The organism is Streptomyces sp. NPDC107575 (genome assembly GCF_055657265.1).
This window is the reverse complement of record NZ_JBVKBG010000011.1, coordinates 167610-224534: the sequence shown is the minus strand read 5'-3', so window position 1 is coordinate 224534 and position 56925 is coordinate 167610. Positions and strand designations below refer to the sequence as shown.

Annotated in this window: 45 protein-coding genes and 1 pseudogene; 26 read left to right on the top strand and 20 right to left on the bottom strand. The window is 72.6% G+C overall.

Features of this window, described 5'->3' with window-relative positions:
• Window positions 1-23: 23 nt before the first annotated feature.
• Together ACZ7L4_RS39955 and ACZ7L4_RS39950 are read left to right on the top strand one after the other, a co-directional pair.
• Complete coding sequence (locus tag ACZ7L4_RS39955) at window positions 24-767, top strand: acyltransferase (protein ID WP_472109969.1); 744 nt, start codon at window positions 24-26, stop codon at window positions 765-767.
• Between the two features lie 24 nt (window positions 768-791).
• Window positions 792-2090 carry an MFS transporter gene (locus ACZ7L4_RS39950; RefSeq protein WP_472109968.1) on the top strand — a complete coding sequence of 433 codons (1299 nt, stop codon included), beginning with the start codon at window positions 792-794 and terminating at the stop codon, window positions 2088-2090.
• A gap of 521 nt (window positions 2091-2611) precedes the next feature.
• Here ACZ7L4_RS39950 and ACZ7L4_RS39945 read toward each other — a convergent pair.
• Window positions 2612-3478: an EamA family transporter gene (locus tag ACZ7L4_RS39945; RefSeq protein ID WP_472109967.1), complete on the bottom strand. Its 867-nt coding sequence runs from the start codon at window positions 3476-3478 to the stop codon at window positions 2612-2614.
• Window positions 3479-3625: 147 nt separating this feature from the next.
• Between ACZ7L4_RS39945 and ACZ7L4_RS39940 the strand changes: the two genes are divergently transcribed.
• Together ACZ7L4_RS39940 and ACZ7L4_RS39935 are read left to right on the top strand one after the other, a co-directional pair.
• The gene (locus ACZ7L4_RS39940; RefSeq protein WP_450815120.1) at window positions 3626-4198 is read left to right on the top strand and encodes a helix-turn-helix domain-containing protein; all 573 of its coding nucleotides are present in this window, start codon (window positions 3626-3628) and stop codon (window positions 4196-4198) included.
• Between the two features lie 43 nt (window positions 4199-4241).
• Entirely contained in the window at window positions 4242-4802 is a 561-nt protein-coding gene (locus ACZ7L4_RS39935) for a YbaK/EbsC family protein (RefSeq protein WP_472109966.1), read from the top strand.
• 15 nt (window positions 4803-4817) lie between these two features.
• On the opposite strand, the gene ACZ7L4_RS39930 is transcribed toward ACZ7L4_RS39935, so the two are convergent.
• Window positions 4818-5807: a LacI family DNA-binding transcriptional regulator gene (locus ACZ7L4_RS39930; protein WP_472110028.1), complete on the bottom strand. Its 990-nt coding sequence runs from the start codon at window positions 5805-5807 to the stop codon at window positions 4818-4820.
• Between the two features lie 224 nt (window positions 5808-6031).
• Here ACZ7L4_RS39930 and ACZ7L4_RS39925 point away from each other — a divergent pair, with 224 nt between their 5' ends.
• From ACZ7L4_RS39925 to ACZ7L4_RS39905, 5 genes are read left to right on the top strand one after another with little or no spacing between them, the layout of a single operon-like run.
• Window positions 6032-6928 carry a carbohydrate ABC transporter permease gene (locus ACZ7L4_RS39925; protein WP_472109965.1) on the top strand — a complete coding sequence of 299 codons (897 nt, stop codon included), beginning with the start codon at window positions 6032-6034 and terminating at the stop codon, window positions 6926-6928.
• Window positions 6929-6933: 5 nt separating this feature from the next.
• Window positions 6934-7866, top strand: coding sequence for a carbohydrate ABC transporter permease (locus ACZ7L4_RS39920; protein WP_472109964.1), 933 nt, complete (start codon window positions 6934-6936; stop codon window positions 7864-7866).
• A 51-nt stretch (window positions 7867-7917) separates the two neighbouring features.
• Window positions 7918-9255 (top strand): ABC transporter substrate-binding protein, encoded by a 1338-nt coding sequence (locus ACZ7L4_RS39915; protein ID WP_472110027.1) that lies wholly within the window; start codon window positions 7918-7920, stop codon window positions 9253-9255.
• A 42-nt stretch (window positions 9256-9297) separates the two neighbouring features.
• On the top strand, window positions 9298-11343 hold the full coding sequence (locus tag ACZ7L4_RS39910) for a beta-galactosidase (RefSeq protein ID WP_472109963.1): 2046 nt from the start codon (window positions 9298-9300) through the stop codon (window positions 11341-11343).
• Window positions 11344-11395: 52 nt separating this feature from the next.
• Window positions 11396-13423, top strand: a complete 2028-nt coding sequence (locus ACZ7L4_RS39905) for an RICIN domain-containing protein (protein WP_472109962.1) — start codon at window positions 11396-11398, stop codon at window positions 13421-13423.
• Window positions 13424-13465: 42 nt separating this feature from the next.
• On the opposite strand, the gene ACZ7L4_RS39900 is transcribed toward ACZ7L4_RS39905, so the two are convergent.
• Entirely contained in the window at window positions 13466-14530 is a 1065-nt protein-coding gene (locus tag ACZ7L4_RS39900; protein ID WP_472110026.1) for a FecCD family ABC transporter permease, read from the bottom strand.
• A gap of 5 nt (window positions 14531-14535) precedes the next feature.
• Entirely contained in the window at window positions 14536-15588 is a 1053-nt protein-coding gene (locus ACZ7L4_RS39895; protein WP_472109961.1) for a FecCD family ABC transporter permease, read from the bottom strand.
• A gap of 120 nt (window positions 15589-15708) precedes the next feature.
• Between ACZ7L4_RS39895 and fes the strand changes: the two genes are divergently transcribed.
• The 9 genes from fes (at window position 15709) to ACZ7L4_RS39850 (ending at window position 27444) form a co-directional block, all read left to right on the top strand.
• On the top strand, window positions 15709-17034 hold the full coding sequence (gene fes / locus ACZ7L4_RS39890) for an enterochelin esterase (protein WP_472109960.1): 1326 nt from the start codon (window positions 15709-15711) through the stop codon (window positions 17032-17034).
• A gap of 69 nt (window positions 17035-17103) precedes the next feature.
• Window positions 17104-18087, top strand: a complete 984-nt coding sequence (locus ACZ7L4_RS39885; protein WP_472109959.1) for an ABC transporter substrate-binding protein — start codon at window positions 17104-17106, stop codon at window positions 18085-18087.
• Window positions 18087-18893 carry a 2,3-dihydro-2,3-dihydroxybenzoate dehydrogenase gene (locus ACZ7L4_RS39880; RefSeq protein ID WP_472109958.1) on the top strand — a complete coding sequence of 269 codons (807 nt, stop codon included), beginning with the start codon at window positions 18087-18089 and terminating at the stop codon, window positions 18891-18893. Before ACZ7L4_RS39885 ends, ACZ7L4_RS39880 begins: the two co-directional genes overlap by 1 nt.
• Before the next feature lie 113 nt (window positions 18894-19006).
• Window positions 19007-20197: an isochorismate synthase DhbC gene (gene dhbC, locus ACZ7L4_RS39875; RefSeq protein WP_472109957.1), complete on the top strand. Its 1191-nt coding sequence runs from the start codon at window positions 19007-19009 to the stop codon at window positions 20195-20197.
• A complete protein-coding gene (locus tag ACZ7L4_RS39870; protein ID WP_472109956.1) occupies window positions 20194-21831 on the top strand; it encodes a (2,3-dihydroxybenzoyl)adenylate synthase in 1638 nt (545 codons plus the stop codon). Before dhbC ends, ACZ7L4_RS39870 begins: the two co-directional genes overlap by 4 nt.
• Window positions 21832-21845: 14 nt before the next feature.
• A complete protein-coding gene (locus tag ACZ7L4_RS39865; protein ID WP_472109955.1) occupies window positions 21846-22487 on the top strand; it encodes an isochorismatase family protein in 642 nt (213 codons plus the stop codon).
• On the top strand, window positions 22484-22723 hold the full coding sequence (locus ACZ7L4_RS39860) for a phosphopantetheine-binding protein (protein WP_472109954.1): 240 nt from the start codon (window positions 22484-22486) through the stop codon (window positions 22721-22723). The genes ACZ7L4_RS39865 and ACZ7L4_RS39860 overlap by 4 nt, the downstream gene beginning before the upstream one ends.
• On the top strand, window positions 22720-26610 hold the full coding sequence (locus tag ACZ7L4_RS39855; protein WP_472109953.1) for an amino acid adenylation domain-containing protein: 3891 nt from the start codon (window positions 22720-22722) through the stop codon (window positions 26608-26610). The genes ACZ7L4_RS39860 and ACZ7L4_RS39855 overlap by 4 nt, the downstream gene beginning before the upstream one ends.
• Before the next feature lie 21 nt (window positions 26611-26631).
• Complete coding sequence (locus ACZ7L4_RS39850) at window positions 26632-27444, top strand: class I SAM-dependent methyltransferase (RefSeq protein ID WP_472109952.1); 813 nt, start codon at window positions 26632-26634, stop codon at window positions 27442-27444.
• Window positions 27445-27453: 9 nt separating this feature from the next.
• Here the strand turns inward: ACZ7L4_RS39850 and ACZ7L4_RS39845 are convergent, their stop codons facing one another.
• The 6 genes from ACZ7L4_RS39845 to ACZ7L4_RS39820 all read right to left on the bottom strand — a co-directional run bounded on the left by ACZ7L4_RS39845 (window position 27454) and on the right by ACZ7L4_RS39820 (window position 35245).
• Window positions 27454-29763, bottom strand: a complete 2310-nt coding sequence (locus tag ACZ7L4_RS39845; RefSeq protein WP_472109951.1) for an arylsulfatase — start codon at window positions 29761-29763, stop codon at window positions 27454-27456.
• A 31-nt stretch (window positions 29764-29794) separates the two neighbouring features.
• On the bottom strand, window positions 29795-31669 hold the full coding sequence (locus ACZ7L4_RS39840; RefSeq protein ID WP_472109950.1) for a dipeptide ABC transporter ATP-binding protein: 1875 nt from the start codon (window positions 31667-31669) through the stop codon (window positions 29795-29797).
• Window positions 31666-32520, bottom strand: a complete 855-nt coding sequence (locus ACZ7L4_RS39835) for an ABC transporter permease (protein WP_472109949.1) — start codon at window positions 32518-32520, stop codon at window positions 31666-31668. The genes ACZ7L4_RS39840 and ACZ7L4_RS39835 overlap by 4 nt, the downstream gene beginning before the upstream one ends.
• 8 nt (window positions 32521-32528) lie before the next feature.
• Complete coding sequence (locus ACZ7L4_RS39830; RefSeq protein WP_472109948.1) at window positions 32529-33473, bottom strand: ABC transporter permease; 945 nt, start codon at window positions 33471-33473, stop codon at window positions 32529-32531.
• Window position 33474: 1 nt separating this feature from the next.
• Window positions 33475-35067 carry an ABC transporter substrate-binding protein gene (locus ACZ7L4_RS39825; protein ID WP_472109947.1) on the bottom strand — a complete coding sequence of 531 codons (1593 nt, stop codon included), beginning with the start codon at window positions 35065-35067 and terminating at the stop codon, window positions 33475-33477.
• A 94-nt stretch (window positions 35068-35161) separates the two neighbouring features.
• Window positions 35162-35245, bottom strand: coding sequence for a putative leader peptide (locus ACZ7L4_RS39820; protein ID WP_450813306.1), 84 nt, complete (start codon window positions 35243-35245; stop codon window positions 35162-35164).
• A gap of 333 nt (window positions 35246-35578) precedes the next feature.
• On the opposite strand from ACZ7L4_RS39820, the gene ACZ7L4_RS39815 reads away from it, so the two are divergent.
• Window positions 35579-36553, top strand: coding sequence for a TauD/TfdA dioxygenase family protein (locus ACZ7L4_RS39815; RefSeq protein ID WP_472109946.1), 975 nt, complete (start codon window positions 35579-35581; stop codon window positions 36551-36553).
• A 16-nt stretch (window positions 36554-36569) separates the two neighbouring features.
• Here the strand turns inward: ACZ7L4_RS39815 and ACZ7L4_RS39810 are convergent, their stop codons facing one another.
• Together ACZ7L4_RS39810 and ACZ7L4_RS39805 are read right to left on the bottom strand one after the other, a co-directional pair.
• Window positions 36570-36977 (bottom strand): CoA-binding protein, encoded by a 408-nt coding sequence (locus ACZ7L4_RS39810; RefSeq protein ID WP_472109945.1) that lies wholly within the window; start codon window positions 36975-36977, stop codon window positions 36570-36572.
• A gap of 85 nt (window positions 36978-37062) precedes the next feature.
• On the bottom strand, window positions 37063-39033 hold the full coding sequence (locus tag ACZ7L4_RS39805) for an APC family permease (protein ID WP_472109944.1): 1971 nt from the start codon (window positions 39031-39033) through the stop codon (window positions 37063-37065).
• Between the two features lie 124 nt (window positions 39034-39157).
• Between ACZ7L4_RS39805 and ACZ7L4_RS39800 the strand changes: the two genes are divergently transcribed.
• The 3 genes from ACZ7L4_RS39800 (at window position 39158) to ACZ7L4_RS39790 (ending at window position 44164) form a co-directional block, all read left to right on the top strand.
• Complete coding sequence (locus tag ACZ7L4_RS39800; RefSeq protein ID WP_472109943.1) at window positions 39158-39778, top strand: YigZ family protein; 621 nt, start codon at window positions 39158-39160, stop codon at window positions 39776-39778.
• 133 nt (window positions 39779-39911) lie between these two features.
• The gene (locus tag ACZ7L4_RS39795) at window positions 39912-41078 is read left to right on the top strand and encodes an exonuclease SbcCD subunit D (protein ID WP_472109942.1); all 1167 of its coding nucleotides are present in this window, start codon (window positions 39912-39914) and stop codon (window positions 41076-41078) included.
• Window positions 41075-44164 (top strand): AAA family ATPase, encoded by a 3090-nt coding sequence (locus ACZ7L4_RS39790; protein WP_472109941.1) that lies wholly within the window; start codon window positions 41075-41077, stop codon window positions 44162-44164. Before ACZ7L4_RS39795 ends, ACZ7L4_RS39790 begins: the two co-directional genes overlap by 4 nt.
• A gap of 67 nt (window positions 44165-44231) precedes the next feature.
• On the opposite strand, the gene ACZ7L4_RS39785 is transcribed toward ACZ7L4_RS39790, so the two are convergent.
• Together ACZ7L4_RS39785 and ACZ7L4_RS39780 are read right to left on the bottom strand one after the other, a co-directional pair.
• Window positions 44232-44471, bottom strand: coding sequence for a chaplin (locus ACZ7L4_RS39785; protein WP_450813283.1), 240 nt, complete (start codon window positions 44469-44471; stop codon window positions 44232-44234).
• A 116-nt stretch (window positions 44472-44587) separates the two neighbouring features.
• The gene (locus tag ACZ7L4_RS39780; RefSeq protein WP_472109940.1) at window positions 44588-45064 is read right to left on the bottom strand and encodes a hypothetical protein; all 477 of its coding nucleotides are present in this window, start codon (window positions 45062-45064) and stop codon (window positions 44588-44590) included.
• Window positions 45065-45130: 66 nt separating this feature from the next.
• Here ACZ7L4_RS39780 and ACZ7L4_RS39775 point away from each other — a divergent pair, with 66 nt between their 5' ends.
• On the top strand, window positions 45131-45973 hold the full coding sequence (locus tag ACZ7L4_RS39775) for an SDR family oxidoreductase (protein ID WP_472109939.1): 843 nt from the start codon (window positions 45131-45133) through the stop codon (window positions 45971-45973).
• Window positions 45974-45976: 3 nt separating this feature from the next.
• Here ACZ7L4_RS39775 and ACZ7L4_RS39770 read toward each other — a convergent pair whose 3' ends face one another.
• Entirely contained in the window at window positions 45977-47665 is a 1689-nt protein-coding gene (locus tag ACZ7L4_RS39770; protein ID WP_472109938.1) for a DUF885 domain-containing protein, read from the bottom strand.
• Window positions 47666-47685: 20 nt separating this feature from the next.
• Window positions 47686-48183, bottom strand: a complete 498-nt coding sequence (locus ACZ7L4_RS39765) for an Lrp/AsnC family transcriptional regulator (RefSeq protein WP_472109937.1) — start codon at window positions 48181-48183, stop codon at window positions 47686-47688.
• 51 nt (window positions 48184-48234) lie between these two features.
• Here ACZ7L4_RS39765 and ACZ7L4_RS39760 point away from each other — a divergent pair, with 51 nt between their 5' ends.
• Window positions 48235-49500 carry a trans-sulfuration enzyme family protein gene (locus tag ACZ7L4_RS39760; protein WP_472109936.1) on the top strand — a complete coding sequence of 422 codons (1266 nt, stop codon included), beginning with the start codon at window positions 48235-48237 and terminating at the stop codon, window positions 49498-49500.
• On the opposite strand, the gene ACZ7L4_RS39755 is transcribed toward ACZ7L4_RS39760, so the two are convergent.
• From ACZ7L4_RS39755 to pdxR, 3 genes are all read right to left on the bottom strand, one after another.
• Window positions 49412-50698 (bottom strand): GNAT family N-acetyltransferase, encoded by a 1287-nt coding sequence (locus ACZ7L4_RS39755; protein ID WP_472109935.1) that lies wholly within the window; start codon window positions 50696-50698, stop codon window positions 49412-49414. The genes ACZ7L4_RS39760 and ACZ7L4_RS39755 overlap by 89 nt on opposite strands.
• A gap of 101 nt (window positions 50699-50799) precedes the next feature.
• Window positions 50800-52380 (bottom strand): alkaline phosphatase D family protein, encoded by a 1581-nt coding sequence (locus ACZ7L4_RS39750; RefSeq protein WP_472109934.1) that lies wholly within the window; start codon window positions 52378-52380, stop codon window positions 50800-50802.
• Between the two features lie 125 nt (window positions 52381-52505).
• Window positions 52506-53948 (bottom strand): MocR-like pyridoxine biosynthesis transcription factor PdxR, encoded by a 1443-nt coding sequence (gene pdxR / locus ACZ7L4_RS39745; protein ID WP_472109933.1) that lies wholly within the window; start codon window positions 53946-53948, stop codon window positions 52506-52508.
• Window positions 53949-54050: 102 nt separating this feature from the next.
• On the opposite strand from pdxR, the pseudogene ACZ7L4_RS39740 reads away from it, so the two are divergent.
• Window positions 54051-54887 (top strand): annotated as a pseudogene (locus ACZ7L4_RS39740) (DMT family transporter); the annotation flags it as partial.
• Between the two features lie 51 nt (window positions 54888-54938).
• On the opposite strand, the gene ACZ7L4_RS39735 reads toward ACZ7L4_RS39740, so the two are convergent.
• Entirely contained in the window at window positions 54939-55769 is an 831-nt protein-coding gene (locus tag ACZ7L4_RS39735) for an alpha/beta fold hydrolase (RefSeq protein WP_472109932.1), read from the bottom strand.
• A gap of 153 nt (window positions 55770-55922) precedes the next feature.
• On the opposite strand from ACZ7L4_RS39735, the gene sigJ reads away from it, so the two are divergent.
• The gene (gene sigJ / locus ACZ7L4_RS39730; RefSeq protein ID WP_472109931.1) at window positions 55923-56804 is read left to right on the top strand and encodes an RNA polymerase sigma factor SigJ; all 882 of its coding nucleotides are present in this window, start codon (window positions 55923-55925) and stop codon (window positions 56802-56804) included.
• Window positions 56805-56925: the final 121 nt, after the last annotated feature.

The following is a 56925-nucleotide window of genomic DNA, read 5'->3' as shown; positions in this document are numbered from 1 at the left end:
CTACGCCTGGGTAACGTGACGCCGTGCCGAACAAGCGGAGTGACAAGGGTGGCCTCGGCCACCGGCTCGTACAGGCCGGTTGGCGCTGGGTGCAGCGCAAGGGCGCCGTCACCGCGCGGCAGCCCGGCGGGCACCGGTTCGGCGCGATCGGGCACGGCACGAAGCTCGCGTTCCCGCAGGGCACGGTGTTCGGCGAACCGTGGATCCGGCTCGGCGCGCACTGCATCATCGGCGAGCAAGTCACCCTGACCGCGGGCCTGATGCCGGACCTGGACCTCGGCCAGGACCCGATCCTGACCCTCGGCGACGGCGTGGTGATCGGCCGCGGCAGCCATGTCATCGCCGATACGACGGTGCGGATCGGCAGCGACGTCTACATGGGTCCGTACGTCTACATCACGTCCACGAACCATTCGTACGACGACCCGCACGAGCCCATCGGCAAGCAGTGGCCGCGGATGGAACCGGTCGAGATCGGCCCCGGCTGCTGGATCGGCACTGGCGCGGTGATCCTGCCGGGCGCCCGCATCGGCCGGAACGTGGTGGTCGCGGCCGGGGCCGTGGTCCGCGGCGACGTACCCGACCACGCCGTGGTCGCGGGCGCGCCCGCACGCGTCGTACGCAGCTGGGACGCGGAGTCCGGCTGGCAGCCGCCGCTCAGGACGCCGGCGCCGCGGGCGATCCCCGAGGGGGTCACACCGGACCAACTGCTCGCTCTGTCCGAACTCGACGACGACGCCTGGGACACTGAACCCCGGACCAGATAGATGTAGCGAGCAATCAGGGAAGCCGTGGACACGAGCGAGACGAGCGACGACAGAAGGGCCGGCGGCGGCGCGGAGGCCGAGGCCGGGCCGCGCGGCTGGCGCCGCTGGGCCATGGACACCCGGCCCCTGCGCATCCCCGCCTACCGCCGCCTGTGGTCCTCGACCATCGTCACGGCCGTCGGCAGCCAGCTCACCGCGGTCGCCGTGCCCAAGCAGATCTTCGACATCACGGGGTCCTCGGCCTGGGTCGGCGCCGCGAGCATGGCCGGGCTCGTCCCGCTCGTCGTGTTCGCGCTGTGGGGCGGCGCGATCGCCGACCACATGGACCGGCGCAAGCTGCTCCTGATCACGAACTCCGGCATCGCCGTGACCTCGGTGCTGTTCTGGCTGCAGGCGATATCCGGGCTGGACTCGGTGGCCGTGCTGATGGTGCTGCTCGCGATGCAACAGGCGTTCTGGGGCCTCAACGCGCCGGCCCGCAACGCGTCCATCGCGCGGCTCGTGCCCGAGGGGCAACTGGCCGCGGCGAACGCGCTCGGCTCGACGGTCATGCAGACCGGCCAGGTCGTGGGCCCGCTGCTCGCGGGCGTCCTCATCCCGGTCATCGGGCTGCCCGAGCTGTACCTGATCGACGCCGTCGCGCTGTGCGTGACCGTGTGGGCGGTGTACCGGCTGCCGTCCTTGCCGCCGTTGGTCGCGGCGGCGAAGAAGCGGGCGGGTGTGCGGGAGATCGTCGACGGTTTCCGCTACATGTCCACGCACAAGGTGCTGCTGCTGTCCTTCCTCGCGGACATCATCGCGATGGTGTTCGGCATGCCGCGCGCGCTGTTCCCGCAGCTCGCGGCGGAGACGTACGCGCCGTACGGGGAGGGGCTGGCGCTCGGGCTGCTGTTCGCGGCGATTCCGATCGGGGCGGTGGTCGGGGGGCTGTTCTCGGGGACGTTCTCGCGGGCGAAGCGGCACGGGTGGATGGTGATCGGGGCGATCGTGGCGTGGGGGCTCGCGATCACCGGGTTCGGGCTGAGCGGGAGTCTGTGGCTCGCGGTCGTCTTCCTCGCGCTGGCCGGGATCGCGGACATGGTGTCCATGGTCTTCCGCGGTGCGATTCTGCTCTCCGCGGCGACGGACGAGATGCGGGGCCGTATGCAGGGCGTGTTCACGGTGGTCGTCGCGGGCGGCCCGCGCCTGGCGGATGTGTTCCACGGCTCCGCGGGCTCGGCCTTCGGCGCGGGTCCGGCGGTCGCCGGGGGTGGCCTGTTGGTGGTCCTGGCGATGCTGACCCTGGCGGCCGCGGCCCCGGCCCTCCGCCGCTACCGCATCTGACCGGTCCGGTTCCTGCGGCGCCGTGGCCCTCTCGCCTCGCCGGGGCGGGGCCCCGCGTCCCTGTGCACGCGGCAGCGTGGCTTTCCGCTTCACCGGGGCCGGGACCCGTCGTCCCGATTCCGCCGCACCGGGGCGCCGCCTTGCCCACCCTGCCGCCCTAGGCGGCAGATTGCCCAAGCCGGGTGCGGCTGACCGCAAGGGTGGGGAGCCGTGGGCGGCGGCGGATTGCCCAAGCCGGGTGGGGTCGACCGCGACGGGTGGGGAGCCGTCCGGTGGGGGATTGCTCAGGGCGGGACAACTCTCGTCGTCCCGGGTGGGGAGTCGTGGTGGGCGGCGGATTGCCCAAGTCGGTGGTCGGCACCCCGTGAGGCCGACGCCCCCGGAGGGGGCGGGTGGGTGGGAGATGGGCGGCGGAGACAGGGCCGTCGCCTGCGGGTGGGCGGGCAAAATCAAGCCCCTGCGGCGATTGAGCAGCGGGGCCCGGGGCGGAGCCCCGAGGCCGCAACTACGGGTGGCCGAAATCAACCCGTGGCCAAGAGAACCGTTCCCACCAGCGCCAACCCCGCCCCCGCCGCCTGAACCCCCCGCAACCGCTCACTCAGCACACCCCGCGCCGCCAGCGCCGTCACAATCGGATACAAGGACGCAAGCACCGCCGCCACGGTCACCGGCCCCTCCTGAGCGGCCAGCGAATACGTTCCATTGGCCGCCACATCCGCAAGCCCCACGAACGCCAACGCCGGCAACGACGCCCGGATCAGCCCCCACCCGCCCTCCTCCGGCAGCACCCGCCCACCCCGCTTCGCGGACACGTACAACGCGCCCCCACCCGCCACGACGTTCGTCACCCGCTGCACGAACAGCGCGAGGAAGAGCCCGGTGAGCGTCGTCGACGCCTCCGCGATCAACGCCATCACCGCGCCGAACCCGAACGCCGCGAGCAACGTGAGCAGCACCGCCTGCCGCTGCACCGGCGCGCCCCTGAACTGCGGCCCACCCGCGAGCACCACACCCACCACGGCCACCAGGATCCCCGCGAACTGCAGCACCCCCGGCCGCTCCCCGAGCACCAGCCCGACCCCCACCGGCACCGCGACCCCGAGCGAGCCGAGCGGCGAGACGACCCCCATCGGCCCGAGCGCGAGCGCCTTGTAGAAGGCGAGCATCGCGACGGGCCCGACGAGCCCCGCCGCGACGGCGAACCACAACTGCGGCCCCGCCTCCGAGAAGCCACCCGTGGCGACGACGAGCGCACCGAGCACGACCACGGCGATCGTCTGCGAGACGACCACTACGGTGAGCGCCGGGATCCGTCGCGTCAGCAGCCCGCCGCCGAAGTCGGCCAAGCCCCACAGGAGGCTCGTGGCCAGGGCGAAGAGTGCTGTCATGACGAACCTCGCAGTACAGTTTGCTGGACGTTGTGGTGCACCACAACGTAGTTCAACAAACTGAATCCTGTCATCCAAAATATTGCACCAAGGGCCTCCGGGTCCTCCCAGCCCTCCCCGGCCCCTGGCCCCGACCCTGGACGGAACGTGGCGGATCTCGACCTCCTGAACCAGGCCCTCGCGCGCAACGTCAAGCACTGGCGGTCCGAGCGCGGCTTCACCCTCGACGCGCTCGCCGCCCGCGCGGCCGTCAGCCGCGGCATGCTCATCCAGATCGAGCAGGCCCGCACGAACCCCAGCATCGGCACCGTCGTCAAGATCGGCGACGCCCTCGGCGTCAGCATCACCACGCTGCTCGACTACGAACAGGGCCCCAACGTCCGCATCGTGACCGAGGACCAGGCCGTCCGCCTGTGGCACACGGAGGCCGGCAGCTACAACCGGCTGCTCGCCGGAACCGAGGCCGAGGGCCCGCTGGAGATGTGGGACTGGCGGCTCGTGCCCGGCGAGGGCAGCGACTCCGACCCGCACCCGCAGGGCACAGTCGAACTGGTCCACGTCACGGCGGGCGAGCTGACCCTCGTCGTCGACGGCACCCCGCACGCGGTGCCCGCGGGGGCGAGCGTCTCGTTCGAGGCGAGCACCGCGCACTCCTACCGCAACGACGGGACCGAGGACGTCGAGATGATCATGGCCGTATCGGTGCCTTTCGTACGCTGAGACACCCGGTCGCCGCCCGCGCGGCGGCTGTTAGCGTGCCGCCATGCGCGCACCCATCGGCACCTTCGACCACGTACTCGCCGCCCCCGACGCCCTGGACCTGCTGACCCGGCCCGTCGCCGACGCCGTCCGCGACTGGCGCGGCACCGTGCCCGCGCAGGACCTGATCCACGTCGACACCGACCCGGAGTGGGCCGACACGGCGACGTTCGTCGAGCACTACGGCCCCGACCTGCTCGCCACCTCCGCGAACTGCGTCGTCGTCGCGGGAAAGCGTGGCGGCGAAACCACTCTCGCGGCCTGCGTGGTGCTGTCCGCGACGAAGCTCGACGTCAACGGCGCGGTGCGGCGCCAACTCGGCGCCCGCAAGGCCTCGTTCGCCCCGATGGACACCGCGACCGGCGAGTCCGGCATGGAGTACGGCGGCATCACGCCGATCGGCCTGCCCGCCGACTGGCCGGTCCTCGTGGACGCGGCCGTCGTCGACCTCCCGCACGTCCTCATCGGCAGCGGCACCCGTCGCGGAAAGCTGATCGTGCCGGGCAAGGCGCTCTCCGAACTCCCGGGCGCCGTCGTGGTGGAGGGCCTCGGCGTCGCGGGCTGACGCTCCGCCCGCACGTCACCCCCGCCGTGCCGCCGCCGTGCTCTCCCGCAGCACGAGCCGCGTCGGCACCAGCGTCGTCCCGTGCTCCGCCTCGCTCTCCCGCACCTGGCGCAGCGCGCTCTCGACGCAGCGGCGGCCGACCTCCGCGAAGTCCTGGTGGACCGTGGTGAGCGGGGGCTGGAAGGAGCCCGAGTCGGGGATGTCGTCGAAGCCGATGACCGAGACGTCGTCCGGGACCTTGCGGCCCCGCTCGTCCAGGGCGCGCAGCAGACCCAGCGCCATCTGGTCGTTCGCCGCGAACACCGCGGTGCAGTCGGCCTGTTCGGCCAGGCGGAGGCCCGCGCGGTAGCCCGACTCGGCGGACCAGTCGCCGCGCACGAGCGGCGGGACCGCGCGGCCCGCGTCCTCAAGTGCCGTACGCCACGCGTCCGTTCGGCGCTGCGCCGCGAACGACTCGGAGGGGCCCGCCAGGTGCCACACCGTGCGGTGGCCCAGGTCGAGGAGGTGGCGCACCGCGTCGCGGGTGCCGCCCGCCTGGTCCGTGTCCACCACCGCGTACCGGTCGCCCGCGTCGGAGTCGGCGACCACCACCTTCACGTGCGGCGGCAGTGACAGGCGCGCCGAGTCGAGCAGGTGGACCTCCATGATGACGATGACCGCGTCGACGGCCAGCTCGCCGAGGCGGGAGAACGCGCCGCGCACCTCGTCCTGCGTCGGCACCGCCACCGGGAGCAGCGTGACCGCGTAGCCCTCCTGCGCGGCCGAGGTGGCGATCGCCTCAAGCGTGCGCATGTTGCCCGTCGTGGACAGCGTGAACGTGATGACGCCGATCGTGCGGAAGTCGCCCCGCTTCAGCGCGCGCGCCGCGCTGTTGGGCCGGTAGCCGAGCTCCTTCATCGCGGCGCGGACCCGCTCGCGGGTCTCCTCGTTGACGCCGGGGAAGCCGTTCGAGACGCGGGAGACCGTCTGGGACGAGACGCCCGCGACCCGGGCGACATCGGCCATCGACGCGTTCTGTGTACGACGCCTGCCGCGCCGCGGCGCGCTCTCGGCGCTCTCCTGGGTTGTCACCGTGTCCCTCACCGACTCTTGACCGTCCTCCTCGGGGCAGTGTAGACATGCCGCCACCGAATGTTTACGCAAACATAACAGCTGTCGGGCCCTTCACGCCCAACGATGTTTACGCAAACATCGCGACCTGTGACGCACGGACGAGTGAGGGACGCGAGATGACCACGCTGCAACCGCCGGTCGCCGTGAGGCGGCGCCGCTCGTGGACGGGATGGGGGTTCATCGGCCCCTTCGTGCTCGTCTTCGCCCTGGTCTTCCTCGCGCCGCTCGCGTACTCGGTCTATCTGAGCCTGTTCCGTACACAACTCATCGGCGGCACCACCTTCGTGGGCCTGGAGAACTACCAACAGGCGTTCCAGGACGCCCAGTTCTGGGCCGGGGTCGGCCGCGTCGGCCTGTTCCTGCTGATCCAGGTGCCGGTCATGCTCGGCATCGCCCTGCTCGTCGCCCTCGCCATCGACAGCGGCCGCCTCTACGGCAAGGACTTCTTCCGGATCACCGTCTTCCTGCCCTACGCGGTCCCCGCCGTCGTCGCGACCCTGATGTGGGGCTTCATGTACGGCACCCGCTACGGACTGGTCGGCGACCTCGGCGACGCGTTCGGCACGAAGCTGCCCGACCCGCTCTCCGCCGACCTCGTCCTCGCCTCCCTCGGCAACATCGTGACCTGGGAGTTCGTCGGCTACAACATGCTGATCTTCTTCGCCGCGCTGCGCGTCGTACCGCACTCCCTGTACGAGGCGGCCGAGATCGACGGCGCCGGACAGTGGCGCGTCATCACCGCCATCAAGCTCCCGGCGATCCGCGGCGCGCTCGTCATCGCCACGATCTTCTCCATCATCGGCAGCTTCCAGCTCTTCAACGAGCCCGCCATCCTCCAGAAGCTCACGCCGAACGCGATCACCACCGACTACACCCCGAACTACTACACGTACTCGCTGTCCTTCGCGGGCCAGCAGCAGAACTACTCCGCGACGGTCGCCATCGTCATGGGCGTGCTCACGATGATCGTGGCCTACGTGGTCCAGCTGCGCGGCATGCGCAAGGGAGCGTGAGCGCGATGACCACCACCACCTCCGTTCGGTCCACAGCACCGCTCAAGTCTGCGGCCCCGCGCCTGCGTTCACCCCGCCGCCCCTCGGCGTCACGCCGCCCGCGGCGCAGCGTCCTGCTGACCGTGCTGACCGGCGTCGTCCTCGTCTACAGCCTGCTGCCGCTGGTGTGGCTCCTGATCAGCGCCACCAAGTCGCCGCAGGGCCTTGCCCGTTCGTTCGGCCTCTGGTTCGACTCGGACTTCGACCTCTGGCACAACATCGCCGAGACCTTCACGTACCAGGACGGCGTCTTCGGCCGCTGGCTGCTCAACACCCTGCTGTACGTGGTGGTGGGCGCGGGTGGCGCGACGTTCCTCGCGGTCCTCGGCGGGTACGCGCTCGCCAAGTTCGCCTTCCCGGGCAAGCGGGCCGTGTTCGCCGTCGTCATCGGCGCGGTCGCGGTGCCGGGCACGGCGCTCGCCGTCCCCACGTTCCTGATGTTCAGCAAGATGGGGCTCACCGACACCCCCTGGGCCGTCGTCATCCCGTCGCTGATCTCGCCGTTCGGGCTCTATCTGATGTGGGTGTTCGCCACCGAGGCGATCCCCACCGAACTGATGGAGGCCGCCCGGATCGACGGCGCGAGCGAGCTGCGGACCTTCTTCCAGGTCGCGCTGCCGCTGCTCGCCCCCGGCACCGTCACCGTGCTGCTCTTCACCACGGTCGCGACGTGGAACAACTACTTCCTGCCGCTGATCATGCTGAAGGACCCCGACTGGTATCCGCTCACGCTCGGCCTCGACTCCTGGAACAAGCAGGCGCAGACCGCCGGCGGCGAGGCCATTCCCCATCTCGTGCTCACCGGTTCGCTGCTCACCATCGTGCCGCTGATCGCCGCGTTCCTTCTGCTCCAGAAGTACTGGCAGTCCGGTCTCTCCGCCGGAAGCGTCAAGGAGTAGACCCCGCTCGGCCCACCCTCCGTAGGACCACGAAGAAGTGGAAGCATGCCCATGCCCAAGAACTCCCGCCGTGCGCTGCGCGGCCTCGGTCTCCTCTGCGCCCTCGCACTCGGCGCCACCGCCTGCGGCGGCTCCGGCGACGACTCCGCCGACAAGAAGGTCGGCTCGTCCGACATCTCGTCGGCCCTGAAGAAGGGCGGCACCGTCACGGTGTGGGCGTGGGAGCCCACCTTGAAGCAGGTCGCCGCCGACTTCGAGAAGAAGTACCCGAAGGTCGACGTCAAGCTGGTCAACGCGGGCACCAATAACGACCAGTACAAGGCCCTGTCGAACGCGATCTCCGCGAAGAAGGGCGTCCCCGACGTCGCGCAGATCGAGTACTACGCCCTCGGCCAGTACGCCCTGACCAAGCAGATCACCGACCTCAAGGCGTACGGCGCCGAGAAGCTCGCGGACTCGTACTCGCCCGGCCCCTGGAACTCGGTGAAGTCCGGCGACGGCGTCTACGGCCTGCCGATGGACTCGGGCCCCATGGCGCTCTTCTACAACAAGAAGGTCTTCGACAAGTACAAGATCGCCGTCCCGACGACCTGGGACGAGTACGTCGAGGCCGCCCGCAAGCTGCACAAGGCGAACCCGAAGGCGTACATCACCAGCGACGTCGGCGACGCGGGCCTGACCACCAGCCTGCTGTGGCAGGCCGGTTCGCACCCGTACAAGGTCGACGGCACCAAGGTCGGCATCGACTTCACCGACGCGGGCGCCAAGAAGTACACCGACACCTGGCAGAAGCTGATCGACGACAAGCTCGTCTCGCCCGTCACCGGCTGGACCGACGACTGGTACAAGGGCCTCGGCGACGGCACCATCGCCACCCTGCCGACCGGCGCCTGGATGCCCGCCAACTTCGCCTCCGGCGTGAAGGGCGCCTCCGGCGACTGGCGCGTGGCCCCCATGCCGCAGTGGGAGAAGGGCGCGAACACCAGCTCCGAGAACGGCGGCAGCTCCCTCGCGCTGCCCGAGCTCGGCAAGAACAAGGAACTCGCCTACGCCTTCGTGAAGTACGCCAACTCCGGCGCGGGCGTGCAGACCCGCGTCAAGAACGGCGCGTTCCCCGCGACGACCAAGGACCTGAACTCCTCGTCGTTCCAGAACACCGAGTTCCCGTACTTCGGCGGCCAGAAGGCCAACAAGATCTTCGCCGAGTCCGCGAAGACCGTACCCACCGACTGGAAGTACCTGCCGTTCCAGGTGTACGCCAACTCGGTCTTCAACGACACCGTCGGCAAGGCCTACGTCTCCTCGACGAAGCTGACCGCCGGCCTCAAGTCGTGGCAGGACGCGTCCGTCAAGTACGGCAACGACCAGGGCTTCACCGTCGAGAAGTAGCCCGCGCCCCCGCTCTGTGACCGCATCCCTGGAAGGACGTGCATGACCGCCCCCCTCACCTCCCGTTTCCCGTACGCGAAGGGCTCGGACGGTACCCGGCGCCTCGGCTACGGAGCCGACTACAACCCCGAGCAGTGGTCGCGGGAGGTGTGGGCGGACGACATCCGGCTGATGCGCGAGGCCGGAGTGAACGTCGTCTCCCTCGCCATCTTCTCCTGGGCGCGGCTCCAACCCACCGCCGACACCTGGGACTTCGGCTGGCTCGACGAGATCATGGACCTGCTGCACGCGGGCGGCATCGGCGTCGACCTGGCCACCGCCACCGCCTCGCCGCCGCCGTGGCTGACCGCCGCGCACCCGGAGATCCTGCCGGTGACCGCGAGCGGCGAGAAGCTGTGGCCGGGCGCCCGCCAGCACTGGCGGCCCACTTCGCCCGTCTTCCGCGAGCACGCCCTCACGCTGGTCCGCCGGCTCGCGTCCCGCTACGCCGACCATCCGGCCCTGGTTGCCTGGCACGTCAACAACGAGCTGGGCTGCCACAACGTCTACGACCACTCGGACGACGCGGCCCGCGCCTTCCGCCTCTGGCTGCGCCGCCGCTACACGACGCTCGACGCCCTCAACGACGCGTGGGGGACGGCGTTCTGGTCGCAGCGCTACAGCGACTGGGAGCAGTTGCTGCCGCCGCGGCTCGCGGCCTCGCACCCCAATCCGACGCAGCAGCTCGACTTCAAGCGGTTCTCTTCGGACGCGCTCAAGGACCATCTGCTGGCCGAGCGGGAGATCCTGCGGGAGCTGACCCCGGACACGCCCGTCACCACCAACTTCATGGTGATGCCCGGCACCAAGGGCATGGACTACGCGGACTGGGCCGGCGAGGTGGACTTCGTCGCCAACGACCACTACGTCATCCCGGGCCCGCAGGACCGCGACGAGCTGTCCTTCTCCGCCAACCTCACCAGCGGCATCGCGGGCCACCGCCCCTGGTTCCTGATGGAGCACTCCACCAGCGCCGTGAACTGGCAGCCCGTCAACCTGCCGAAGAAGCCGGGGGAGTTGGCGCGCGACTCGCTGCTGCACGTCGCGCACGGCGCCGACGCCGTCTGCTTCTTCCAGTGGCGGCAGTCGGCCGCGGGCGCCGAGAAGTACCACTCCGCGATGCTCCCGCACGCCGGAGCCGACAGTGAACTCTTCCGCTCCGTCGTCGAGTTGGGCGCCACCCTCGACGCGCTCGCCCCGATCGCGGGCAGCGGACGCGAGCCCGCCCGCGTCGCGATCCTCTTCGACTGGGACTCGTGGTGGACCAGCGAGCAGGACTCCCACCCGACCTCACGCCTCGACTACCACCGCGAGGCCCTCGACTGGTACTCGGCGCTCCTCCGCCTCGGCGTTCGCGCCGACGTGGTGCCCGCGCACGGCACCGACCTCTCGGCGTACGACGTCGTCATCGCGTCCGTCCTGCACGTGGTGCCGCAGCCGCTCGCCAAGGAGCTGACCCGGTACGTCGAGGGCGGCGGCCACCTCGTCACCACGTACTTCTCCGCGATCGTCGACGAGAACGACCACGTGTGGCTCGGCGGCTACCCGGGCGCGCTGCGCGACGTCCTCGGCATCCGCATCGAGGAGTTCGGGCCGCTCCTCGACGGCGATACCGTCGACCTCGACAACGGCACCACCGGCAGCCTGTGGACCGACCGGATCTCGGTCACCAACACGGACGTCGAGGTCCTCGCGGGCTACCGCACGGGCACGTACGCCTCCCGCCCGGCCGTCACCCGGCGCGGCGCGGGCCGGGGCTCGGCCGCGTACGTCTCCACCCGGCTCGGCGTCGACGGCCTGACCGTGCTGCTGCCCGAGCTGCTCGCGCCCGTCGGGGTGAGCGGTGAACTCCCCGAGCAGGCACGGGGGTTGGTCGAACAGGTCGTCCGGCGCGACGACGAGCACCGCTATGTCTTCCTGATCAACCGGAGCGACGAGCAGGTGGCGCTGCCGGGGGTCACCGGGGAGGTCCTCGTCGGCCCGTCCGGTGGCGACCTCGTCCTGGCGCCCCGTCAGGTCGCCGTCCTGAAGCAGCCGCTCGACTCCTAGAACTCCCTCCGTCCCAGCACCACCGACACCCCACTCACACCGGGAGCACACGATGGCGCGCTTGACCCGCAGACGGTTCATCGGCATCGCCGCGGCCACGGCCGCGGCGGCCGGAACCCAGATCTCCGCCGCACAGCTCGTCGCCGCGGCAGGCACCGCCGCGACGGTCACGGTCACCCCCGACCCCTCGTACCGGCACGACCGCTTCGAGGGGTGGGGAACCAGCCTCGTCTGGTTCGCGAACGCCACGGGGCACTACCCGGACGAGATCCGGGAGCGGATCGCCGACCTCGTCTTCGGACGGGACGGCCTCGCCCTGAACATCGCCCGCTACAACATCGGCGGCGGCAACGCCCCCGACGTGCCCGACTACCTGCGGGCCGGCGGAGCCGTCGAGGGCTGGTGGAAGGCGCCCGAGGGCACCACCCGCACCGACACCGACTGGTGGGACCCGAAGAACGCGGACCACTGGAACGAGGACGCCGACGCGACCCAGCGCTGGTGGGTGGACCGGATCAAGAAGGACATCACCCACTGGGAGACGTTCTCCAACTCCCCGCCGTACTTCATGACGGTCAGCGGCTATGTCTCCGGCGGCTTCGACGCGTCGAAGGAGCAGCTCAAGGAGGCGTCCGTCGAAGACTTCGCCACGTATCTGGCCGGTGCGACCCGGCGCCTGGAGAAGGCACACGGCATCAGGGTGAAGACCGTCGACCCCTGCAACGAGCCCAACACCAACTACTGGGGTACGAAGCTGGGCGCCGACGGCAATCCGACCGGGGGCCGCCAGGAGGGCTGTCACATCGGGCCCGCCCTCCAGCAGAAGATCGTGACCGCGCTCGACGCCGCGCTGAGGAAGGCGCGGACCACGGCCGTCGTCTCGGCGATGGACGAGACGAACCCGACGACCTTCGTCACGAACTGGACCAGCTACCCGGCCGACGTGAAGCGCCGCGTCGCCCAGATGAACGTCCACACGTACGGCACCGGCGGCCGCACCTCCGTCCGCGACCTCGCCAAGGCCGAGGGCAAGCCGCTGTGGATGAGCGAGGTCGAGGGCGACTGGGGCGACGGGCAGTCCTTCACCGACATGCGGCCCGGCCTCGGGCTCGCCCAGCACATCGTCGACGACCTGCGCGAACTGGAGCCCAGCGCCTGGGTGTTCTGGCAGCCCGTCGAGGACTGGGACAACATGAGGCCCGGCGGCGAGTCGGCCAAGGGCGGCAACTGGGGCGAGGTCCAGGTCTCCTTCAGCGCGGGTCCCGACGACACCCTGGAGACCTGCCCGGTGTACACGAACACCAAGTTCGACACCGCCCGGAACTTCACGCACTACATCCGGCCCGGCGACCACCTCGTCAGGACGGACGACACCAACAGCACCGCCGCCGTCACCCGGGGCGGCAACGGCGCCACCGTCGTGCACGTCAACAGCACCACGAGCGCGCGCACGGTGACGCTCGACCTGTCGAAATTCGCGACCGTACGCCGCGGCGCGACCGTCACCCCGGTCGTGACCAGCACGGACGGCAAGCTGGACGAGCGGGCGCCGGTCGCGGTGACCGGCCGGAAAGCCACCTTCACGGTGCCCGCGCAGTCGGTGACCACGTTCGTGGTCAAGGGAGTGTCCGGCGTGGCGAAGGACGCCGCCGAGCTGCGCCAGGGACGCACCTACGAGCTGACGGGTGTGCAGAGCGGCAAGGACCTCACGGTCGCCGACGGTGCTCTCGTGATCAGCACCGGGACGGGTGCCGACGGTCAACGGTGGCGGCTCGCGGAGATCAGCGGGAGCGGCCCCGCGAACCGCAGGCGGCACGTGTTCACCGGCGCAGCCGACGGGAAGCGGCTCGCCGTCCGCGACGGTGTGCCGGTCGTCGAGGCCGACACGGGCGAGCGGGACGCGGCCGCCCAGTGGCTCCTGTCGACGACGGGCGACGGCACGTACACCCTCGTCAACGCCGGTACGGGCCGTCTCCTGGAGGTCGGCGGGCAGGCCACGGACGAAGGCGCCGCCGTCGGCACCTGGCAGCCCAACTCCGGCGCGAACCAACGCTGGAGGGTCACCGACGCGACCTCCTGACCGGCGCCCCGCGCGCCCCACGGACGCGTAACGGCCGGACGGTCAGATGTGCTGCGCCCTGCGCTCCCGCAGCAGGAGCCAGGCGAGGAACAGGCCGCCGGCCACGCCCGTCACCACGCCCACCGGCATCAGCGCAGAACCGGTCACCCGCTGGGTCACCAGGTCGGCCGCCGTCACCAGGAGGGCGCCCATCCAGGCGGCGGGCAGCACGTTCGGGCCCGGCGCACGGGTGACGCGGCGGGCCAGCTGGGGAGCGGCCATGGCGAGGAACGGGATCGGCCCGGCGGCGGCCACCGCCATCGCGGTCAGTCCCGTGCCCGCGCACAGCAGGATCAGCCGGCTGCGCTCCGGCGGCACACCGAGAGCGCCCGCCGTGTCGTCGCCCATCTCCAGCATCGTCAGCCGGCGGCCGAACACCATGACGACCGGGACGCAGACGATGAGGCCGAGCGCGGCCGTCCTGGCCTCGGTCCAGCCGCGGTCGTTGAGCGAGCCGATCGTCCAGCTCGCGGCCTGGGCCGCCTTCCCGATGTCGGCGCGGACGTAGAGGAAGCTGGTCGCCGCCCCGAGGACGGCGGAGACGCCGATGCCGACGAGCACCAGCCGGTAGCCGTGCACGCCACGGCGCCAGGCCAGCAGATAGACGGCGGTGGCCGTGGCGAAGCCGCCGACGAGTGCGCCGAGCGCGGTCTGCGCGGCGCCCGCGTCGAGGAAGATGATGGCGACGAGCGCGCCCGCCGACGCGCCGTTGCCGAACCCGATGATGTCCGGGCTGCCCAGCGGATTGCGGGTGAGCGACTGGAAGACGGCGCCCGCCATCCCCGTCCCGAAGCCGACGAGAACGGCCACGACGGCGCGCGGAAGCCGCAGGTCGAGCACGATGAACCCGGCGCCGGGCGGCCCGTCCCCCGCGAACGTCCGCAGCACCTCCAGGGGCGACAGCTCGTACGTGCCCGTGCCGACGGAGAGCACCACCAGGCACGCCGTGACCACGAGCAGCGCCAGGCAGACGAGCACCGTGCGCGGGTCGAAGCGGACCGAGAGCCGGCCCGCCCGCACTCGTCCGTGCCGCAACTCCGCCTCGTAGGCGCGGGGCCGGTCCTTCACCGGGGTCACAGTTGAGCCACCTTCCGCTGCCGTACGAGGTGGACGAAGATCAGCCCGCCGATGAACGACGTGACGATGTCCGCCTGGATCTCCGAAGGCGCCACCACGATCCGGCCGATGACGTCGGCCACCAGGAGCAGGCTGGGCGCGAACAGCGCGCAGTAGGGCAGCAGCCAGCGCGGGTCGGGTCCGGTGAACGCGCGGACCGCGTGCGGGATCATCAGGCCGACGAAGCCGATCGGCCCGCACACGGCGGTGGCGCTGCCGCACAGCAGCGTGATGGCCACGATCGACAGGACCCGGGTGCGCCGCACCGAGGTGCCGAGCGCGCGGGCGTGGTCCTCGCCCAGGGAGAGCGCGCCGAGCGGCCGGGCGAGCGCGAACGCGAGGAGCGCTCCCGCGATCAGCAACGGCAGGGCGGCGAGCAGCAGTTCGGGGTCGCGCTTCTCCAGCGTGCCTACGGACCAGAAGCGCATCGAGTCGAGCGTGCTCAGGTCCCACTGCTGCAGCCCGTTGACGTAGCCGAACAGGGCCGCGTTGACGGCCGTCCCGGCGAGCGCGAGCCGGACCGGCGTCGCCGCCCGGGTGCCGCCCAGGGCGTTGACCACGACGGCGGCGACGGCGGCGCCGAGCAGCGCGAACCACAGATATCCGGTGAACGACGTGATGCCGAACACGCTGATCGCGGTGACGACGGCGGCCGACGAACCGGCGTTCACGCCGAGCAGTCCCGGGTCGGCGAGGGGGTTGCGGGTCAGCACCTGCATCACGCCGCCCGCGAGCCCGAGCGCCGCGCCCACCGCGATGCCGATGAGCGTCCGCGGCAGCCGCAGTTCCCGCACGATGCCGTCGCTCGCGGAGCCGGACGGCGCGAAGAGCCCGCTCCAGACCTGGTCCGGCGCGAGGTGTTCCGTGCCCACCGCGAGCGAGAGGGCGGCCGCGGCGACGAGCAGCGCGAGGCCGATCAGGAGTCCCGCGGTGCGGGGTGGGCGGCTGCGCGGCCCGGTGGCCGGGAGTTGCTGTGTTCCGCCGGGGCGGAGTCGTAGTCCTGCGGGCATGTGATTAGCTTAGGCTAACCTAAGTGCGTCTGCTAACAATTACGTCGACAGAAACGCCCGGGTCGTTCTCGGAGTCGGGTCGTTTCCGGGGCCCTGGTCGTTTTCGGAGGAAGAGGAGACATGAGCGTCCAGTCCGTTGCCGCCCTGCCGGACCACCGGCCGGACCGCGTCACCGGTGTCCGCATCGCGCACCTCAAGGAGCGCATCGCCGCGGCCGACGACGCTCAACGCACGCACATCGCCGAGGAGTTCTGGCGGGAGGCCGCCGCCCGCGGCACGCCGCTCGTCGAGGAACTCGACGGCGAACCCGACCACCGGGCGGTCACCTTCCTGTGGCGCGGCCACCGCGCCACCCGGCAGGTGCTGCTCATGGTCAGCCACCTCGGCGACCGCGCCCACCTCGCGGGCTCCCTCATGGAGCGGATCGAGGGCACCGACATCTGGCACTTCGGCCTGCGGCTGCGCGCCGACCACCGCGCCTCGTACCGGATCGCCGCCGACATCTCGGCCAAGGAGCCGCCCGAGGACCCCGAGGTGCTGCAGGCCCGGCTGCGCTCGCTCGCGGTGCACGGGGCGCACGACCCGCTCAATCCCCGCCGCCTGCCCACCCGTTGGGGCGCGGGCCACAGCTCCGTCTTCGCGCTGCCCGAGGCGCCCGCCCAGGCGTGGACCGAGCGGCCGGGCACCGTGCCCGCCGGGCGCGTCGAACGGCACAGGGTCCGCGCCGCGGCGCTGAGCGCGGAGCGCGACGCGAACCACGAACGCGAGGTGTGGGTGTACGCACCGCCCGGCCCTCGCAATGACACGGAACGGCTGCCCGTCCTCGTGCTCTGCGACGGTGACATGTGGTTCGGCCGCCTCGGCCTGCAGCACGCCCTCGACGCGCTGATCGCCGACGGTCTCCTTCCGCCGCTCGTCGTGCTCGCCCCGGACGCCGTCGACCGGGACACCCGCCACCGCGAACTCGGCGCGCGGGACGCCTTCGTGGAGTTCCTCGCGGACGAGCTGCTGCCGTGGGCGGCCGGCCGCTGGCCGCTCGCCACGGACCCGGCGCGCACCGTCGTCGCGGGACAGAGCCTCGGCGGCCTGGCCGCCCTGCACGCCGGACGGCTGCGACCGGACCGTTTCGGCCATGTCGTCGCCCAGTCGCCCTCACTGTGGTGGCGGCCGAGCCTGCCGCCCGGCGTCGTGCAGAAACACGTCTTCGGCGTGCCGTGGATCGTCGCCCGGTACGCGGAGACCGACCCCGCGCCGATCACCGTCCACCTCGACGCGGGACTGCACGAGGGCGCGATGGCCGAGCACTGCCGCACGCTCTACGACACGCTGCACTCGGCCCGCTACCAGGTGACCCGCAACGAGTTCAACGGCGGTCACGACTACGCCTGTTGGCGCATCGCGCTCGCCGACTCCCTGATCCGTCTCCTGGGTGCCGCCCCCGCCTGAGCGCGGCCCCTCGGACTCCCCCCCCCACACCACCTCTCTCATCTCATCTCCCTAAGGAGCCCCACGCACATGTCCTCCCCGAGAATCCGCCGCGCCGCCCTCATACCGGCCGCCGCCGTCACGGGCGCCCTGCTCCTGAGCGCCTGCGGCAGCGACAGCGGAGACGACGCCGGCGGCGCCGAGAAGGCCGGATCCGCGTCGAAGACACGGCAGCTCACCGACGCCCAGGGCCGCAAGGTGAAGGTGCCGGGCGACCCCAAGAAGGTCGTCGCGCTCAGCGAGCCGACCCTCGACGCGGCGCTCGCCCTGGGCGTCGAGCCGGTCGGCACCACCGCGGGCCGAGGCCAGAAGGGGGTCTCCGCGTACCTCGCCGACAAGGCCGCGAAGTCGCAGGTCGTCGCCAGCGTCGCCGAGGCCGACATGGAGAAGCTGGCCGCGCTCCAGCCCGACCTGATCCTCCTCGACGAGACCACCGGCGCGAAGAAGACCGTCGACAAGCTCCAGGAGATCGCGCCGACCGTCGTCACCGCGAAGCTCAACGAGGACTGGAAGACGGCCTTCACCGACACCGCGGACGCCCTCAACAAGAAGTCCGACGCCGAGAAGTGGCTCGCCGACTTCGACGCGCAGGTCGCCGACACGAAGAAGAAGCTCGGCGACAACGCCGGAAAGTCCGTCTCCGTCATCCGATGGCAGGACGGCGCGCCCTCCGTCGTCGGCAAGGGCGCGGGCCACGTCGGCTCGACGCTCAAGGCGCTCGGCATGGACCGGCCCGAGGACCAGCAGGGCGCGAGCACCGGACACAGCGAGCCGGTCTCCCTGGAGAAGCTCGCCACCATCGACGGGGACTGGCTGTTCCTCGGCGCCCTCGGCAGCGAGGACGACAGCCGGAAGGCCTACGAAGAGGCCCGGAAGGTCACCAACTTCGAGAAGCTGAAGGCCGAGAAGGAGGACCACGTCGTCGTCATCGACGGCTCGGCGTGGAACAGCGCGGGCGGCCCGCTCGCCGCCCGGACCGTCCTCGACGACATCAAGGGGGCGCTCGCCAAGTGATGTCTCCCAGCACTGGCCTCGACCTGGCCGGCCGGCTCGCCCTCGTCACGGGGGCGGGCCGGGGGATCGGCGAGGCGGTCGTCGCCGCGCTCGCCGCGCGCGGCGCCCGCGTGATCGCCACCGACCGGGACGCCGAAGCCGTCGCGAAGGCCGCGGCCCCCTACGCCGAGGACCAGGTCGTCGCCCGCCCCCTCGACGTCACCGACGCGGCGGCCGTCGAGGCGCTCGTCGCCGACGCCGAGGACACCCACGGCCCGCTCGACATCGCCGTCAACGTCGCCGGGATCCTGCGCGGTTCCCCCGTCGTGGACCTCGCCGACGAGGACTGGGCCGCCTGCTTCGCCGTCAACACCAACGGCGCCATGCACGTCTCGCGGGCCGCCGCCCGCCGGATGGTGCGGCGGGGGAGCGGCAGCATCGTCACCGTCGCCTCCAACGCGGCCGGCATCCCCCGCCAGGGCATGGCCGCGTACGCCGCGTCGAAGGCGGCCACCGCGATGTTCACCAAATGCCTCGGCCTCGAGGTCGCCGCGCAGGGGGTGCGCTGCAACACCGTCTGCCCCGGCTCGACCCTCACCGACATGCAGCGCGGCATGTGGGAAGCGGCTCCCGGAGGCGACGCGGATGCCGGGGCCCGGTCCGTCATCGAGGGGGACCTCGCGGCCCACCGCACCGGCATTCCCCTCGGCCGTATCGCCGATCCCGGGGACATCGCGGAGGCGGTCGCCTTTCTCGCGGGTGACCGGGCCCGGCACATCACGATGCAGGACCTGTACGTGGACGGCGGCGCGACCCTCCGGGGGTGACCGGGAGCCGTTCCCACGTCGCGGGGCGCTGCCCCGGACCCCGCTGCTCAATCGCCGCAGGGGCTTGATTTGCCCAGCCCCGCTTGAAGGCCCCCCACCCTTTGGAGACACGTATGACCACGGTCGCCAGCACCCGTGTGCCCGAGCTCGTCCTGCCCGGGTCCGCCACCGCGCTCCTGGAGGAGTACGCGCCCGTCACCGATCGCTTTCTCGCCACCCCGCACCGGACCCTCCTCGGGAGCGGCGTGGTGGCCGAACTCCCGCATAGAGACGGGCCGTTGAGTCCCCGCGTACGGGCCCTGCTCGACTCCCGGCGGCGCGCCGGTGATCCGAACCCCGTCGTGATGGGTGCCCTGCCCTTCGCCCCCGACGGTGCGCCCGCACTCGCCGTCCCGGAGTCCGTGCGATGGGCGCCGCCGTTGCGTGAGGACCCGCTCATCGCGCTGCCCGTGCCGGTCGCCGACACCCGGTGGTCCGTGCGCGAGGTCCCGGAGCCCGAGGTGTACGGCGCCGCCGTCGCCGCGGCCGTCGAGCGGATGAAGGCCGGGGAGTTCGACAAGGTCGTCCTCGCCCGCACCCTCGAACTCACCGCCCGCGAGGCCCCGGACCTCGCGGCGATGCTGCGCCGCCTGGCCCGCCGCGACCCGGCCGGCTATACGTTCGCGGTGCCCAGCGCGCCCGGCCGTACGCTCATCGGCGCGAGCCCCGAACTCCTCGTGTCCCGCGCCGGATCCACGCTCACCGCCAACCCCCTCGCGGGCTCCGCGCCGCGCTCCGCCGACCTCGCCGAGGACGTGCGCCGCGCCGCCGCCCTCCTCGAATCGGCGAAGGACCTGCACGAGCACGCCGTCGTGGTGGACGCGGTGCGCGAGGCCCTCGCCCCGTTCTGCCGGACCATCGACGTCCCGGCCCGCCCCACCCTCGTACGGACGGCCGCCATGTGGCACCTGTCCACCACCGTGACCGGCGAACTCGCGGACCCGGGGCGCACCACCGCCCTCGACCTCGCCGCCGCCCTGCACCCGACCCCCGCGGTGTGCGGCACCCCGACCGAACTCGCGCGGCAGGTCATCGCGGAGTCCGAGCCGTTCGACCGCGGCGCCTACACCGGCATGGTCGGCTGGCAGAACGCGGACGGCGACGGCGAGTGGGTCGTCACCATCCGCTGCGCCGAGGCCGAGGGCAACCTGCTGCGCCTGTTCGCGGGCGCGGGCGTCGTCGCCGAGTCCTCGCCCGAGGCCGAGACCGCCGAGACCGGCGCGAAGTTCCGTACCTTCCTGAACGCCGTGGGAGCCGCCCTGTGAGCACCAGCCCCCTCACCCCCGGTGTCGACGCGCCCACCTGGCCCGCCGAGTACGCCGAGCGCTACCGCGCCGCCGGGTACTGGCGCGGCGAGACCTTCGGCGGTGTGCTGCGCGAGCGCGCCGCCTCCCACCCCGACCGGATCGCCCTCGTGGACCCGGCCCCGTCCAGACGCACCTGGACCTATCGCCAACTCGACGAGCGCGTCGACCGGTTGGCCGCCGGGTTCGTGGCGCGCGGCATACGCAAGGGCGACCGCGTCGTCGTCCAGCTGCCGAACGTCGGCGAGTTCGTCGAGGTCGTCTTCGCCCTGTTCCGCATCGGCGCGCTGCCCGTGTACGCGCTGCCCGCGCACCGCGAGAGCGAGATCGCGTACTTCTGCTCCTTCACCGAGGCCGTCGCCTGTGTGATCCCCGAGCGGCACGCCGGCTTCGACCACCGGGCGCTCGCGAGCAAGGTCCGGGCCGGGACGCCGAGTCTCCAGCACGTGTTCGTGGTCGGTGAGGACCCCGGCGAGCACACCTCGCTGACCGAAGTCCCTGCCGAACCCGTCGAGTTGGACGGTCCGGAGCCGCACGAGCTCGCCTTCCTTCAGCTGTCCGGCGGCACCACCGGCCGGCCCAAGCTCATCCCGCGCACCCACGACGACTACCTGTACTCGCTGTGGGGCTCGAACGAGATCTGTGGCGTCGACGCCGACACCCGCTTCCTCGTCGTGCTGCCCGCGGCGCACAACTACCCGATGAGCAGCCCGGGTTGGCTGGGTGTGCTGTACGCGGGCGGCACCGTCGTGCTCGCGCCCGCGCCCGACCCGGAGACCGCGTTCCCGCTCGTCGCGAGCGAGCGGATCACCATGACCGGGCTCGTCCCGCCGCTCGCCCTGGTGTGGACGGACTCCGCGGCCGGCACCGCCCACGACCTGTCGAGCCTGGAACTCGTCCTCGTCGGCGGCGCCAAATACAGCGAACAGGCCGCACGCCGCCTCGAACCGGCCCTCGGGTGCAGGCTCATGCAGGTCTTCGGCATGGCCGAAGGACTCGTCAACTACACGCGCCTGGACGACGATCCGGAGACGGTCGTCACCACGCAGGGGCTGCCGATCTCCCCGGACGACGAGGTGCGCGTCGTCGACGACGCCGACCAGGACGTCCCCGACGGCGGCTTCGGGCATCTGCTCACCCGCGGCCCCTACACCATCCGCGGCTACTGGCGGGCCCCCGAGCACAACGCCCGCTCCTTCACCGCCGACGGCTTCTACCGCACCGGCGACATCGTGCGCCGCACCCCGACCGGGCACCTCGTCGTCGAGGGCCGGGCCAAGGACCAGATCAACCGGGGCGGCGAGAAGATCGCCCCGGAGGAGATCGAGAACATCCTCCTCGCGCACCCCGCCGTGCACGACGTCTCCGTCGTCGGCGTCCCCGACGAGTACCTCGGCGAACGCTCCCTCGCCTACGTCATCCTGCGCGCCGACGCGGGACCCCTGCGGTCCGTCGCCGTCAAACGCTTCGTACGGGAGCGGGGCGTGGCCGCGTACAAGGTGCCCGACCTCGTCGAATTCGTCGACGCCTTCCCGCAGACCGGCATCGGCAAGATCAGCAAGAAGCATCAGCGGTCCGCCGCCGAGCAGCACTGAGAGGTACCCCCACCATGGCCCTGCCCGCCATCGCCGCCTATCCGCTCCCGACCCCCGGGGAACTCCCCGCGAACCGCGTCGCCTGGACCGTCGACACGGCCCGCGCCGTGCTGCTCGTCCACGACCTCCAGCACCACTTCCTCGCCAAGTACCCGCAAGCCGAGCAGCCGTTGACCGGCATGCTCGACAACACCGCCCGGCTGCTCAAGGAGAGCCGCGGACTCGGCATCCCCGTCTACTACTCCGCGCAGCGCGGCGGCCAGAGCCCCGAGGAGCGCGGGCTGCAGCTCGACTTCTGGGGGCCCGGCGTCGCCGACGACCCCGCCGTCCTCGCCATGCCCGAAACCGTGGCGCCCGAGGACGGTGACACGGTCCTCACCAAGTGGAAGTACAGCGCGTTCGTCCGCACCGAACTCGAGGAGCTGATGCGGGAGTCGGGCCGCGACCAGCTGGTGATCGTCGGTGTGTACGCGCACATCGGCGTCATGATCAGCGCCGCCGACGCGTGGATGCGGGACATCCAGGCGTTCGTCGTCGCCGACGCCGTCGCCGACTTCACCCGCGAGGACCACGACATGGCGCTGCGCTGGGCCGCGGGCCGTTGCGCCGTCGTCACCACCACCGACGCGCTCATCGAGGAGGTACGGGCCGCATGACCACGCTCACCGTTCAGAGGATCCGCGAGGACGTCGCCGACTGCCTGGGCGAGGACGACCCGGCCGAGATACCCCTCGACGAGAACCTCGTCGACTACGGGCTCGACTCCGTGCGCGTCATGACCCTGCTGGAGCGCTGGCGCAGGGACCACGGCGCCGAGGCCTCCTTCGTCGACCTCGCGGAGCAGCCGGCCATCGAGGCCTGGGCGAAGATCCTGGGGGCGGCCGCCTCATGACCGCAGTGATCAGCGAGCCCACCGGGGCCCGCGACCTGGTTCTGCCGCTCACCTCCGCCCAGTCCGGCATGTGGTTCGCGCAGGCCCTCGACCCGCTCAGCCCCGCGCAGAACACCGCCGAATACCTGGAGATCGACGGCGACATCGACCCGGGCCTCTTCGCCGAGGCGCTGCGCCGCGTCGTCGCCGAGGCCGACGCGCTGCGCGTCCGCGTCGAGGACACCCCCGACGGGCCCCGCCAACGCGTGTGCGGCAGCGTCGAGTTGCCGCTCACCGTGCACGAGGACCTGACCGAGGACGAGGCCCTCGCCTGGATGCGCGCCGACCTCGCCGAGCCCTGCGACCTCGCCGAGGGCCCGCTGTTCGGACACGCCCTGTTCCGCGTGGGGGAGCGGCGCTGGCTCTGGTACCAGCGCATCCACCACCTCGTCATCGACGGCTTCGGCTACTCCCTCCTCGTCGGGCGGACCGCCGCGATCTACACGGCGCTCGTGCGCGGCGAGGGCCCGGGCCCCCGCGCCTTCGAGACGCTCGCCGACCTGCTGGCCGTCGACGCCGAGTACCGGGCGTCCGACGCCTTCGCCGCCGACCGCGCGCACTGGGGCGAGGCCTTCGCGGACCGCCCGGAAGCACCCCGGCTCGCGGGCCGCGGCGCGCTCCCGTCCCGCACCTTCCACCGCCGTACGGCACGGATCGCACCGGAGACGACCGAGCGCCTGAAGGAACTCGCCGCCCGCACCCGCGCCACCTGGCCCGACGTCCTCATCGCCGCACAGGCCCTCTACACCTCCCGCGCGGCGGGCCGCGAGGACGTCGTCCTCGGCCTGCCGATGATGGGCCGCATGGGCTCGGTCGCGCTGCGCGTCCCCGGCATGGTGATGAACGTGTTGCCGCTGCGCCTGACCGTCACCCCGGACGCCACCTTCGCGGACCTCGTACGCCAAGTGGTGCTTGGCGTGCGGGAAGTGCGCCGCCACCAGCGCTACCGCTACGAGGACATCCGCCGCGACCTCGGCCTGCTCGGCGAGAGCCGCGGACTCGTCGGCCCGCTCGTCAACGTCATGCCGTTCGACTACGGCGCCGAGTTCGCGGGCGCCCCGGCCCGCGCGCACAACCTGTCGGCGGGCCCCGTCGACGACCTCACCGTCAACATCTACGACCGCGCCGACGGCCGCGGACTGCGCATCGACCACGACGGCAACCCGGCCCTGTACGCGGACGAGGACCTCGCCGCGCACCAGACCCGGTTCCTCGACCTCCTCGGCCGTCTCGCCGGGGCCGACCCGCACGCCCCGCTCGCCACGCACACCATCGCCACCCAGGCCGAACTCGCCTGCGTCCTCGACGAGTTCAACCGCACCGAACGAGCCCTGCCGCCCACCACCCTCATCGGCCCCATCGAGGCGCAGGCCACCCGCACCCCCGACGCGACCGCGCTCGTGTACGACGGCACCGTACTCACCTACGCGCAACTCAACGCGCGGGCCAACCAGTTGGCGCGCCATCTGCAAGCGCTGGGCGCCGCCCCGGGCCGCCTCGTCGCGGTCTCCGTCCCGCGCTCGGCCGAGCTGATCGTGACGCTCCTCGCCGTCCTCAAGTCCGGCGCCGCCTATCTGCCGCTCGACCCCGACTACCCCGAGCAGCGCCTCACGTACATGCTCCGGGACGCCGAACCCGTCTGCGCCGTCACCGACGTCGCGGACCGCCTCCCGGCCGACGCGGGCACACCGCTCGTCGTCCTCGAAGGGCTCGACCTCTCCGCGTACGGCACCTTCGACCCGGCGCGTGCGCTCACCCCCGCCCACCCCGCGTACGTCATCTACACCTCCGGCTCGACCGGCCGGCCCAAGGGCGTCGTCGTCCCGCACTCCGCGATCGACAACCGGCTGCGCTGGATGCAGCACGAGTACGGCATCGGGGCGGCGGACGTCGTCCTGCAGAAGACACCGTCCTCGTTCGACGTGTCGGTGTGGGAGTTCTTCTGGCCGCTGCGCGAGGGCGCGACGCTCGTCGTCGCCGAGCCGGGCGGCCACAAGGACCCGGCGTACCTGGCCCGGATCATCCGCCAACAGGCCGTCACCACTTGCCACTTCGTGCCGTCGATGCTCCAGGTGTTCCTCGCGCAGCCGGACGCCGCCTCCTGCGCGGGCGCCCTGCGCCGCGTCTTCTGCAGCGGCGAGGCCCTGCCCCGCGAGACGGCGAACGCCTTCGCGCGGGCGCTCCCCGGCGTGGCCCTGCACAACCTGTACGGCCCGACGGAGGCCGCCGTCGACGTCACGTACCACGCGTGCGAGCCCTCCGGCGCCGGGCCCGTGCCCATCGGCCGCCCGGTCTGGAACACCCGCCTGTACGTCCTCGACCCGGCCGGACAGCCGTGCCCGCCCGGCGTGACCGGCGAACTGTACCTGGCGGGACGCCAGTTGGCGGACGGCTACCTGAACCGTCCCGAGCTGACGGACGAGCGCTTCGTGCCGGACCCGTTCTTCCGGGGCGGCCGCATGTACCGCACCGGCGACCTCGCGCGCTGGACCGTCCGCGGCGAGGTCGAATACCTCGGCCGCACCGACCACCAGGTGAAGCTGCGCGGCCAGCGCATCGAACTCGGCGAGATCGAGGCGGAGTTGACGGCTCAGAAGGGCGTCGACGGCGCGTGCGCCCTGGTCGTCGACGACCGTCTCGTCGGATACGTGACCGGGGACTCGCCCGACCCCGCGGAGATCCGCGCCGCGCTCTCCCGCACCCTGCCCGAGCACATGGTGCCCTCCGCGATCGTGCCGCTCGACACGTTCCCGCTCAGCCCCAACGGCAAGCTGGACCGCCGCGAACTGCCGAAGCCCGTGTTCACCGGAGGCGGCGGCGCCAGGCGACCGGGGAGCCCGCGCGAGGAGACGCTCACCCGCCTCTTCGCCGAGGTCCTCGGCGCCGAGGACGCGGGCCCCGACGACGCCTTCTTCGACCTGGGCGGCACCTCGCTGCTCGCCGTGCGCCTCGTCAACCGGGTCCGCGAGGAACTGGGCGCGGAGCTGACCATCGGCTCGCTCTTCGCATCGCCCACACCGGCGGCGCTCGCGGCCCGCATCGACGACGCGTCACCGGTGTCCACGGACGCCCTCGGCGTCGTCCTGCCGCTGCGCCGCGAGGGCACCCGCCCGCCGCTCTTCGCGATCCACCCGGCGGGCGGCATCTCCTGGTGCTACGCGGGACTGACCGCACGCCTCGACCGCGAGCAGCCGGTGCACGGGCTGCAGGCACGCGGACTGACCTCGGACGACGCGCTGCCGGGCACCCTGTGGGAACAGGCCGCGGACTACGTCGACGAGATCCGCCGGATCCGCCCGCACGGCCCCTACCGGCTCATCGGCTGGTCCGTCGGCGGCATCCTCGCGCACACCGTCGCCGTGCTGCTCCAGGAGGCGGGCGAACAGGTCGAACTCCTCGCGCTGCTCGACGCGTTCCCCGCCGAGCAGTGGCGCGAGCGCCCGGCTCCGGAGGAGGGCGACGCACTCACGGCCGTCCTGCGCATGGCCGGCTTCGAGCGCACCGACGAGGCCACCCGCGAGGACGTCCTGGCCACCCTGCGCAAGGCGGGCAGCCCGCTCGCGGGCCTCAAGGACAGCACGCTCTCCCGGATCGTCGACATCGTCCCCAACCACGCCCGCATGATGCGCGCCCACGAACACCGGAGCTTCGACGGCGACGTCCTGTTCTTCACGGCCGCCGCCCCGCGCCCCGAGGACTGGCTGACCCGCGAGGCCTGGCGCCCGCACATCACCGGCCGGATCACCAATCACGACCTGCCGTGCACCCACCCGGAGCTGCTCAAGGAGGAGTACGTGGAACGGATCGCCGAGGCCATGGCCGGCCGACTGAAGGAGCTGGACGCCTGACGGAGGCGTACCGTGCGGCAGGTGACCGACACCGACCGCGAACGCCTGCGCGGCACCTTCACCCAGGACGCCGAACGCTACGACCGCGCCCGCCCCGGCTACCCGCCCCGGATGTACGACGACCTTCCCGGGGCGGGACCGGGGTGCCGCGTGCTGGAGATCGGGTGCGGCACGGGGAAGGCGACCGTGCCGCTCGCCGAGCGCGGCTGCCGGATCGTCGGCGTGGAACTGGGTGCCGAACTGGCGGCCGTCGCCCGCCGCAAGCTGCCAGACACGACCATCGACGTAGCGGCCTTCGAGGACTGGCCGCTGCCGCCCGAGCCCTTCGACCTCGTCCTCGCCGCGACCTCCTTCCACTGGATCGACCCCGCCGTCCGCATCGCCAAGAGCGCGGACGCGCTGCGCCCCGGCGGCGCCCTCGCCACCGTCTCGACCCACCACGTCGCGGGCGGCACCGAGGACTTCTTCGCCGAGGTCCAGGGCTGTTACGAGCGCTTCGACCCGACGACCCCGCCGGGCCTGCGCCTCACCCCGGCCGCCGACATCCCGTTCGACAGCCAGGAAGCGCCGAACCGGAACGTCGAACAGGGCAACGCGGCGCTCCCCGGCGCGGACCGGTTCGAGCCGCCGGTCTTCCACCGCTACGAGCGCGAACTCACGTACAGCACGGCGGACTACCTCGACCTGCTCGGCACGTACTCGGGCACCCTCGCCCTCGACCCGGCCGCCCGCGCCGGCCTGCTCGACTGCATCGGCGGACTCATCGATACGCGCTACGGCGGCCGGGTCACCAAGCGCTACCTGACGGAACTGCGCCTCGCCACCCGGCGTTAGCAGGGCTTGTCACTCGAACGCCGCTGCCGCCTCCCGCAGTGCTTCCGCCACGGCCCCCGGCGAGTCCGGTCCCGGGGCGCCCGGCTCGTAGGTGACCGAGCGGAGGGAGCCGGTGTAGCGGAAGACGCCGTGCCGTTCGTGCAGCGGCCAGGACACGGGCGACTTGCGGTCCAGGCCGACGCTGATGCCCTGGAACGGTGCCATGCCGATCAGCTGGTGGACCGAGGGCGTGACGGCGCGCTCCGCACCGTCAACGGCGAGGGAGAAGCGCCAGCGCAGGCCCGGCTCGGCGGTGGCGGTGAGCCGGACGGTGCGGGTGCCCGGCGGCAGCGGACCCGCGTCCGTCTCGCGCAGCGCCCCGTACTCGTTGTACGCGAAGCGCAGCCGGCCGTCCTCGACGTAGAGGCTGTAGCCGCCGCCCTGGTCGCCGTGCGAGACCAGGACGCCGTGGTCGCCCTCCTCGTACGCGGACAGCTCCGCCGTGACCGTGAAGGAGCGGAAGGCGATCAGGCGTGAGGAGCGGTAGCGCTCCAGCTCGGGGGTGCCGGGCAGTAGCGTGACCGGGCGGGAGAGGCGCTCCTCCGCGGGACCGCGCACGGCGAGCGCGCCGGAGGCGTCGGGCAGCGGGAAGACACCGTTGGCCCACGCGGCCGCCTCCCACGCGGCCGACAACTCCTTCACCAGCTCGGGGTGTTGGGCGGCCAGGTCGTGGATCTCGGTGGGATCGGTGCGGATGTCGTACAGCGCCCATTCGGAGTCGTCGTACGGGGTGCCCGGCCGGTGCAGGGTGACCAGCTTGTGGCCGTCCCGGTAGTAGCTGCGGTTGCCGGTCATCTCGCAGTACTGCTCGGGGTGCGTGCTGTCGGTGCCCGGATCGGTGAGGACGGGCGCGAAACTGGTGCCGTCCAGCTCCTGCACGCCGTCCAACGGGCGCTGGATGCCCGCGAGTTCGAGCAGGGTCGGCGCGACGTCGGTGACGTACTGGTACTCGTGACGGATGCCGTCGTCCCCGGCGGAGCGGCGCAGCCCGTCCGGCCAGGACAGCAGGAACGGGACCCGCACCCCACCCGCGTACGTGTGCCGCTTGTAGAGCCGGAACGGGGTGTTGGACGCCATGGCCCAGCCGCGCGGATAGTGCACCAGGCTGCGCGGGCCGCCGATCAGGTCCGGGTCGCGGTCCACGTCCACGGGCCAGTCGGTGGGGAGGCGGGGGTGGTGGGCGAAGCGGCTGAAGTAGCTGCGGCTGCCCTCGGCGCCGCCCTCGCCGCTGCCGCCGTTGTCGGAGGTGAAGACGATGATGGTGTTGTCGAGTTCGCCGAGCGCCTGCAGGGTGTCGACGAGGCGGCCGAGGTTCTGGTCGACGTTGTCGACCATCGCCGCGTACACCTCCATATAGCGGGCGTAGAGCCGCTGTTCCTCGGCGCTGAGCGCGTCCCAGGCGCCCACGTCGGCGCCGTCCTCGGTGTTGCGGGCGGGCAGTTCTGTGGCGTCCGGGAAGAGCCCGTCCGCCTTCTGCCGCGCGAAGCGTGTCTCGCGCAGGGCGTCCCAGCCCTCGTCGTAGCGGCCCCGGTGGCGCTCGATGTCGGCCTGCTTGGCCTGGAGCGGCGCGTGCACGGCGTTGTGGGCGAGATGGAGGAAGAAGGGCTTGTCCGGGTCGTGGGCGCGCAGCGACGTCACCATGGAGATCGCCTGGTCGGTGATGTCGTCGGTGTAGTAGTAGTCATCGGGGAACGCGTCGATGTCCAACGGCGAGTTGTCCCGCACCAGTTGGTGCGGATGGAACAGATTGGTGAGCCCTTCCAGCACGCCGTAGTACTGGTCGAAGCCCTTCTGCAGCGGCCAGTTGGCGCGGTCGGCCGCCGCGTTGGACGAGGAGTCGCGGGACAGGTGCCACTTGCCGACCGCGTACGTCGCGTAGCCGGAGTCGCGCAGGGTCTGCGCGAGAGTGGGGAAGTCGTCGGCGATCTCCATGCCGTAGCCGGGGAAGCCGGGGTCGGCGTTGGCGACCATGGCGTAGCCGACCCGGTGCGGATTGCAGCCGGTCAGGAGCGCGGCGCGGGCGGGCGAACAGAGCGGCTGCGTATGGTAGTTGGTGAGCCGTACGCCGCGGTCGGCGAGCGCGTCGAGGGTCGGGGTGGGGACCTCCGCGCCGAACGGCCCGATGTCGCTGAAGCCCATGTCGTCCAGGTAGACGAGCACGATGTTCGGGGCGCCGGCCGGGGGAGTGCGCCGCTCGGGCCAGGCGGGCCGGGAGTCGGCGAAGGTGCGGCCGACATGCCCGGGGAAGTTCTCGTACGGATCGCGACGGGGAGCGGTCATGTGGGTCCTTCGAGTGGGGGAGGGGGCGGGGTCAGGCGGCGGGCACGCGCGGCGCCTGCGCCGGGACGGGCTCGGGCGCCGCGGCCAACAGGGCCTGCGTGTACGGGTCCTGGGGCCGCTCGCACACCTCGTCCGCAGGACCCGTCTCGACGATCCGGCCCCGGTGCATGACCGCGATCCGATGACTGACCTGCCGGACGACCGCCAGGTCGTGGGCGATGAACAGCAGGGCGAGGCCGAGGTCGCGCTGAAGGTCGGACAGCAGGTTGACGATCTGCGCCTGGACCGACACGTCGAGCGCGGAGACGGGCTCGTCGCAGATCAGGACGGACGGCTCGGGGGCCAGGGCACGCGCGATGCCGATGCGCTGGCGCTGGCCGCCGGAGAATGCGCGCGGCAGCCGGTCGGCCGCCGCCGCGTCGAGCCCGACCAGCTCCAGGAGCTCGGCGACGCGGGCCCGGCGGGCCGCCCGCTCCGGCTGGAGACCGTGCACGAGCAACGGCTCTCCGATGATGTCGCCGACCGTCATCCGCGGGTTGAGGGAGGCGTACGGATCCTGGAAGACCAGCTGCACCTCGCGGGAGGGCCCGGTGACGTCCTCGCCGCGCAGGACGATCGTCCCGGCGTCGGCCGGGTGCGCGTGCGCGAGCAACCGGGCAAGGGTGGACTTCCCGGACCCGGACTCCCCGACGACACCGAGGGTCTCGCCCGCGTGCAGCTTCAGCGAGATGTTGTCGACGGCGACGAGCGGTTGCCGCCGTCCGGCGCGTCGGCGTCCGCGGAACTCCTTGCGCAAGTCGGTGGCGGCGAGGACCGGAGTCTCGTCGGCGGGTGGGTCATTCCAGCCCCTGCGGCGATTGAGCAGCGGGGTCCGGGGCGGAGCCCCGAGACGTGGGGACCCATCCGCCCCCTGGTCCGGATGCCGGCACGCCACGAGGTGCCTGCCCTCCGGACCCCCCGCCAGCACCGGCCGCCCGGTCCCACACCCCGTATCCGCGAACGCGCAACGCTCCGCGAAGGCGCAGCCGACGACCGGCAACGAAAGGTCCGGCGGAGCCCCCGGTATCCCGGTCAGCCGCGTCCCCGACGCCGCGGACAGCCGCGGCACCGCGGCGAGCAACCCGCCGGTGTACGGATGCCGCGCCCGGGTCAGCACCCGTTCCGTGGGCCCGTCCTCGACGACCGAGCCCCCGTACATCACCAGGACCCGCTCACAGGTCCGGGCGACGACGCCCATGTTGTGGGTGATGAGGACGAGCGCCGTACCGGTCTCCTCGTTGAGCCGGCCCACCAGGGACAGGATCTGCTCCTGCACGGTCGCGTCGAGCGCGGTGGTCGGCTCGTCGGCGAGCAGCACGTCCGGCTCGTTGGCCAGCGCCATCGCGATGAGGACGCGCTGGCGCTGGCCGCCGGAGAACTGGTGCGGATGGTCGTCGAGGCGGCGCCGCGGATCCGGGATGCCGACGAGGCCGAGGAGTTCCTCCGCGCGGGCCCGGCGGGCGGCGCGGTCCCCGCCGCCGTGCGCCCGCAGCACGTCGTCGAGCTGGGCCCGGACGGAGAGCACCGGATTGAGCGAGGTCATCGGGTCCTGGAACACCATCCCGATCCGCGCGCCGCGCACCGCCCGCAGCTCCTCCTCGCCCGCGGTGGTCAGTTCGGTGCCGTCGAGGCGTACGGAACCGGCGGTGATCCGCCCCGCGCCGGGCAGCATCCGGGTCAGCGCGAGCGCGGTCGTCGACTTGCCCGAGCCGGACTCGCCGACCACGGCGAGGGTCTCGCCGCGCCCGAGGGTGAAGGACACGTCCCGTACGGCGTGCACGGTCCGCCCGCCCGGGGCGGGGAAGTCGACGCTGAGGCCGCGCACGTCGAGCAGCGGCGGGGTCGGCTGGTGCGGCGCGGATGTCATCGGCGGATCTCCCGGTTCAGGGCCTCGGCCAGCAGGGAGAGGCCGAGGACGAGGAAGGTGACGGCGAGCAGCGGCCCGGCGGCGAAGGAGGGGGACTGGGCGAGATAGGGCAGCGCCTGGTTGAGGATGCCGCCGAGGGTGGGCTCGGGCGGGCGGACGCCGACCCCGAGGAAGCTCATCGCGCCCTCCAGGAAGACGGCGACGGTGAGCGACACGGCGATCTGCACGACCAGCGGATCGGCGCAGTTGGGCAGGATGTGCCGCAGCACGAGCCGCGTCCTTCCGGTGCCGCCCACGCGCGCGGCGACGGCGTACTCGCGACTGCGCTGGACGAGGATCCCGGCCCGCAGCTGCCGCCCGAACACCGGGACTTCCGCCAGCGCGATCACGATGATCACGGGCAGCCGGCCGGGGCCGAGCACCGCCGTGACGGTGAGAGCGAGGATGAGGCCCGGGAAGGCGAGCACCAGGTCGAAGGTGCGCTGCACCACCGTGTCGAGCACCGGGTGCGCCGCCGCGAGCAGGGCGACGGCGCAGCCGAGGAGCGCGCCCAGCGGCACCGCGAGCGCGATCACCCCGAGGTCGGTACGGATGCCGTAAAGGACCCGGCTCAGCAGGTCGCGGCCCAGGTCGTCCGTGCCGAGCGGATGCCCGGGGGAGCCGGGCCCCGCGAGCGCCTGGCCGCTCTGCGCGGTCGGGCTGTGCGCGGCGAGCAGCGGCGCGAGCAGCCCGGCGAGGACGACGAGGCCGATCAGGGCGAGGCCGATCCGGGCGCGGGTGGAGGCGAGAGCGGCGACGTACGGATGCGAGGAGGCCCGCTTCCGTACCCCCGCGAGGGACAGTGTGGTCATGGCAGCGGTCACTCCCACCGGATGCGCGGGTCGAGGAGGGCGTACAGCAGGTCGGTGACGAGTTGCACGAGGACGAAGACCGCCACGAGGAGCAGCAGCAGGTCCTGGACGACCGGGTAGTCGCGGCGCGTCAGTGCCTGTTCGGCGAGCTGGCCGAGCCCCGGCCAGGCGAAGATCGCCTCCACCAGGACGGCGCCGCCGAGGAGATGGCCGATCTGCATGCCGAGCAGGGTGACGACCGGTGGCAGGGCGTTCGGCAGGGCGTGCCGCCACAGCAGCCTGCGCGGTGACACACCTGCTGCCGTGGCGGTGCGGACGTAGTCCTCTGCGAGCGCCCGCTCCAGGCCGTCGCCGAGGTAGCGGCCGAGCACGGCGGCACTGGGCAGGGCGAGGCAGAGGGCGGGCAGCAGCAGATACTGCAGCTCCAGGTCGGGCGCCTCGAAGAGGCCGATCCGGCCGCCGGCGGGCAGCACGCGCAGCCCCACCGCGAAGACGAGCACCAGCAGCACGCCCGTCACGAAGGGCGGCACGGCGAGGGCCGCGGTGGTCAGCGCCCGGACGGCCGCCCGCACCGGCCCGCGTCGCGAGGTCGCGCCGAGCACGCCGAACAGCAGGGCGAGCAGAACGGTGAAGAAGAGGGCGCCCAGGGTGAGTTCGACGGTGGCGCCGAGCCCGTCCCCGATCAGGTCGGAGACCTCGCCGCCGATGGCGTACGAGGGTCCCGGGTCGCCGCGGAGCAGATCGCCGATCCAGGCGGCGTACTGAGTGAACAGCGGTTGGTCCAGGCCGAGTTGGCTCCGGATGGCGGCGACGGACGCCGGGCTCGCGTCGGGTCCCGCGAGCACCTCGGCGGGGTCGCCGGGGACGAGCCGCAGGATCGCGAAGATGAGGAAGGAGGTGAGGAGCAGCACCAGGAGTGCCGAGGGCAGCTTCTTGAGGAGTTGGCGAGTCATGTCACACCAGGTACGCGTCGTCGAGGTCGAGATACGAGAACTTCGTGAGCCGCGGCCCGTGCAGCTCCTTGGCGGCCACCTGCACCGCGCCCTGCACGGCGAGGTCGATGATGAACGCCTCGTCGAGCAGCAGGTCCGAGATCCTCTGGTACCGGGCGAGCGCCTTCGCCCCGGTCGGATCCTTGTGCCGCCAGGCGTCCTGCACGGCCTGGGTGTACGCGTCGGAGCGGTAACCCGAGGTGTTCTTGGCCTCGTTGAAGGGGTACGCGCTGACGGCCAGGGTCGCGGGCTGCACCTGCGCGAAGCCGTGGCCGTTGATCCAGAGCGTCGGCATGGTGCCGGAGATCAGCTTCTTCTGGAACGAGGCAGGGTCGGAGGGCTGCAACTCCGTGCGGATGCCGATCTGTTGGAGGTCGTACTGGACGATCTCGGCGATCGAGGTGTGCAGCGGAGTAGTCGGGTGGCCGAGCGGCAGGGTGTGTTTCGTGGACACGCCGGAGGCCTTGAGCAGCTGTCTGGCCCTGCCGGGGTCGTGCCGGTAATGCGTGCGGTTGGCCTCGCTGTAGGCGGGCGACGAGCGGGGCCAGGGGGCGGCGGACGCCAGACCGTAGCCACCGAGGGCCTGCTGCACGACGCGGTCGCGGTCGACGGCCCAGGCGACGGCCTGCCGGAACTCGCGGGAGTCGGCCGGCGCCTTGTGCACGGAGGCGCCGACGTACACGGCGCCGTTCCCGGTGTTGTACTTCTTGATCGTGAAGTTCGCGTTGCTCCGCAGGGTCGCGAGGTGCTTGCCCGACACGTGGTACGAGAGGTGCACCTGGCCCGAGCGCAGCGCGGACAGCAGCGCGTCGGGCTGCGTGTAGAGGCGGAGTTCGACGGCGTCCAGATAGGGGCGGCCCGGTATCCAGTACTTCTCGTTGCGGACGAGGCTGAGGGCGGTCCCGGGGCGCCACTCCTTGAAGCGGAACGGGCCCGTGCCGTTGAACTTCGTGCCCTTCACCGCCTCGTCGACGGTGTGCCGATCCGTGATGATCATGAATTCGAAGAGGTCGAAGAGATTGCTCACGGGGTGCGCCAGCTTCAGCACCAGCTCGTAATCGCCGCGCTTCTCGAACCCGGTCACCGTCTTCGCGGTCGCCGCCAACTGGGCGGAGCGTTCCGGCTTCTTGAGGTTCTCGACGGCGAAGACGACATCGTCGGCGGTGAACTTCCGGCCGTCGTGGTACGTCACGTCGTCGCGCAGCTTCAGCGTGATGCTCCTGCCGTCGGCCGCGTACTTCCATGAAGTGGCCAGCTCCGGCTGGGGCTTGAGCTCGTCGTCGTAGCGGATCAGCGTGTTGTAGATCAGCCGGTGCTGGATCGACTCGCCGCTCTGCGTGAAGAGCAGCGCCGGGGTGAAGTCCTGGTTGATGCCGATGGTCAGCCTTCCGCCGCGCCTCGGGCCTGCCGCCGTGGCGTTCTCCTGCGCGGACACGGCCGAGCGGCAGCCGGCGAGACCGCCGCCCGCGCCGAGGAGAAGGGCGCCGGCGCCCGCGGCGCGCAGGGCGGTGCGGCGGGACAACGGATCCGGGGGAGGGGAGGGGCGTGTGCGCATGGCGGACTACCTGTTCGTGTCGCGATGGCGGGAAGGGATGGCCCGCGGGGGCGAGGGCGCGGACGGGCCGCGGGCGAGAGGAGGTGAGGGTGACTCAGCGGCGGACGGCACAGATCGCGCCGGCCTGTCGACAGAGGTCGACGTGCCGACGGCAGACGAGGCGCAGGTCCGGGGTCACGCGCCGCAGAATGTCAGGGGCTGCGCGCGGGGGTCAACAGCGGTACATGAACGTCGAGTTGACGGCATGAAGGCAGTGTTGCGGCACCATTGACATCACCTTGCGGCACCGCCCTGAGCAGCGGTTTCGATGACACCTCCGGGTCCGTGCGGAGAAGTCCCGCCGGTCCAGCATGTGGGCACACGTGTCGCACGCATTGCAGGGTCGTGAAGCGATCCGGCGGGCCCTTGACCGGCTTTCGAACGGCCGCACATTCTCCTGTTCATGGCCGGGAGCGCCCGCCCCGCTCCGCCGGAAACCGCCTGCCCGCCCACCCAGTGAAGGGGTTCCTCCATGACGTCCACCGCACCCGCAGCGGCCACCGCGCCCACCGCCTCCGAGATCACCGTCCAGAAGGTCGGCGGCCGGCTCGGCGCCGTGATCTCCGGGGTCCGCCTCGGCGGAGACCTGGACGAGGCCACCGTGGCCGCGGTCCGGGCCGCCATCGTGGAACACAAGGTCGTCTTCTTCCGCGACCAGGACCACCTCGACGCCGGGAGCCACGAGGCGTTCGCCCGCCTCCTCGGCACCCCGGTCGCCCACCCCACCGTCCCGTCCGTCGACGGCCGCTATGCCCTCGGCATCGACAACGAGCACGGCGGGCGCGCCAACCAGTGGCACACCGACGTCACGTTCGTGCCCGCCTACCCGGCCTTCTCCATCCTGCGCGCCGAGGTCGTCCCGCCGTACGGCGGCAACACCCTGTGGTCCAACACGGCGGCCGCCTACGCCGAACTCCCGGAACCCCTGCGGGTGTTGGCCGACAGCCTGCGCGGCGTGCACACCAACGACTACGACTACGCGGCGGCCCGCCCGGAGGCCCCCTCCAAGGCGTTGGAACAGCACCGCAAGGTGTTCACGTCGACCACGTTCCAGACCGAGCACCCGGTCGTGCGCGTGCACCCGGAGAGCGGCGAACGCACGCTGATCCTCGGCAACTTCCTGCAGAAGCTCACCGGCTTCAACGCCCGTGACTCGCGCGCGCTGATCGGCGTCCTCCAGTCGCACGTCGAGCGGCCGGAGAACACGGTGCGCTGGCAGTGGCGCGCCGGCGACGTCGCCATCTGGGACAACCGGGCCACCCAGCACTACGGCGTCGACGACTCCGACGCCCACACGCGCACCCTGCGCCGCGTCACCATCGACGGCGACGTACCGGTCGGCGTGGACGGCCGCCGCTCGACGCTGCTGGCCCCCACGTCGGTGCCGGAGCCCGAGTACGGCATCGCCTCCGGCGCCTCCACGGACGGGGCGTACGCGGAGGCGTAACGGCGCCCGCGGCGGGTCAGCCGAGCCGCGGGATCTCGATGGCGGGGCACTTGTCCATGACCATGGAGATCCCCGCGGCCCGCGTCCGCTCGTACGCCGCCTCGTCGACGACACCGAGCTGGAACCAGACCGCCTTCGCGCCGATCGCGGCGGCCTCGTCGGCGACCGGGCCCGCGAGGTCGCTGTTGACGAAGACATCGACCACGTCGACCGGGAATGGGATGTCCGCGAGCGAGGCGTACCCCTGCTCGCCGTGCACGGTCTCCGCCTTCGGATGCACCGGCACGATCCGCTTGCCGAAGCGCTGCAGGACGTCGGCGACCCCGTACGCGGCGCGGGCCCGGTTCGAGGAGAGGCCGACCACCGCCCAGGTGTCCCCGGACTCGGTGAGGATCTCGCGGACCGTGTCGTGATCGCCGTACATGGGGCCTCCTGGGACGGGACGTTTCTTCGTACGGACAGGACAACTCCTCGCGCGGCGCGAGGATTCCGGGCGTGGGCCCGGGCCCTCAGCCCACGTGCACGCGCGGGCGGCGCTCCGGGTCGGGCTCCGCGCGGCGCAGCACCTCGCGGGTGACCGGGGCGACCTCGCCGTCGCCGAACACCAGGAAGCGCAGCAGGTGGCCGAGGGGGTGGCCCTCGGTCCAGTTGAAGTAGGCGTGCGGGACGCCGCCGGTGCGGTCGCGCAGGTCCATCAGGATCGCGGCGGCCGTGTTGGGGACGCCGGGGCCGCGCACCCGCAGGCGCCGCACCCCGTGCTTCTCGTCGCCGTGCACGAGCAGGTCCTCGGTGAAGTCGGAGGAGTCCTGGACGAACACCTCCAGGAACAGCACCCGGCCGTCGTCCGGCATGGGCGTGTCCGCGCGCTGGCAGTCCTCCTTGACCCGGTACTCGTCCGCGCTCTCCTCGTGCGGCTCGTTCGCGATGATCCGCAGCGGCCCCTGGGCGGCGGCCTCGTCGATGATCCGCAGGGCCTTCTCGTCGTACGTGACCGCGCCCGCGCGCAGTTCGAAGGCGCGGTGGACGCGGGACGCGAAGGACGTGATGAGGATCGCCGCGATGAAGATCAGGGCGATCTTGATGCCGTCGGGGCGCTCCACCACGTTCGTGACCAGGGTGTACGCGAAGACCGCCGTGATCGCGCCGAAGCCGACCGTGGACTTGCGGTGACCGTGCCGGTGGACCGCGACCGTCGAGGCGAAGGAGGCGGAGAGCATCAGGACCAGCACACCGGTCGCGTACGCGCCGGACTGGTCGTCGACGTTCGCGTTGAACCAGAGCGTGATGGCGACCGCCGCCGCCATGAACGTGAGCACGAGGGGGCGCACGGCCCGCGTCCACTCGGGCGCCATGCCGTAGCGGGGCAGATAGCGGGGGACCAGATTGAGCAGGCCCGCCATTGCGGAGGCACCGGCGAACCAGAGGATGCAGATGGTCGAGACGTCGTACACGGTGCCGAAGGCCTCGCCCAGATAGGCATGAGCCAGGTAGGCGAGCGCGCGTCCGTTCGCCGAACCGCCCGACTCGAACTCGTGCTGCGGGATCAGGATCGTTGTGGCGAGGCTGGACAGGAGCAGGAACCCGCTCATGATCAGCGCGGCCGTCGTGAGCAGCTTGCGGGTGTCCCGGATGCGGCCCGCCGGCTTCGCGTACGTGTCCGTGGAGTCGCCCCGCACCTGCGGCATCACCGCCACGCCCGTCTCGAAGCCGGACATGCCGAGCGCCAGCTTCGGGAACACCAGGAGCGCGACGCCGATCATCACGAACGGGGACGAGTGCTCGGCCGTCATCGCGTCCCACCAGTTTCCGATCCTGACCGGCTCGGTGAACACATGGGCGGCGGCCGTGACCAGCACGACGATGTTCAGGGTCAGATAGGCCCCCACGAGCACTACGGCGACCCGGATCGCCTCCTGGAACCCCTTGAGGAAGACCGCGCCGAGCGCCGCGAGCAGCGCCAGCGTGATCCAGGTGTTCTCGCCGTGCAGACCGGCGGGGGCGAACGGGTTCTCGACGACGTGCGCCGCCGCGTCCGCCGCCGACAGGGTCATCGTGATCATGAAGTCGGTGGCGGCGAAGCCGAGCAGCACCAGGACGAACAGCTTCCCCGCCCACCAGGGCAGAAGCCGTTCCAGCATCGCGATGGAACCCTCGCCGTGCGGCGACTCCTTCGCGACCCTGCGGTACACGGGCAGGGCGCCGAGCAGCGTGAGCGCGATCAGGACGAGCGTCGCGAGCGGCGAGAGCAGGCCCGCGGCGAGCGCCGCGATGCCCGGCTGATAGCCGAGCGTGGAGAAGTAGTCCACGCCCGTCAGGCACATCACGCGCCACCACCTGTGGCCCTTGTGCTCCTCGGGGGCGTGCCCGTGCGGACCCTGATGGCGGGCCGTCTGCTCGCTGAGCCCCTCCAGCAGCCAGGAGCGCCAGCGGCTCGTGGTGGCTGCGGGGGCGGCCGGGCTCGCGGCCTCGGTGCCGGTCATGTGCGGGTGCTTCCTGTCGGACGACTCGGGCGACTGCCTGGGACGACGAGCGAGTATCCATCACATCGTCACCTGTGCGTCGGGCGGGGGCGAGTCCTGTGTCACCTGCGCATACGCTGGTCGGATGCAGGACGAGTACCGCACGGTGGCCCGCGAGGGCGTGCACGAGACAGAGATCAGCCGCTCCCGGTTCCTGTGCGCGCTCGCGCCCGCCGCGACCGAGGAGGAGGCCCAGGCCTTCGTCGCGCGCGTCCGCAAGGAACACCCCTCGGCCAACCACAACTGCTACGCGTACGTCATCGGGGCCGACGCCTCCGTACAGAAGGCGAGCGACGACGGCGAGCCCGGCGGCACGGCGGGCGTGCCGATGCTGCAGATGCTGACGCGCCGCGACATGCGTTACGTCGTCGCCGTGGTCACCCGCTACTTCGGCGGCGTCAAGCTCGGCGCGGGCGGCCTCATCCGCGCCTACGGAGGCGCGGTGGGCGAGGCCCTCGACGCGCTCGGCACGGTGACGCGGCGCCGCTTCCGCCTCGCCACGGTGACGGTCGACCACGCGCGCGCGGGCAAGATGGAGAACGACCTGCGGTCCACGGGCTGCGAGGTACGGGACGTCCAGTACGGGGCGGCGGTCACGATCGAGATCGGCCTCCCGGAGTCGGACGTGGACCGCTTCCGCGGCTGGCTGGCGGACGCGACGGCGGGCACGGCGAGCTTCGAGCTGGGCGGCGAGGCGTACGGGTGAGCACATCAAGCTCTGCCGCGATTGAGTAGCGGGGTCCGGGGCAGAGCCCCGAGACGTGATCCACATCCGCCGCAACAGGTCACCCGGGCGTAACCCCCCGCCATGTCAGACCCACCCGTTAGCCTCGTGCACCATGAGGTTCCTGCACACATCCGACTGGCACCTGGGCCGCTCGTTCCACCGCGTGAACATGCTCGACGCCCAGGCCGACTTCGTCGCCCACCTCGTCGCCACCGCCCGCGAGCGCGGCGTCGACGCCGTGGTCGTGTCGGGTGACGTGTACGACCGGGCGGTGCCGCCGCTGGCCGCCGTGGAGCTGTACGACGACGCGCTGCACCGCCTCGCCGAGCTCGGCGTGCCCACGGTGATGATCTCCGGGAACCACGACTCGGCGCGCCGCCTCGGCGTCGGCGCGGGCCTCATCGGCCGGGCCGGCATCCACCTGCGTACGCAGCCGTCCCGCTGCGGCGAGCCGATCGTGCTGCCGGACACCCATGGAGACGTCGCGTTCTACGGCCTGCCGTACCTCGAACCGGCGCTGGTGAAGGACGAGTTCGGCGTGGCGAAGGCCGGGCACGAGCAGGTGCTCGCCGCCGCCATGGAGCGCGTGCGGGCCGATCTCGCGGAGCGCCCCGCGGGCACCAGATCCGTCGCCCTCGCGCACGCCTTCGTGACCGGGGGCGCGCCCAGCGACAGCGAGCGGGACATCACGGTGGGCGGGGTCTCGGCGGTGCCGTCCGGCGTCTTCGACGGGGTGGACTACGTGGCGCTCGGTCATCTGCACGGCAGCCAGGTCATCGGCGAGCGGGTCCGCTACTCGGGCTCCCCGCTGCCGTACTCGTTCTCGGAGGCCGACCACCGCAAGAGCATGTGGCTGATCGACCTCGACGCCGAGGGCGCGGTCACGGCCGAGCGCCTCGACTGTCCCGTGCCGCGCCCGCTGGCCCGCCTCCGCGGCGACCTCCAGGATCTCCTCGACGACCCGGCCCTCGCCCGGCACGAGGAGTCGTGGGTGGAGGCGACGCTCACGGACGCGGTCCGGCCCGACGACCCGATGGCCCGCCTCACCGACCGCTTCCCGCACACCCTCAGCCTGCTCTTCGACCCGCGCCGGGTGGACGAGGAGGAGCCGGACGCCAGCTACGCGGAGCGCCTCAAGGGGCGCGACGACCACGAGATCGCGGAGGACTTCGTGACCCACGTCCGGGGCGCGGGGCCCGACGAGAACGAGCGGGCGGTGCTGCGGGCCGCGTTCGACGCCGTACGCGCGGACGAAGTGGTGCGCGAGGTGGCCAGGTGAGGCTGCACACACTCACGATCACGGCGTTCGGGCCGTTCGGCGCCACCCAGAAGGTCGACTTCGACGAGCTGTCGGCGGCGGGACTCTTCCTCCTGCACGGACCGACGGGCGCGGGCAAGACCTCCGTCCTCGACGCGGTCTGCTACGCGCTTTACGGGTCCGTGCCCGGCGCCCGGCAGGGCGGCAGCGGCCAGGGCCAGAACCTGCGCAGCGACCACGCCGAGGCGGGCGTGCGCACGGAGGTCATCCTCGACCTGACCGTCGCGGGCCGCCGCCTGGAGGTCACCCGGCAGCCGCCCCATCTGCGTCCGAAGAAGCGTGGCACCGGCTTCACCACGGAGAAGGCGCAGAGCTGGCTGCGCGAGTACGACGCCGTGGCGGCGAAGTGGAAGGACCTCAGCCGCTCCCACCAGGAGATCGGCGAGGAGATCACGCAGCTGCTCGGCATGAGCAAGGACCAGTTCTGCCAGGTGGTCCTCCTCCCGCAGGGCGACTTCGCGCGCTTCCTGCGGGCCGACGCCGAGGCCCGCGGCAAGCTGCTCGGCCGCCTCTTCGACACGCACCGGTTCGCCGCGGTGGAGCAGCGGCTCGCCGAGGACCGCAAGGCCGCGCAGAAGCAAGTGGCCGCGGGGGACGCGGAGTTGCTGGCGGACGCGCACCGTATGCAGCAGGCGGCGGGGACCGTCGTGGAGCTGGACCCCGTCGACGCGGCGCCGGGCGACCCCGGTACCGCGGACGCCGTCCTGACCTGGGCGGCCACGGCCCGCTCGACCGCGCGCGAACACTTCACGCACGCCCATCTCGCCCTGGACGCCGCGGAGTCGGCGCGGATCGCGGCCCAGCGCGAACTGTCCGAGACGACGGAGACGCACCGCCTGCAACTCCGCTTCGCGCAGGCCCGCGAGCGGCAGGCGTCCCTGGACGAGCGCGCCGAGGAGCACCGCGCGATCCAGGACCGCATGGACCGCGCCCGCAAGGCCGCGACGGTGGAGCCGGCGCTGGACCTCCGGGAGGAAGCGGAGGCGGCGCACTGGACGGCCCTGACGGAGGACCGGCGGGCCCGGCAGGAGCTGAGGGCGGAGTGGCCGGAGGGTGCGCGCTGGGCGGATGACGGTTCGGTGGCGGACGGCGCGGGTGACGCAACCGCAACCGGAGACCCCGACATCCCGACCTCACCCGAGGCGCTCACCGAGGCCGCCCGGCGTGTCGCTCATGAACTCGGTGGACTGGACGCGGCGCGGCGCGCCGAGCGGCGGCTCGCGGAGCTCACGCGCGAGCGCGCCGACCTCGACCGCGAGGAGCGCGCCGACACCGATCTGCTCGCCGACACCGAAGGCTGGCTCGACGGCTGGGACGCCCGGCGCTCCGACCTCCAGGCCCGCGTCGACGAGGCGCAGGACGCCGCGACCCGCGCCGAACACCTCGCGGGGCAGCTCGAACCGGCCCGCAAGCAGGCCCGCGCCGCCGTCGAGCGCGACCGGCTCGCCGAGCGCGCGGAATCCGCCGACGCCGACGCGCTGCGCGCCCGCGAGGAGTCGGCGGCCGCGCACGAGCACTGGCTCGGCCTGAAGGAGCAGCGGCTGCGGGACGTCGCCGCCGAGCTCGCCGAGGCCCTCGTCGACGGCGAGGCCTGCACCGTCTGCGGCGCGACCGAACACCCGGCGCCCATGCGGAAGTCCGAGGGGCACGTCGACCGGGCCGCCGAGGAGGCCGCGCTCGCCGCCTACCGCGCCGCCGACACGCGCCGCACCGAGGCGGACCGTGCCCTGGGCGGCGTACGGGAGGAGCTGGCGGCGGCGAAGGCCGCGGCGGGGGAGGCGCCCGCCGCGCAACTCGCCGAGGCGGCCCGCGCGTGGGCGGAGCGACACGCCGAGGCGCACGCCCTCGCGGCCACCGCGCATCCCGCCCGCGAGGCGCTCGCCCGCGCCGAGGCCGAGCACGACCGTCGCCTCGCCGCCCGGCAGGAGGCCGCGCAGCGGACGGCGGGCCGGACCTCGCTTCGTGAGGCGCTCGACCGTGAACAGGCCGGTCTGGAGGGGGAGTTGGCGCAGGCGCGCGGCGGCGCGGAGAGCGTCGAGGCGCGCGCGGGGCAGCTGGAGCGCCGGGCCGCGCTGCTCACCGAGGCGGCCGAAGCGGCCCGCGCCGTCGAGGACACGGCGCGTCGGCTCAAGGACGCGGACGCGCGACTCGCCGACGCCGCGTTCCGGGCCGGGTTCGACACACCGCAGGCGGCGGCCGTCGCCCTGCTCGACGATGCCCGGTACCGGGAGCTTCAGCACCGCCTGGACGCACGGCAGTCGGAGGAGGCGGCCGTCCGCGCGGTGCTCGCCGAGGAGGACACCGCCGAGGCGGCCCGCGGACCGGCGGCCGATGTCGCCGCGGCCCAGACCGCCGCGCAGGCGGCCGACGCGCGCGTGCGGGCCGCGGGTTCCGCGCGCGACGCGGCCCAGCGCCGCTGCGCCGACCTCGACCGGCTCTCCCGCCGCGCCGCCACCGAGGCCCGCCGCCTCGGCCCGCTGCGCGAGACGTACGACCGGGTGGCCCGCCTCGCGTCCCTCGCGGCCGGCACCGCCGCGGACAACGAGCGCAAGATGCGCCTGGAGTCGTACGTGCTGGCCGCCCGACTGGAGCAAGTGGCGGCGGCGGCGACCGCGCGCCTGCGCCGCATGTCCTCGGGCCGCTACACCCTGGTGCACTCCGACTCGCTTGCGGGGCGCGGCCGTTCGGGTCTCGGCCTGCATGTCGTGGACGCGTGGACGGGCCGCGAGCGGGACACGGCGACGCTCTCCGGCGGCGAGACCTTCTTCGCCTCGCTCGCCCTGGCGCTCGGCCTCGCGGACGTGGTCACGGACGAGGCGGGCGGCGTCCGCCTCGACACGCTCTTCATCGACGAGGGCTTCGGCAGCCTGGACGACCAGACCCTCGACGAGGTCCTCGACGTCCTCGACTCCCTGCGCGAGCGGGACCGCAGCGTGGGCATCGTGAGCCACGTCGGCGACCTGCGGCGCCGTGTGCACGCGCAGCTGGAGGTCGTGAAGGGGCGGGACGGCTCGGTGGTGCGCCAGCGCGGGATCCCGGGCGTGTAAAAGCCCCGCGCCGGTCCCCGGCCAGAAGGCCGGGCCGGCGCGGGGCGTCACCGCACGGGGGTGTGCGTCACTTGTTGACGCAGAGGTTTCCGCCGGCCGGGTTGAGCAGGCCGACGACGTTGAGGCTGTTGCCGCACGCGTTGACCGGGACGTGGACCGGGATCTGAAGGTTGTTGCCGGAGACCACACCGGGCGAATTCTGAGCCACGCCAAACGGGTCGGTGTCGGCGGCGGCCAGGCCGGCGGTTCCGAGGACGGCGATACCGGCCGCAGCTGCCGTGAGACCCAGCTTGATCATGGTCGACATGAAGACTCCTTGGGTGAGACGGAAGAATGACGGATACGCGTTCCGTCACCACCCAGGCACTCACAGTTTCGGCCGGTTCGCCTCTCGAGAGGTCCGATCGCGGTGCGCCGGACGGGTCAGCGGGCCCGCTCGGCGCGCCTGCCCACGGCCGCCAATCGGCGGACCATCAGTGCGCGGTGCCCGCCCGAGCGGATCACCAGGAGCCGGTAGACCTTGCCGAGCGGTCCGGGGAACGCCGCGTACGTCCGGGCGCGCAGCAGCGTGCCGCCGGGGCGCTCGGACAGGTCGAGGGTCAGCTCGTAGCGCGAGTAGAAGTGGCGTCCGACGAGCCGGGCCGAACGGCCGGGAACGACGTCGGTCACCGCGAAGCCCGGGAGCGTCGAGCCCTCGGTGAGCGGTGCCCCGTGCGAGCGCAGCGGCCGCGCGCCGATGAACCTCGCGTACGTCTCGAAGCTCCGGCCACCGGTGCTGCCGAACTCGGCGGCAAGGACCGGCCACACCCGCTCGGCGGGCGCGTCGACCACGATCCGGTGCTCGTCGACGAAGGGCGGGCGGGGCGGTGCGGTGGCGCGGGCGGCAGGGGCTGCGTCCATGAAGTCAGCATAGGCGGGCGGGAATTCGGTTCAGGTCGAAGGGGTCGGTCGGGCATGATCCGGGACATGCCGAAACTCCCCCAGCCCACCCCGGCCGAACTCCGCCGCGACCCCCTCCCGCTGCGTGGCCGCACCGCGCTCGTCACCGGTGCGAGCCGGCGCGGCGGCATCGGATTCGCCGTGGCCCGCCGCCTCGTCGCGTACGGGGCGGGCGTGTATCTGCACCACCACGTGGCGCACGACGAGGCGATGCCGTGGGGCGCCGACCGGCCCGCCGACGTGGCCGACGCCGTGCGGGCCGTGCGCGGCGATCAGGACGCCGTGGTGGCGCACGGCCCGGCGGACCTCACCGAACCCGACGCCCCCGCACGCCTGATCCGGGACGCCGCCGAAGCGCTCGGCGGACGGCTCGACATCGTCGTCGCCAACCACGCCCTCAGCGGCTCCGACGGCACGCTCGACACCGTCGACGCCGCGATGCTGGACGCCCATTGGGCCGTCGACGCCCGCTCCGTGGTGCTGCTCGTGCAGGCCTTCGCCCGGCACCGGGATGCGGTGCCGGGCGGCCGCGTCGTCATGATGACCTCCGGTCAGGACATCGCCGACGGCATGCCGGGCGAGATCGCGTACGCCCTGCAGAAGGGCGCGCTCGCGTCGATCACACGCTCCCTCGCCACGACCCTCGCCCAGCAGTTCGTGACCGTGAACACCGTCAACCCCGGCCCCGTGGACACCGATTACCTCGACGGAGAGGCGTACGACTCCATCGCCGAGCTGTTCCCCGCCAAGCGGTGGGGGATGCCCGACGATCCGGCGCGGCTCATCGCGTGGCTGGCCACGGACGAGGCCGCGTGGATCACCGGACAGGTCATCGACTCGGAGGGCGGCTTCCGCCGAACACTCGGTTAGCCACTACAACTTCGACAGCTCGTCCACCAGGTCGTCGAGCCCCAGCGAGCCCTGTGACAGCGCCGCCATGTGCCACGCCTTCGCGTCGAAGGCGTCGCCGTGTGCGGCCTGCGCGCGCTCACGGCCGAGGAGCCACGCCCGCTCGCCCAGCTTGTAGCCGATCGCCTGGCCCGGGATCGACAGGTAGCGGGTCAGCTCGCTCTCCACGAAGTCCGCGGGGCGGCTGCTGTGCGCGCCGAAGAACTCCTGCGCGAGGTCGGGCGTCCAGCGCTCGCCGGGGTGGAACGGCGAGTCCGCCGGGATCTCCAGCTCCAGGTGCATGCCGATGTCGACGATGACGCGGCAGGCCCGCATCATCTGCGCGTCGAGGTAGCCGATCCGGGTCTCCGCGTCCGTGAGGAAGCCCAGCTCGTCCATCAGCCGCTCCGCGTACAGCGCCCAGCCCTCCGCGTTCGCGGAGACGATGCCGAGCGTCGCCTGGTAGCGGGACAGGTCACCGGCGACATGGGCCCACTGGGCGAGCTGGAGATGGTGGCCCGGCACACCCTCGTGGTACCAGGTGGACACCAGGTCGTAGACGGGGAAGCGGGTCTGGCCCATCGTCGGCAGCCAGGTGCGGCCGGGGCGCGAGAAGTCCTCCGACGGCGGCGTGTAGTAGGGGGCCGCCGCGCTGCCTGCGGGGGCGATGCAGGACTCCACCTGCCGCACCCGGTCGGCGAGTTCGAAGTGTGTGCCGTCGAGCGCGCCGATGGCCTCGTCCATCAGCTTCTGCAGCCACTGCCGGACCTCGTCGACGCCCTCGATGTGCCGCCCGTGCTCGTCGAGGTGCGCGAGCGCCACCCACGGTGTCGCGGCGCCGGGCAGGATCTTCTCGGCCTCCGTGCGCATCTCGGCGAGCAGCCGGTGGAACTCGCTCCAGCCGTACGCGTACGCCTCGTCCAGGTCGAGGTCCGTGCCGTTGTAGTAGCGCGACCAGCGTGCGTAGCGCTCGCGGCCCACCACGTTCGGGGCGCCCTCGATGGCGGGCGCGTACACGTCCCGCAGCCAGTCGCGCAGTTCGACGGTCGCGGCGTCCGCGGTGCGGGCCGCCTCGGCCAGCTCGCCGCGCAGAGCCTCGGGCCCGGCGGCCGCGAACTCCTCGAACCAGCCCTGCCACTCGTCGAGCTGGCCGATGAACGTCTCCGTCGGCCGCGGCGCCGCGTGCAGCTTGCGGTCCAGGCCGAGCGCGAGGGTCTCCCGGTAGCCGGCGAACGCGGCGGGCACCGCGCGCAGCCGCTCGGCGATCGCCGCCCAGTCCTCGTCCGTGTCGGTCGGGGTGACCGTGAACACCTCGCGCACATTGTGGATCGGGGAGCCGAGGTTGGAGACCTCGCGCAGGTGCTCGTCCGCCTCGTGCACCGCGAGCGTCGCGGTCAGGCGCTCGCGCAGCAGCCGGGCGCAGCGCCGCTCGACGTCGCTGTCGGCGCCGGGCGCGCGCTCCGCCTCGTCGAGCCCGGCGAGGGTCTCGCGCGCGAGGTCCGCGACGGCGGCGAGTCCGGTGGGGGAGAGGTCGGGCAGCCTGCTGTGGGACTCCCGGACGCCCAGGAACGTGCCCTCGACGGGATCGAGGGCGACCATGGCGTCGACGAAGGCGTCGGCGACCTGACGGGGCAGTCGGGCGGTGGGGGACTGGGAGCTCGCGGTGTGTGGCATGCGACACATCCTCGTACGCGTCAGGTGGTCGCGTCACCAAGATTCGCCGCAGGCGGAAGCAGCGGTCCGCACTCCCACTGCTGGAAGATCAACCGGGTCTCGACGCGCGCCACTTCGGGGCGCGAGGTGAACGAGTCGAGCACGAGCCGCTGCAGATCGGCCATGTCGTGGACGGCGACATGCACCAAGTAGTCGTCGGGCCCGGTCAGATGGAACACGGTGCGGGCCTCGGGCAGCGCGCGGACCCGCTCGACGAACGGCCCGACGAGCTCCCTGCGGTGCGGGCGCACCTGCACCGAGAGCAGCGCTTCCAGGCCGCGGCCCAGCTTCGCCGGGTCGAGCCGCAGCACGTGCCCGAGGATCACGCCGCCGCGCCGCAGCCGGTTCACCCGGTCGAGGCACGTGGACGGCGCGACGCCGACCTGCGCTGCAAGGTCCCGGTACGTGGTGCGGGCGTCGTTCTGCAGCAGCCGCAGTATGTCCAGGTCGACCGGATCGAGTACGACGGAGTCGGTCATCGGCCGAACGTAGCACGGGAGTTGAACCACGGGCCCCGCCCGTTGTTCAGGATGCCGACCATGGATACGCACTGGGACATGAGCGGCGCCCGTACCCGGGCCTTCGCCACCGAAGCCGTGCACGCGGGCCGCGACGACCTCGCCGCCCTCGGTCTGCACGCCCCGCCCCTCGACCTGTCCACCACCTATCCGTCGTACGACACCCGCGGCGAGGCCGCCCGCATCGACGCGTTCGCCGCCGACGGCGCCCTCGACGACGGGCCGCCCGTCTACGGCCGCCTCGGCAACCCGACCGTCGCCCGCTTCGAGACCGCGCTCGCCCGCCTCGAAGGCACGGACAGCGCGGTCGCGTTCGCGAGCGGCATGGCGGCGCTGACGGCGGTGCTCCTCGTCCGGCTCGCGGCGGGCCTGCGCCATGTCGTCGCGGTCCGCCCGCTGTACGGGTGCAGCGACCATCTGCTGACGGCGGGGGCGCTCGGCTCCGAGGTGACCTGGGTCGACCCGGCGGGGATCGCCGACGCGGTACGTCCCGACACCGGCCTCGTCATGGTGGAGTCGCCCGCCAACCCGACGCTCGCGGAGGTCGACCTCGCGGCCGTCGCGCACGCCTGCGGTTCGGTGCCGCTGCTCGTCGACAACACGTTCGCGACGCCCGTGCTGCAGCGGCCCGCCGGGAGCGGCGCCCGGCTCGTCCTGCACAGCGCCACCAAGTACATCGGCGGACACGGGGACGTCCTCGGCGGCGTCGTGGCCTGCGACGAGGCGATGGCGCGCGAGCTGCGCAAGGTGCGCTTCGCGACCGGCGGGGTGCTGCACCCGCTCGCCGGATACCTGCTGCTGCGCGGGCTTGCCACCCTGCCGGTACGCGTGCGTGCCGCCTCGGCGACGGCCGCCGAGCTCGTCGGGCGGCTCGCCGCCGACCCGCGCGTCACCCGCGTCCACTACCCGCGGATCGGCGGTGCCATGGTCGCCTTCGAGGTCGCCGGCGACCCGCACGCGGTGACCGCCGGAGTCGAACTGATCACCCCGGCGGTCAGCCTCGGCAGCGTCGACTCGCTGATCCAGCACCCGGCCTCGATCAGCCACCGGGTGGTCGCCGCCGACGACCGCAGGGCGGCGGGCGTCGGCGACAGGCTGCTGCGGCTCTCGGTCGGCCTGGAGGACGTCGAGGACCTGTGGGCGGACCTGGACCGGGCGCTGGGCGCCGGGGCCGGATCCGCCCGCGCCGTCAGCGGTGCTGCTCGGCCGGCTCGTACGCGCCCTCGTTCGCGTACGGACGCGGGGACGCCACCGGCGCCGCATCGAGTCGGGCGGTGATCACCAGCGTGCCCTCCTCGATCTGGTAGTCGAGGGGCAGGCCGAGGCCGCGCATCGCCGCGACCATGCCCGTGTTGGCCGACCGCGTCACCGCGTACACGCCGTCGCAGCCCGCCTCGACCGCCATCGAGACCAGGCGGCCGAGGAGTTCGGCGCCGATGCCCCGGCGCTGCCAGTCGTCCTCCACGAGCAGCGCGACCTCGGTCTCGTCGCCGTCCCACAGCAGATGGCCGAGGGCCACTATCCGGCCCGACGCCGTCTGCGCGGCCAGGGTGCGGCCGTGGCGCGGGCTGAGCAGGTGGTTCAGATAGCGGTCCGCGTCGGCGACGGGCCCGTGGTAGCGGTTGGCGAGCGTGGCCTGCGAGCACCGCTCGTGCATCGCCCTCGCCAGGGCGAGGTCGCCGACGTCGGCGCGCCGCACGGTGATGTCGTTGCCCTCGGGCAGGGTCAGGACGTCCTGGCCGTCCGGCACCCGCGGGCCGAGCCGGGTGTCCAGCTCCACGAGGGCGCGGGCCCGGGCGAACTCGGTCGGCGTGAACGGCAGTTGCGGCCGCTCCACCGCGATGACCCCGCCCTCCGGGGTGCGCAGCCGCAGCACGGTGTCGTCGAAGCCGCCCTCGACCGGCGCCCCGGACGCGGCGGCGGCCTTCGCGGGCAGCTGCCTGATGGTGCAGCGGCCCAGCAACTGACGCAGCGCGAGCGGGAGTTCTGCGGCGTCCAGGGCCGTGCGGGTGGCGAGGCCGAGGATCCGGGTGGGGGCGTCCACCAGGTCGTGGGCGTCGGCCCGCTCGACCCAGGTGTCGGCGCCGCCCGCGCCCGCGACGGCCCCGGCGAGCTCGTCCGAGGTCAGCTCCTCGGGCGCGCGCAGCAGGAACTCGTCCACGGTGCCTTCGGCCAGCGGGTGCGTCTGAAGGCTCAGGATGTCCACCCGCGCGCGGGCGAGCACAGTGCACAGCGCCGCCAGCGAACCGGGCTCGTCCCGCACGGTCGTCCGCATCCGCCACAGCGCGCTGCTCGCCGGGTCGAGCGGCCCGGCCGCGGCCTCCGGGGAGGCGGGCGGCCGGGCGCCGGTATCCGCCGTCGGTGGCGCGTGCTCCTGGCGTTCTGACCGGAGCAGACGGAAACCGGCGGCGGCCACGGCGAGCAGGGCGGCGGCGCAGCAGAGGACAACAGTGACAACTTGCGTCTCATTACTCATGAGTCCACTGTGCAGGACCGGTGTTGCGTGATCACAAACGCTTTGTGACCGACTGGTTAAGCGTGCTTATGTCGGTTTTCGGACGCCAGGCCTCCGGTGGGTCACTGGCCCACCCGCCCCGGCTGCAAGGTCTGGGAGAACAGCACGTCGCCGCCCTCCTGCCGCAGCCGTACGGTGAGTTCCCCGCTGCCGCCGTCGATCTCGACCTCGCCGAAGTACGGCGGGGTCTCGGCCGGCGAGGTGTTGTTGCGGTCCGGCGCCTTGATGAAGACCTGCCGCGGGCCGAACGTCCCGTCCAGCTTCAGCGCCTTGAACCCGCCCGCCGCGAGCGGCCCCGACACGAACTCCCAGAACGGCTCGAAGTCCTGATACGCCGCGTTCGACGGCTCGTAGTGCTGCGCCGACGTGTAGTGCACGTCGGTCGTCAGCCACAGCGTGCCGGTGATCCGCTCGTGCTTGATGTGCCGCAGCAGCTCGGCGAGCTGCAGCTCGCGCCCGAGCGGCGCGCCCGGGTCGCCCTGCGCGACCGCCTCGAAGTTCGTGCCGTCCGGGACGACGAGCCCCAGCGGCATGTCGGAGGCGATCACCTTCCACACGGCGCGCGAACGCGACAGCTCCCGCTTCAGCCACGCGAGCTGCTCGGCGCCGAGGATCCCGGTCGCGTCCTCGGTCTGCCTGCCGGTCGAGTTCGCGTTGCGGTACGTCCGCATGTCCAGCACGAACACGTCCAGCAGCGGGCCCTGCCGCAGCACCCGGTACACGCGGCCGTCCGCGTCGCCCGGCGGCAGCGTCGAGATCGGGAAGTACTCGCTGAACGCGCGCAGCGAACGGGCCGACAGCACGTCGACGTTCTTCTCCGTGTAGCGCTCGTCGCTGAGGATCTGGCCCGGGTACCAGTTGTTGTGCACCTCGTGGTCGTCCCACTGCGTGATCGTGGGGACCTGCGCGTTGAAGCGGCGCAGGTTCTCGTCGAGCAGGTTGTAGCGGAACGCGCCGCGGAACTCGGCGAGGGTCTCGGCGACCTTGGACTTCTCCTCGGTGGTCACATTGCGCCACACCCGCCCGTCGGGCAGCGTCACGCTCGGCAGGATCGGGCCGTCGGCGTAGATGTTGTCGCCGCTGCACAGGAAGAAGTCCGGGTCGAGGGCGCGCATGTCCTCGTACACGCGGTAGCCGCCGCGGTCCGGATTGATGCCCCAACCCTGCCCGGCGATGTCACCCGACCACAGGAACCTCACCCCGTCCCGGCGCGACACCGACGCCGTGCGGAAGGTCCCCTCGACGGGCTCGCCGGTGCGCCGCGGGTCGTCCGGGTCGGCGAGCCGCACCCGGTAGTGGATCTGCTCGCCGGGCGGCAGACCGCGCAGCCGGGTCGTCCCGGTGAAGTCGGTGTCGGGTCCGATCAGCGGCCCCCGCCATCTCGTCACCTTCTTGAACGAGTCGGTGGCCGACGTCTCCACGACCATCCGCGCGGGCCGGTCCGAGCGCACCCACACGAGCCCGGAGTGCGCGCCCACGTCGCCCGCCTGGACGCCCCAGCCGGCCTTCGGCCGCCCGGACAGCGCGAACGCGGGCGCGGCCGCCCCGCCGATCGCCGGAAGGGCCAGCGCCGCGGACGTGGCGAGCGCGCCGCGCAGCACGCCGCGACGGCCGGGCAGGGGAGCTTGTGGACGGTCTGACATGGACGCCTCCAGTGACGGTCTCGACGACAGCACGGTGCCATGGCCTGCGCGCGGCGCCGCGCTGCCACTCCTACTGCGGCGCCACGGCGCACACGCGAACCCCAAGTGAACAACTGTCCCCACCGTCAAGGGAACCGGGCGCGCACAGCCGCCTGTGCCAGGAGACGTACCCCCTCGGCGATGCGGGCCGGGGGCAGATGCGCATAGCCGATCACCAGGGACACGCCGTCGCCCGGGCCGCCTCCTCCGTAGTGCTCCAGCGCGCGGACGGACACTCCGGCGGACGCGCAGCGGTCCAGGAGTTCCTGGCGGGGGCCGTACCGCTCGGGGAGCGTGGCGATGGCGTGCAGGCCGGCCGCGATGCCGGACACCTCGGTGCCGGGCAGGTGCTCGCGCAGCGCCGTCACCAGGGCGTCGCGGCGCTCCTTGTAGGCGCGTTGGCAGCGGCGCAGCTGGCGGTCGTAATCGCCGCGCTCGACGAAGCGGGCGAGCACCGCCTGGTCGAGGGCCGGGTTGCCGAGGTCCATGTAGCGCTTGCGCGCGACGACCTCGTCGGTCAGCGCGTCCGGCACGACCAGCCAGCCGAGCCGCAGCCCCGGCGCCAGCGACTTGCTCACCGAGCCGGTGTACGCGACGTGCTCGGGGTCGAGCCCCTGCAACGCGCCCACGGGAGCGCGGTCGTAGCGGAAGTCGCCGTCGTAGTCGTCCTCCACGACCAGGCCGCCCACCCGCCGCGCCCAGGCGAGGAGTTGCGTCCTGCGGTGCGCCGAGTACGCGATGCCCGACGGGAAGTGGTGCGACGGCGTGGTGACCGCCGTACGGACCCCGGACTCCCGCAGCGGCCCCATGGCGAGCCCCTCGGCGTCCATCGGGAGGCGCACCGCCCGCGCGCCCACCGTCGCGAACAGGTTCTCGTACTGCGGGCTCCCGGGGCTCTCCACACCGATGCCGTGCTGCCCCCGCGCGCGGAGCACGATGCCGAGCAGCGTCACCGCCTGCGTCACCCCGGAGCACACGATGATCCGCTCCGGGTCGGCCACCACGCCGCGCCGCCGGGCGAGCAGTTCGGCGAGGGCCGTGCGCAGGCGGGGGAGGCCGCGCGGGTCCGGGTAGCCGAGGGCGTGGTGCGGAAGGTCGGCCAGGACCGCGCGCTGCGCCGCCGACCACGCCGCGCGCGGGAACAGCGACAGGTCCGGGGTGCCCGCCACGAAGTCGGCCCGCACACCGGTCGACGGGCGGGGTGCCAGGTCGCTCGCGCCCGGCGCTGCCGCCCGCGCCGCCTCGCCCACCCACGTCCCCGCACCCCGCCCGGCGCGCAGATACCCCTCAGCGGTCAACTGCTCGTACGCCTCCGTGACCAGGCCCCGCGACACCCCGAGGTCCCGCGCCAGGTCCCGGCTCGACGGCAGCCGGGTGCCGGGCGTGAGCCGCCCCGAACGCACGGCTTCCCGCAGCGCGGACTGAAGGGAGCGACCACGCGCGCGTGCCGGGGCGGACGACGCGGGCAGCAGCAACTCCCAGGCGGGGGAGGAGGGTTCGCGGGCCTCCGGGGCGGGCGGCTGTGTCATACCGGGACCCTACGGCGGCCCCGGGCGTCCGGGATTGGTCCCCGATACGGCCGTGCGAATGGACCTCGTGACGGACCACCCGTCCTTCTTAACGTCGCCTCCATGAACGCCACTTCGCTTCGAGGCTCCCTGCTCGCCACGTTCGCCTGCGTCCTCGTGGGCGGCTCCTTCACCGCCAACAGCGTCCTGGGCCACTACCCGTACGCCGGTGGCCAGTTCCTCCGCTACGCCGTCGCGTGCCTGCTGCTTCTGCCGCTCGTCGGCAGGGGCGGTCTGCGCCCGCTGAAGCGGCTGACGCCGCGCCAGTGGGGCCGGCTCGCGCTGCTCGCCGCCGTCGGCATGGTGGGCTTCAACCTCGCGGTCCTCGCCGCGGAACGCTCCGCCGAACCGGCGGTACCCGGCGTCTTCGTGGGATGCGCGCCCGTGGTGGTCGCCGTACTGGTGCCCCTGTTGAGCGGAGTGCGGCCGCAACGGGCCGTTCTCTACGGGGCGTTGCTCGTGGCCGCCGGAGCCTTCACGGTCCAGGGCTGGGGGCGCACGGACCTCGCCGGGATCGCCTTCTCCGTCTGCGCGCTGTTGGGCGAGGTCGGCTTCGCGGTGCTCGCCGTGCCGGTGCTGCGCCCGCTCGGCCCCCGGCTGCTGTCCTGCGCGGTGTGCGGGATCGCCGCGGTGGAGGCGGCCGTCGCCGGGATCGTCGTGGACGGCGGCTCCTGGCTGCGCAGGCCGGACGGCGCCGAGTTCGCGGCGCTCGCCTGGCAGGCCGTGGTCGTCACGGTCGTCGGCTTCGTGTGCTGGTACATGGGCATGCAGCGGATCGGCGCCGAGCGGGCCACGCTGTTCTCCGGGCTCATCCCCGTCGCCGCGGCCTGCACCGCGCCGCTGGTCGGCTCGGGGACGTACGGCATCGCCCAGGGCGCGGGCAGCGCGCTCGTCGCCGCCGGGGTCGCCCTGGGCTCGGGGGTGTTCGCGCGGCGGCCGGCGCCTGTGAACTCAGCGGCTGCCGTCGAGGATCACCCGCGCCACCAGCGCCGGGTCGTCGTTCATCGGGACGTGCCCGCAGCCGGGAAGCTTGATCAGGCGGGCCCCCGGGATGACCTGCTTGGCGCGGACGCCCTGGCGGCGCACGAGGAGCCGGTCCCTGACGCCCCACGCGATCGTGACCGGCAGCTCCTGGATGTCGTCCCGGAACAGCACCGAACGCCCGGCCTCCAGCGTCTCCCGGAACCCGGTCGCCTCCCGCAGCGCGATCGTCTCCGCGACGACCGCCTCGGGTGAACGGCGGCCGGGCCGCGCGTAGATGGTGCTGGTGAGCGCCGCGCGCCCCGCCGCGGTGCGGGAGAGCCGCTCGATCACCGGCACCGGCATGGCCCGCGCGCCCGCCCGCATCGCGAGCAGCGTCCCGAAGGCGTAGCGCCGCTCGGCCCCGGTCCAGAACCCGGCGGGGGAGAGCGCCGTGACGGACCGCACGAGATTCTCCCGGCCGAGGTCGAGGGCGAGCAGCCCGCCCAGCGAGTTCCCCGCCACGTGCGGCCGCTCGATCCCGAGATGACGGCAGAACGCGTCGAGGACGGGGATCACGCCCGCCAGGTCGTACGCCAGCCCCTCCGGCAGCGCGGGCGACCTCCCGAAGCCCGGCAGATCCACCGCGATCACGTCCCGCTCCGCCGCGAGGATCGGCAGCACGGGCTGCCAGGCCTCCCAGTGGTGCCCGATCCCGTGCAGCAGAAGCAGCGGCTCACCGCTGCCCGCGCGCTCGTACGCGAGGCGCACGGTGCGGGGCCCTCCGGCGCTCTCGATGCTGAAGGACGCCTCTGTGGCCATGTCGCTCGCTCCCTGTCCCCGCCACGCCGCGACGGTCTCCTTAGACTCCTTGTCAGCAACAATTACCGCTCAGTAGCACTCAGTTCAAGGGGAGTGGCCGAAGTAGTCGTGCGCCCGCTGGACACCGGTCGACGCGTCCTATGGGATGGGAGCGTGGCCACCGACACAGGGATCGATGACTTCGAAGAGCACCGCTCCGTCCTCATGGGCGTCGCCTACCGCATGCTGGGCCGCGTCGCCGACGCCGAGGACGTGGTGCAGGACGCCTGGCTGCGCTGGTCCAGGGCCGACCGGGCGGAGGTCCGCGAACCGCGCGCCTACTTGGTGCGGGTCACCACCCGGCTCGCCATCGACCGGCTGCGCCAGGTCCAGTCGCGCCGCGAGTCCTACGTGGGGCCGTGGCTGCCCGAGCCGCTCGTCACCGACTTCGGGCCCACCGTGCCCGACACCGCGGAGCAGGCCGTGCTCGCCGACTCCGTGTCGCTCGCGGTGCTCGTCGTCCTGGAGTCCCTCTCGCCGCTGGAGCGCGCGGTGTTCGTGCTGCGCGAGGCCTTCGGCCTGACCTACGCGGAGATCGCCGGGACGCTGGAGCGCGGCGAGGCCGCCGTGCGGCAACTCGCGGCCCGCGCGCGCAAGCACGTCGACGAGCGCCGGCCCCGCTTCGACGTCGACCCGGCCCAGCAGCGCGACCTCACCGAGCGCTTCCTGGCCGCCGCGACCGAGGGCGACCTCGACGGGCTGATGGCGATGCTTGCCCCGGACGCCCGGCTCGTCGGCGACAGCGGCGGCAAGGCCAGGGCGCCGCTGCGGGTCATCGAGAGCGCCGACAAGGTGGGCCGGTTCGTGCAGGGCGCCGTGCGGCAGGGCGGTGCCGAGGGCTTCGAGCTCAGCATCGTGGAGTTCAACGGCACCCTCGGCGTGCTCGTCACAGGGAACGGAAAGCCGGACTCCGTCCTCCAACTCGGCCTGCAGGAGGGCCGCATCCAGCAGATCTACATCGTGCGCAACCCGGACAAGCTCGGCTCGCTCGCCTAGCCGCCGCCCCGGTCTCGGGACCAGGCCCGCCCCCGTCGTACGCACGGGGGCGGGCCTGGTGCGTTCCGGCACGTGAGAACCGCGACGACGATTGGTATTGACCAAGTTCCGAGAACGGTCC

Excerpts from the sequence above, each read along its gene's own strand:
- ACZ7L4_RS39775 (WP_472109939.1), top strand. The coding sequence starts at position 45,131 with ATGCCGAAACTCCCCCAGCCCACCCCGGCCGAACTCCGCCGCGACCCC.
- ACZ7L4_RS39845 (WP_472109951.1), bottom strand. The coding sequence starts at position 29,763 with ATGACCGCTCCCCGTCGCGATCCGTACGAGAACTTCCCCGGGCATGTC.
- ACZ7L4_RS39735 (WP_472109932.1), bottom strand. The coding sequence starts at position 55,769 with ATGGCCACAGAGGCGTCCTTCAGCATCGAGAGCGCCGGAGGGCCCCGC.
- ACZ7L4_RS39860 (WP_472109954.1), top strand. The coding sequence starts at position 22,484 with ATGACCACGCTCACCGTTCAGAGGATCCGCGAGGACGTCGCCGACTGC.
- ACZ7L4_RS39880 (WP_472109958.1), top strand. The coding sequence starts at position 18,087 with ATGTCTCCCAGCACTGGCCTCGACCTGGCCGGCCGGCTCGCCCTCGTC.
- ACZ7L4_RS39760 (WP_472109936.1), top strand. The coding sequence starts at position 48,235 with ATGCCGACCATGGATACGCACTGGGACATGAGCGGCGCCCGTACCCGG.
- ACZ7L4_RS39840 (WP_472109950.1), bottom strand. The coding sequence starts at position 31,669 with ATGACATCCGCGCCGCACCAGCCGACCCCGCCGCTGCTCGACGTGCGC.
- ACZ7L4_RS39765 (WP_472109937.1), bottom strand. The coding sequence starts at position 48,183 with ATGACCGACTCCGTCGTACTCGATCCGGTCGACCTGGACATACTGCGG.
- ACZ7L4_RS39810 (WP_472109945.1), bottom strand. The coding sequence starts at position 36,977 with ATGTACGGCGATCACGACACGGTCCGCGAGATCCTCACCGAGTCCGGG.
- ACZ7L4_RS39905 (WP_472109962.1), top strand. The coding sequence starts at position 11,396 with ATGGCGCGCTTGACCCGCAGACGGTTCATCGGCATCGCCGCGGCCACG.
- ACZ7L4_RS39910 (WP_472109963.1), top strand. The coding sequence starts at position 9,298 with ATGACCGCCCCCCTCACCTCCCGTTTCCCGTACGCGAAGGGCTCGGAC.
- ACZ7L4_RS39865 (WP_472109955.1), top strand. The coding sequence starts at position 21,846 with ATGGCCCTGCCCGCCATCGCCGCCTATCCGCTCCCGACCCCCGGGGAA.
- ACZ7L4_RS39815 (WP_472109946.1), top strand. The coding sequence starts at position 35,579 with ATGACGTCCACCGCACCCGCAGCGGCCACCGCGCCCACCGCCTCCGAG.
- ACZ7L4_RS39770 (WP_472109938.1), bottom strand. The coding sequence starts at position 47,665 with ATGCCACACACCGCGAGCTCCCAGTCCCCCACCGCCCGACTGCCCCGT.
- ACZ7L4_RS39755 (WP_472109935.1), bottom strand. The coding sequence starts at position 50,698 with ATGAGTAATGAGACGCAAGTTGTCACTGTTGTCCTCTGCTGCGCCGCC.
- ACZ7L4_RS39925 (WP_472109965.1), top strand. The coding sequence starts at position 6,032 with ATGACCACGCTGCAACCGCCGGTCGCCGTGAGGCGGCGCCGCTCGTGG.
- ACZ7L4_RS39780 (WP_472109940.1), bottom strand. The coding sequence starts at position 45,064 with ATGGACGCAGCCCCTGCCGCCCGCGCCACCGCACCGCCCCGCCCGCCC.
- pdxR (WP_472109933.1), bottom strand. The coding sequence starts at position 53,948 with ATGACACAGCCGCCCGCCCCGGAGGCCCGCGAACCCTCCTCCCCCGCC.
- ACZ7L4_RS39835 (WP_472109949.1), bottom strand. The coding sequence starts at position 32,520 with ATGACCACACTGTCCCTCGCGGGGGTACGGAAGCGGGCCTCCTCGCAT.
- ACZ7L4_RS39885 (WP_472109959.1), top strand. The coding sequence starts at position 17,104 with ATGTCCTCCCCGAGAATCCGCCGCGCCGCCCTCATACCGGCCGCCGCC.
- ACZ7L4_RS39895 (WP_472109961.1), bottom strand. The coding sequence starts at position 15,588 with ATGCCCGCAGGACTACGACTCCGCCCCGGCGGAACACAGCAACTCCCG.
- ACZ7L4_RS39825 (WP_472109947.1), bottom strand. The coding sequence starts at position 35,067 with ATGCGCACACGCCCCTCCCCTCCCCCGGATCCGTTGTCCCGCCGCACC.
- ACZ7L4_RS39785 (WP_450813283.1), bottom strand. The coding sequence starts at position 44,471 with ATGTCGACCATGATCAAGCTGGGTCTCACGGCAGCTGCGGCCGGTATC.
- ACZ7L4_RS39805 (WP_472109944.1), bottom strand. The coding sequence starts at position 39,033 with ATGACCGGCACCGAGGCCGCGAGCCCGGCCGCCCCCGCAGCCACCACG.
- ACZ7L4_RS39915 (WP_472110027.1), top strand. The coding sequence starts at position 7,918 with ATGCCCAAGAACTCCCGCCGTGCGCTGCGCGGCCTCGGTCTCCTCTGC.
- ACZ7L4_RS39945 (WP_472109967.1), bottom strand. The coding sequence starts at position 3,478 with ATGACAGCACTCTTCGCCCTGGCCACGAGCCTCCTGTGGGGCTTGGCC.
- ACZ7L4_RS39795 (WP_472109942.1), top strand. The coding sequence starts at position 39,912 with ATGAGGTTCCTGCACACATCCGACTGGCACCTGGGCCGCTCGTTCCAC.
- fes (WP_472109960.1), top strand. The coding sequence starts at position 15,709 with ATGAGCGTCCAGTCCGTTGCCGCCCTGCCGGACCACCGGCCGGACCGC.
- ACZ7L4_RS39920 (WP_472109964.1), top strand. The coding sequence starts at position 6,934 with ATGACCACCACCACCTCCGTTCGGTCCACAGCACCGCTCAAGTCTGCG.
- ACZ7L4_RS39800 (WP_472109943.1), top strand. The coding sequence starts at position 39,158 with ATGCAGGACGAGTACCGCACGGTGGCCCGCGAGGGCGTGCACGAGACA.
- ACZ7L4_RS39935 (WP_472109966.1), top strand. The coding sequence starts at position 4,242 with ATGCGCGCACCCATCGGCACCTTCGACCACGTACTCGCCGCCCCCGAC.
- ACZ7L4_RS39855 (WP_472109953.1), top strand. The coding sequence starts at position 22,720 with ATGACCGCAGTGATCAGCGAGCCCACCGGGGCCCGCGACCTGGTTCTG.
- ACZ7L4_RS39830 (WP_472109948.1), bottom strand. The coding sequence starts at position 33,473 with ATGACTCGCCAACTCCTCAAGAAGCTGCCCTCGGCACTCCTGGTGCTG.
- dhbC (WP_472109957.1), top strand. The coding sequence starts at position 19,007 with ATGACCACGGTCGCCAGCACCCGTGTGCCCGAGCTCGTCCTGCCCGGG.
- ACZ7L4_RS39930 (WP_472110028.1), bottom strand. The coding sequence starts at position 5,807 with ATGGCCGATGTCGCCCGGGTCGCGGGCGTCTCGTCCCAGACGGTCTCC.
- ACZ7L4_RS39750 (WP_472109934.1), bottom strand. The coding sequence starts at position 52,380 with ATGTCAGACCGTCCACAAGCTCCCCTGCCCGGCCGTCGCGGCGTGCTG.